Source organism: Ruegeria sp. D1(2025), assembly GCF_056536425.1.
The window spans coordinates 1-55676 of sequence record NZ_JBQFPO010000017.1 but is presented as its reverse complement, the minus strand read 5'-3'; the positions used below and the strand labels follow the sequence as shown (position 1 = coordinate 55676).

The 55676-nt window shown below is 53.6% G+C and carries 49 protein-coding genes and 2 pseudogenes; 12 read left to right on the top strand and 39 right to left on the bottom strand.

Annotation, left to right across the window (positions count from 1 at the left end):
• Nucleotides 1-954 precede the first annotated feature (954 nt).
• From ACR1XU_RS21955 to ACR1XU_RS21915, 9 genes are all read right to left on the bottom strand, one after another.
• Nucleotides 955-1380 (bottom strand): hypothetical protein, encoded by a 426-nt coding sequence (locus ACR1XU_RS21955; protein ID WP_480908714.1) that lies wholly within the window; start codon nt 1378-1380, stop codon nt 955-957.
• A gap of 220 nt (nt 1381-1600) precedes the next feature.
• Nucleotides 1601-5422: an amino acid adenylation domain-containing protein gene (locus ACR1XU_RS21950; RefSeq protein WP_480908715.1), complete on the bottom strand. Its 3822-nt coding sequence runs from the start codon at nt 5420-5422 to the stop codon at nt 1601-1603.
• Between the two features lies 1 nt (nt 5423).
• Nucleotides 5424-9530, bottom strand: a complete 4107-nt coding sequence (locus tag ACR1XU_RS21945) for an amino acid adenylation domain-containing protein (RefSeq protein WP_480908716.1) — start codon at nt 9528-9530, stop codon at nt 5424-5426.
• A 10-nt stretch (nt 9531-9540) separates the two neighbouring features.
• Nucleotides 9541-9795 carry an acyl carrier protein gene (locus ACR1XU_RS21940; RefSeq protein ID WP_170816685.1) on the bottom strand — a complete coding sequence of 85 codons (255 nt, stop codon included), beginning with the start codon at nt 9793-9795 and terminating at the stop codon, nt 9541-9543.
• Nucleotides 9785-11302, bottom strand: coding sequence for an amino acid adenylation domain-containing protein (locus tag ACR1XU_RS21935; RefSeq protein ID WP_170816686.1), 1518 nt, complete (start codon nt 11300-11302; stop codon nt 9785-9787). The genes ACR1XU_RS21940 and ACR1XU_RS21935 overlap by 11 nt, the downstream gene beginning before the upstream one ends.
• Complete coding sequence (locus ACR1XU_RS21930) at nt 11299-12552, bottom strand: HupE/UreJ family protein (protein ID WP_480908717.1); 1254 nt, start codon at nt 12550-12552, stop codon at nt 11299-11301. Before ACR1XU_RS21930 ends, ACR1XU_RS21935 begins: the two co-directional genes overlap by 4 nt.
• 4 nt (nt 12553-12556) lie before the next feature.
• The gene (locus tag ACR1XU_RS21925; protein WP_480908718.1) at nt 12557-13711 is read right to left on the bottom strand and encodes an acyl-CoA dehydrogenase family protein; all 1155 of its coding nucleotides are present in this window, start codon (nt 13709-13711) and stop codon (nt 12557-12559) included.
• Between the two features lie 214 nt (nt 13712-13925).
• A complete protein-coding gene (locus ACR1XU_RS21920) occupies nt 13926-15224 on the bottom strand; it encodes a glycosyltransferase (RefSeq protein ID WP_480908719.1) in 1299 nt (432 codons plus the stop codon).
• A 524-nt stretch (nt 15225-15748) separates the two neighbouring features.
• A complete protein-coding gene (locus ACR1XU_RS21915) occupies nt 15749-16108 on the bottom strand; it encodes a winged helix-turn-helix transcriptional regulator (RefSeq protein WP_170547363.1) in 360 nt (119 codons plus the stop codon).
• Nucleotides 16109-16219: 111 nt separating this feature from the next.
• Here ACR1XU_RS21915 and ACR1XU_RS21910 point away from each other — a divergent pair, with 111 nt between their 5' ends.
• Both ACR1XU_RS21910 and hchA read left to right on the top strand, forming a co-directional pair.
• Nucleotides 16220-16876 carry a nitroreductase family protein gene (locus tag ACR1XU_RS21910; RefSeq protein WP_480908720.1) on the top strand — a complete coding sequence of 219 codons (657 nt, stop codon included), beginning with the start codon at nt 16220-16222 and terminating at the stop codon, nt 16874-16876.
• A gap of 16 nt (nt 16877-16892) precedes the next feature.
• On the top strand, nt 16893-17753 hold the full coding sequence (gene hchA, locus ACR1XU_RS21905; RefSeq protein WP_480908721.1) for a glyoxalase III HchA: 861 nt from the start codon (nt 16893-16895) through the stop codon (nt 17751-17753).
• Between the two features lie 600 nt (nt 17754-18353).
• Here hchA and ACR1XU_RS21900 read toward each other — a convergent pair.
• The 7 genes from ACR1XU_RS21900 to ACR1XU_RS21870 are packed head-to-tail and all read right to left on the bottom strand — an operon-like array spanning nt 18354 to nt 25716.
• Nucleotides 18354-20015 carry a Na/Pi cotransporter family protein gene (locus tag ACR1XU_RS21900; protein WP_480908722.1) on the bottom strand — a complete coding sequence of 554 codons (1662 nt, stop codon included), beginning with the start codon at nt 20013-20015 and terminating at the stop codon, nt 18354-18356.
• 36 nt (nt 20016-20051) lie between these two features.
• Complete coding sequence (locus ACR1XU_RS21895; protein WP_171724197.1) at nt 20052-20846, bottom strand: metallophosphoesterase; 795 nt, start codon at nt 20844-20846, stop codon at nt 20052-20054.
• A 2-nt stretch (nt 20847-20848) separates the two neighbouring features.
• The gene (locus ACR1XU_RS21890) at nt 20849-21658 is read right to left on the bottom strand and encodes a carbohydrate ABC transporter permease (RefSeq protein WP_170478326.1); all 810 of its coding nucleotides are present in this window, start codon (nt 21656-21658) and stop codon (nt 20849-20851) included.
• The gene (locus tag ACR1XU_RS21885; protein ID WP_480908743.1) at nt 21655-22548 is read right to left on the bottom strand and encodes a carbohydrate ABC transporter permease; all 894 of its coding nucleotides are present in this window, start codon (nt 22546-22548) and stop codon (nt 21655-21657) included. Before ACR1XU_RS21885 ends, ACR1XU_RS21890 begins: the two co-directional genes overlap by 4 nt.
• A 59-nt stretch (nt 22549-22607) precedes the next feature.
• Complete coding sequence (locus ACR1XU_RS21880) at nt 22608-23864, bottom strand: ABC transporter substrate-binding protein (RefSeq protein WP_480908723.1); 1257 nt, start codon at nt 23862-23864, stop codon at nt 22608-22610.
• A 56-nt stretch (nt 23865-23920) separates the two neighbouring features.
• A complete protein-coding gene (locus tag ACR1XU_RS21875; protein ID WP_170398781.1) occupies nt 23921-24937 on the bottom strand; it encodes an ABC transporter ATP-binding protein in 1017 nt (338 codons plus the stop codon).
• A 2-nt stretch (nt 24938-24939) separates the two neighbouring features.
• Entirely contained in the window at nt 24940-25716 is a 777-nt protein-coding gene (locus tag ACR1XU_RS21870; RefSeq protein WP_480908724.1) for a DeoR/GlpR family DNA-binding transcription regulator, read from the bottom strand.
• Between the two features lie 268 nt (nt 25717-25984).
• Between ACR1XU_RS21870 and ACR1XU_RS21865 the strand changes: the two genes are divergently transcribed.
• Complete coding sequence (locus tag ACR1XU_RS21865) at nt 25985-26869, top strand: HAD-IIA family hydrolase (protein WP_170398787.1); 885 nt, start codon at nt 25985-25987, stop codon at nt 26867-26869.
• Between the two features lie 435 nt (nt 26870-27304).
• Here ACR1XU_RS21865 and ACR1XU_RS21860 read toward each other — a convergent pair whose 3' ends face one another.
• The gene (locus ACR1XU_RS21860) at nt 27305-28276 is read right to left on the bottom strand and encodes an adenylate/guanylate cyclase domain-containing protein (protein WP_321254686.1); all 972 of its coding nucleotides are present in this window, start codon (nt 28274-28276) and stop codon (nt 27305-27307) included.
• Nucleotides 28277-28683: 407 nt separating this feature from the next.
• Here ACR1XU_RS21860 and ACR1XU_RS21855 point away from each other — a divergent pair, with 407 nt between their 5' ends.
• Complete coding sequence (locus ACR1XU_RS21855) at nt 28684-28998, top strand: hypothetical protein (protein WP_170383373.1); 315 nt, start codon at nt 28684-28686, stop codon at nt 28996-28998.
• Between the two features lie 236 nt (nt 28999-29234).
• Here the strand turns inward: ACR1XU_RS21855 and ACR1XU_RS21850 are convergent, their stop codons facing one another.
• Nucleotides 29235-30569 (bottom strand): hypothetical protein, encoded by a 1335-nt coding sequence (locus tag ACR1XU_RS21850; RefSeq protein ID WP_480908725.1) that lies wholly within the window; start codon nt 30567-30569, stop codon nt 29235-29237.
• A gap of 101 nt (nt 30570-30670) precedes the next feature.
• Between ACR1XU_RS21850 and ACR1XU_RS21845 the strand changes: the two genes are divergently transcribed.
• The 4 genes from ACR1XU_RS21845 (at nt 30671) to ACR1XU_RS21830 (ending at nt 34395) form a co-directional block, all read left to right on the top strand.
• A complete protein-coding gene (locus tag ACR1XU_RS21845; RefSeq protein ID WP_170678873.1) occupies nt 30671-30904 on the top strand; it encodes a hypothetical protein in 234 nt (77 codons plus the stop codon).
• 10 nt (nt 30905-30914) lie between these two features.
• The gene (gene gntH, locus ACR1XU_RS21840) at nt 30915-32387 is read left to right on the top strand and encodes a guanitoxin biosynthesis MBL fold metallo-hydrolase GntH (RefSeq protein WP_480908726.1); all 1473 of its coding nucleotides are present in this window, start codon (nt 30915-30917) and stop codon (nt 32385-32387) included.
• A gap of 4 nt (nt 32388-32391) precedes the next feature.
• Entirely contained in the window at nt 32392-33372 is a 981-nt protein-coding gene (locus ACR1XU_RS21835; protein WP_480527401.1) for a CobW family GTP-binding protein, read from the top strand.
• A gap of 444 nt (nt 33373-33816) precedes the next feature.
• Entirely contained in the window at nt 33817-34395 is a 579-nt protein-coding gene (locus tag ACR1XU_RS21830) for a hypothetical protein (protein WP_480908727.1), read from the top strand.
• Nucleotides 34396-34717: 322 nt separating this feature from the next.
• Here the strand turns inward: ACR1XU_RS21830 and ACR1XU_RS21825 are convergent.
• The 6 genes and pseudogenes from ACR1XU_RS21825 to ACR1XU_RS21800 all read right to left on the bottom strand — a co-directional run.
• Nucleotides 34718-34903: pseudogene (locus ACR1XU_RS21825) on the bottom strand (IS5/IS1182 family transposase); the annotation flags it as partial.
• A gap of 65 nt (nt 34904-34968) precedes the next feature.
• The gene (locus ACR1XU_RS21820) at nt 34969-35145 is read right to left on the bottom strand and encodes an HGGxSTG domain-containing protein (RefSeq protein WP_480915704.1); all 177 of its coding nucleotides are present in this window, start codon (nt 35143-35145) and stop codon (nt 34969-34971) included.
• A 279-nt stretch (nt 35146-35424) separates the two neighbouring features.
• Entirely contained in the window at nt 35425-36036 is a 612-nt protein-coding gene (locus ACR1XU_RS21815) for a hypothetical protein (protein WP_480908729.1), read from the bottom strand.
• Entirely contained in the window at nt 36033-36767 is a 735-nt protein-coding gene (locus ACR1XU_RS21810) for a DUF1376 domain-containing protein (RefSeq protein ID WP_480908730.1), read from the bottom strand. Before ACR1XU_RS21810 ends, ACR1XU_RS21815 begins: the two co-directional genes overlap by 4 nt.
• A 117-nt stretch (nt 36768-36884) precedes the next feature.
• On the bottom strand, nt 36885-37091 hold the full coding sequence (locus tag ACR1XU_RS21805) for a helix-turn-helix transcriptional regulator (protein ID WP_480908731.1): 207 nt from the start codon (nt 37089-37091) through the stop codon (nt 36885-36887).
• Between the two features lie 212 nt (nt 37092-37303).
• The gene (locus ACR1XU_RS21800) at nt 37304-38497 is read right to left on the bottom strand and encodes a tyrosine-type recombinase/integrase (protein WP_480908732.1); all 1194 of its coding nucleotides are present in this window, start codon (nt 38495-38497) and stop codon (nt 37304-37306) included.
• 312 nt (nt 38498-38809) lie between these two features.
• Here ACR1XU_RS21800 and ACR1XU_RS21795 point away from each other — a divergent pair, with 312 nt between their 5' ends.
• Nucleotides 38810-39118 (top strand): hypothetical protein, encoded by a 309-nt coding sequence (locus tag ACR1XU_RS21795; RefSeq protein ID WP_480908733.1) that lies wholly within the window; start codon nt 38810-38812, stop codon nt 39116-39118.
• Nucleotides 39119-39178: 60 nt separating this feature from the next.
• On the opposite strand, the gene ACR1XU_RS21790 is transcribed toward ACR1XU_RS21795, so the two are convergent.
• The 12 genes and pseudogenes from ACR1XU_RS21790 to ACR1XU_RS21735 all read right to left on the bottom strand — a co-directional run bounded on the left by ACR1XU_RS21790 (nt 39179) and on the right by ACR1XU_RS21735 (nt 51729).
• Nucleotides 39179-41095, bottom strand: a complete 1917-nt coding sequence (locus ACR1XU_RS21790) for an adenylate/guanylate cyclase domain-containing protein (RefSeq protein ID WP_480915703.1) — start codon at nt 41093-41095, stop codon at nt 39179-39181.
• 392 nt (nt 41096-41487) lie between these two features.
• Nucleotides 41488-41922, bottom strand: coding sequence for a helix-turn-helix transcriptional regulator (locus ACR1XU_RS21785; protein WP_170806649.1), 435 nt, complete (start codon nt 41920-41922; stop codon nt 41488-41490).
• Between the two features lie 436 nt (nt 41923-42358).
• Nucleotides 42359-42709 (bottom strand): annotated as a pseudogene (locus ACR1XU_RS21780) (LamB/YcsF family protein); the annotation flags it as partial.
• Nucleotides 42706-43731 carry a 5-oxoprolinase subunit C family protein gene (locus tag ACR1XU_RS21775; protein ID WP_480908735.1) on the bottom strand — a complete coding sequence of 342 codons (1026 nt, stop codon included), beginning with the start codon at nt 43729-43731 and terminating at the stop codon, nt 42706-42708. The pseudogene ACR1XU_RS21780 and the gene ACR1XU_RS21775, both read right to left, overlap by 4 nt.
• The gene (locus tag ACR1XU_RS21770) at nt 43728-44471 is read right to left on the bottom strand and encodes a 5-oxoprolinase subunit B family protein (protein ID WP_480908736.1); all 744 of its coding nucleotides are present in this window, start codon (nt 44469-44471) and stop codon (nt 43728-43730) included. The genes ACR1XU_RS21775 and ACR1XU_RS21770 overlap by 4 nt, the downstream gene beginning before the upstream one ends.
• Nucleotides 44472-44485: 14 nt before the next feature.
• Nucleotides 44486-45139, bottom strand: coding sequence for a DUF2848 domain-containing protein (locus ACR1XU_RS21765; protein WP_480908744.1), 654 nt, complete (start codon nt 45137-45139; stop codon nt 44486-44488).
• A gap of 6 nt (nt 45140-45145) precedes the next feature.
• Nucleotides 45146-46432 (bottom strand): TRAP transporter large permease, encoded by a 1287-nt coding sequence (locus tag ACR1XU_RS21760; protein ID WP_170806646.1) that lies wholly within the window; start codon nt 46430-46432, stop codon nt 45146-45148.
• The gene (locus tag ACR1XU_RS21755) at nt 46429-46980 is read right to left on the bottom strand and encodes a TRAP transporter small permease (protein ID WP_170806645.1); all 552 of its coding nucleotides are present in this window, start codon (nt 46978-46980) and stop codon (nt 46429-46431) included. The genes ACR1XU_RS21760 and ACR1XU_RS21755 overlap by 4 nt, the downstream gene beginning before the upstream one ends.
• Nucleotides 46981-47099: 119 nt before the next feature.
• Entirely contained in the window at nt 47100-48134 is a 1035-nt protein-coding gene (locus tag ACR1XU_RS21750; protein ID WP_170806644.1) for a TRAP transporter substrate-binding protein, read from the bottom strand.
• Between the two features lie 36 nt (nt 48135-48170).
• Nucleotides 48171-48986, bottom strand: coding sequence for a putative hydro-lyase (locus tag ACR1XU_RS21745; RefSeq protein WP_480908737.1), 816 nt, complete (start codon nt 48984-48986; stop codon nt 48171-48173).
• Between the two features lie 74 nt (nt 48987-49060).
• Nucleotides 49061-49957, bottom strand: coding sequence for a LysR family transcriptional regulator (locus tag ACR1XU_RS21740; RefSeq protein ID WP_170806642.1), 897 nt, complete (start codon nt 49955-49957; stop codon nt 49061-49063).
• A 776-nt stretch (nt 49958-50733) separates the two neighbouring features.
• Nucleotides 50734-51729: an AraC family transcriptional regulator gene (locus ACR1XU_RS21735; RefSeq protein WP_480908738.1), complete on the bottom strand. Its 996-nt coding sequence runs from the start codon at nt 51727-51729 to the stop codon at nt 50734-50736.
• Nucleotides 51730-51865: 136 nt separating this feature from the next.
• On the opposite strand from ACR1XU_RS21735, the gene ACR1XU_RS21730 reads away from it, so the two are divergent.
• Both ACR1XU_RS21730 and ACR1XU_RS21725 read left to right on the top strand, forming a co-directional pair.
• Nucleotides 51866-52693: an SDR family oxidoreductase gene (locus ACR1XU_RS21730; RefSeq protein WP_480908739.1), complete on the top strand. Its 828-nt coding sequence runs from the start codon at nt 51866-51868 to the stop codon at nt 52691-52693.
• A gap of 28 nt (nt 52694-52721) precedes the next feature.
• Nucleotides 52722-53135, top strand: a complete 414-nt coding sequence (locus ACR1XU_RS21725) for a DUF4345 domain-containing protein (protein ID WP_170806639.1) — start codon at nt 52722-52724, stop codon at nt 53133-53135.
• Between the two features lie 119 nt (nt 53136-53254).
• Here ACR1XU_RS21725 and ACR1XU_RS21720 read toward each other — a convergent pair whose 3' ends face one another.
• Nucleotides 53255-53746 carry a P-loop nucleotide/nucleoside kinase family protein gene (locus ACR1XU_RS21720; RefSeq protein ID WP_480908740.1) on the bottom strand — a complete coding sequence of 164 codons (492 nt, stop codon included), beginning with the start codon at nt 53744-53746 and terminating at the stop codon, nt 53255-53257.
• A gap of 16 nt (nt 53747-53762) precedes the next feature.
• Nucleotides 53763-54662 carry a LysR family transcriptional regulator gene (locus ACR1XU_RS21715; protein ID WP_170806637.1) on the bottom strand — a complete coding sequence of 300 codons (900 nt, stop codon included), beginning with the start codon at nt 54660-54662 and terminating at the stop codon, nt 53763-53765.
• A 96-nt stretch (nt 54663-54758) separates the two neighbouring features.
• Here ACR1XU_RS21715 and ACR1XU_RS21710 point away from each other — a divergent pair, with 96 nt between their 5' ends.
• Nucleotides 54759-55406: a class I SAM-dependent methyltransferase gene (locus tag ACR1XU_RS21710; RefSeq protein WP_480908741.1), complete on the top strand. Its 648-nt coding sequence runs from the start codon at nt 54759-54761 to the stop codon at nt 55404-55406.
• A gap of 61 nt (nt 55407-55467) precedes the next feature.
• Here the strand turns inward: ACR1XU_RS21710 and ACR1XU_RS21705 are convergent.
• On the bottom strand, nt 55468-55676 hold a 209-nt coding region (locus tag ACR1XU_RS21705), incomplete at its 5' end, for a hypothetical protein (RefSeq protein ID WP_480908742.1).

Sequence of the window (55676 nt, the reverse complement as noted above, 5' to 3'; positions counted from 1 at the left end):
CAAATCCGCCGCATAATCAAACCAACCAGATGAGCCACATCCTCTCTTAGATCAGAGCGCCATCTGTCCCAAAATCCCTGACGACGGACACTGTTTCAGTGGGTCTAAGTTTTTGCTTACTAACGCAGACATCCCGCGTTGCCTCGTCCCCTCCAGAACTGGCAGCGCATGTTTTTTTGGTCCAGCGGAGCGATGTCTACGTACTTAAATTACTACCAAACACGGACGAAGGGCGTTTCGCCTTTTAGTTTTGCCAAATGGCGGAGCGAATAGTTAGCTTATTTTGTCGGGTCCGGGGGTTTGGGTTCAGTTAGATCTGGGAGAAAAACCATGGATAGTAGTTTCAACATAAAAACGGCATGGGCTTCGGTAATGGATGAAACCAAAAACCCACTTAGGAACCAATCTTTGTCCACTGCCCATTTGTTGATGCAAATGTTGGCGTGGATGTGGAGTGCGATTTTCTCGCTTATAGTTGGAAGCTACTTCGTATTCGGCGTTACCGCGGCGGCTCACATGTTGTTAATTGGTGGGCTATTTGTGACGTTGATAATATTCCGAAAGGCCGAAGCGTCAGACTTAGACGACTAGAAGTTTCGTGGCTACTAAGCGACCGTTTGCACCTCCGAGTTCCGTTCGGCGTTTTTGATAAGAAAATAATTGCGACGGAACTAACCCAACGCCTTGCGTCACAGTCAGTGTTTGGGATCGGAAAACCAAAATTTGGCGCTCGTCTTCAAGCGACTGGTAGTGGATTTTTCTCGCGCGAGCCAGTCAGCACTTTATCTAGCCTGCAGCCTCAATATTGATGCTACGATTGTATCTGCTAGGTCCGCAGAACCGACGGTCACGCCGAGTGCGAAGAATGTACGCTGCGAACCCAGAGCAGCCGGTTGCGCAAATCTAAGATACCGCAATCATTGCGTCACCTAATCTTCAAATGGTTGGCTGCAATCAATTCCGCTTACCTTTGTAGGCGCCGTCCTGTGGCTTCCATAGAGCCGCCTTCTCCTTGGCCTTTTTGAGCTGAGCTTCCGTCAATTTGTGTCTGGACTTGATTTCTGGCGACATGCGGTAGATTGGCGTATCGTCCTCTAAGATGTAGCTTGGTCGTCTTTGCTTCTTAGGCTTGCCCGCAGTTTTGGACTTAACGGTGTGGGTCGAACTAGCTTTAACTTTTTGTCTCAGTTCACTGGCCATCTTTTCGACGGCTTCTAGAACGTCTTCAGCCACATCATGGAACTTTGCATTCTGTGCTTTTTCAACGAACTCTTCGAACCTAGGCTTGATATCATTCATCAAGGCGTCAACATCTCCTTTCGCTTTAGTCCGCGCCTCTTCGAAAATCTCTGACCAGTCTCGTTCATCACTCTGTGCCATCAGTTCCTCCAAATAGTCAGTTAAGGAATGTTAAGATGCGAGCTCTCTTCGATCAACGGCAACTAGGCCGCAAAGTACCCGAGCAATACAGAAGAAAAATGACGCCAAGCAGCGTTACGGCGTTTTGGGTTAACGCTGTTTTGCGTCAGAAGCCATCATCCGTTTGAATAGAAGGTCAATGATGCAGCAACAATCAAGTGGACTCTTCGGATGAGGCTATTCAAGTACCGCGGCATGCGCATTCTGAAATCACTGAAGCGATAGTTGAAAAAACGTCTGGCCGACTCATGAGCTCCACATGTTTCAAATCTAGTCGGTAAAGGTGTTTGTCGCGCAAGTGCGTATCCAACACATCGCCACTAGTCAGTGAGGGATTGCCACGCGACAAAAACACATGTGCAGGCGGGTCAAAGCGGGGCACGCGAAAACTGCTTATTGCCAATGCGTGGGCAATTTTGACTCCCCGGATCCTTGCTTCTTCGGCTTCAGGCTGCTCAGCTAGAATGCGTTTGATTTCAGGAACAACTCGCCTTGCTTTGAACTGACGCTTCCACCCTCTGATAATGTAGCGCAGCCTTTTGTAGGTTCGAAAGTACAAGGGTTGCAGACCAGGTTCCGCGCCAACCATTTTGAATGGAGGGTCCAAAAGGATCATGCCAAGAGTATTTTCCTGCCCCAATTGCCTCGCCATTTCCATGGCAATCGGACATCCGGCAGAGTACCCGCACAGTACAAATGGACCGCTACTATTACTTTTTTTCAAATGTAAAATGGCCTCGGATGCAAGTTCACTAATAGACCGGTCTAACGGGACAGCAGCGCCTTTTGTCCGATGGCTTGGGATATGCACAACGGAATGATCCGAGCCCAGGCTTCGAGCTATATACTGGCTGAATTGTACAGAGCAGTGTACAATTAGGACTGTTGATTTGGTTTGCCCAAGGCTGGAAATTTGAATGGCGCTTTCGTTCTCCGAAAAGACTTCGCCCGCACGCCTTTCGGCTACTCTTTTGGCCAGTTTGGCAACGGTGGGACAGCTAAAAACATCGGTCGGTTCGAAGTGAATTCCCCTTTCGCAACCGATTGCAAAGGCAGAAAGCGTGGCTAAGCTGTCACCGCCCAAATCAAAGAAATTGCCGTTTCTCGTCCGACATGGCGTATTCAGCGTTTCGGAAAAAATTGCGGCTATTTGCTCCTCAAGCTCTGTCTTCGGGGGGGCGCCAACGTTGGATTGCAGGTGCTCGGTGACTATGGCCTTAAGTGCGTTTTGATCCAGCTTTCCGTTCGGAAGGATAGGAAACACTTCAACACCAACAACCGAACTTGGATGGAACGGTTCTGGAAGACTGGCCTCAATGTGACGTGCGGTGGCCTCACAAATCGGGTCGCTGGGATCGCATTCTATCACCATGAAAATGCTATTTGAGCCCGCAAGCGCCAATGAAACGGCAGCAATACGGCGTTGATCCGTAACAACTTGAGCAGCACCCTCAATTTCCGAAAGCTCGACGCGATGTCCGCGTATTTTGACTTGTTTGTCCCGACGGCCCAAAAAAGTGATGCATCCCGTGGCGTCAGCAACCCCAAGATCGCCTGTTCTATACGCCCGGATGCCTTCACCGCCAAATTCAAAGAACCGATTTTTTGTTTTTTCTGTATCGTTTAGATAGCCATTAGCGACTGTGTGGCCAGCAACAATGATTTCACCAGTCATCCCCGGTTCAGCGGGGCAATCATCGTTGTCGAAGACGCCCACCCAGGTTCCGGGAATTGCCTTCCCAATTGGAACAATCGGGCCCTCTTCAAAAGCGGTAGCATCAAACGAAGTGCACCAAACTGTACCCTCCGTCGGCCCATACTCATTCATCAATACGCAATTGGGCAGCAACTCTTTTAATTCTTGAGACAGGCTGTCGTAGAGTGCCTCTCCTGCAGCGATTAGAACCTGTAGGCTTTGCAAATCACTTTGCGGTACAGACATCAGAAGCGCGCGAGCCAGACTCGGCAGGCACAGAGTATGGGTCACCTTGTGTCGGGAGATCAACTCTCCTAACTGGTTCGGATTTTGCTCGGCGCGTTTCTCGGCGACGACCAAATGCCCACCAGTGCAAAGGGTCCAGTAAATTCCGGCAACAGAGCTGTCAAACGCCAAAGAGGACAACAGTAAGTAGACTTCGGGAGCAGCACCGTAAAGCTCATCTCGCGCGGCCGTTGATACGGTCAGCGCTGAGTGAGAGATCTCAACACCTTTGGGTTTGTTTTCTGACCCGGACGTGAACATGACATAGGCACGCGCACCGAGCTTAACTTCGTCCGGGTGGATCGCTTGATCGAGCACGTCAATTAGAACCGGATGAGCAGATTTGGTGGGCAGGTCATTTTTCGACGCTCGTGACGTCACAATGAACCGTGGCTTGACCGTTTCCATCATCTGCGAGAGACGAATTTCCGGATAACTCAGATCCAGCGGAACATATGCTGCACCTGACATCATCACGCCCAAAAAGGCTGCAATTGCATCCACGCCGCGCGGCAAAGCTACAGGAACTATATCGTCTTCAGTCACGCCTGCTTTTCGTAATGAAAATGCAAGTTGCCGGGCGCGTTTCGACAGTTCGGAATAAGTTACCGTTTGGTGGTTGTCAGATATTGCGACTGCATTTGGCGAAGCGTCAGCGTGTTGCAGGAAGCGTTGAATGACAGTTTCAGCTTTTGGCGCGGGTGAGATGTAAATCGGGTTGGCACCGTCTTTCATCAAATTGCATATTGGCGTTCTAGGATCATTAGCAATTGCAAACAGGACGCGTTTGTAGCTTTCAATGCACGACTGAATGGCTTCGGCGGAAATACGTTCTGGGTCGAAATAGACTTCAACATCCAAATCTTTCTGCGGCGTCACAAGAAGCGCTAAGGGATAATTGCTGAACTGCGCTGTCTTAAGACCAGTGATCTCAATGTCGTCAAAGACGAAATCTTGTTTCTGAACGCCTTCATTCACAAACAGCGTATCGAACACGGGGGTTCCACTGGCGAACGGGGCGCAGCTTTGAACGTCTGCGAGCGAGGCGTGCTCATGTTTAAGTCGTTTCAACTCGTTGCTAGCGTGGTCTTGTAGGAGCTCGCCCACTGATTGGGACGGATCGATTTTGAAACGTACTGGAAGTGTGCTTATGAATGCACCAACGGCTTGAGAAATATTGGGGATTTCAGGTGGACGTCCTGCAGTCGTGGTACCAAACACGATGTCGTTTTGCCCGAGATACCTGCGCAAGACCGATGCCCAAGCCACAGACAAAACCGTATTTGGTGTTACCTTCAATTCTGCCGAAGCCCGATTTACGCTCTCCATCAAGTCGCTGCCTAATCGCTCGGCGTACGAGACCTGGGTCGGAGACTGATTTCGGCTGTCCAGTTCAGGAAGCAAGCAGGGCGCTTCCAAGCCCACAAAGTAATCGGTCCAAAACGCAGTGTCCGTCAGTGGACCCTGTTTTTTGAGCCAGGTCAGATAGGTTTTGAAACTTGGCGCAATCGAACCGGTAGGGCTTTTTCCATGGTAAAGGTCGAAGAGATCTCTGATCGAAACGCTGGTCGACCACCCATCACTGATAAGATGATGAATTGTCCACACAAACCGGTAGCAGTCTTGCGCTTCCTTGATCAGTGTAACAGCCATCAAGGGGGGGCTCTTCAAATCAAACTGCCGTAGCTGCTCAAGTTTCAGAAGGTCGTTGAACCGCCGTTCAAAATCTGAATGCTCAGTCCAATCCAATTCGGTCCACGGCAGGCTAACCTGTTCCTGGATGACCTGAACGGGTTGCTTCACACCCTTCCAAATGAAACCGGTTCGGAATACGTCGCGCGCTTTTACAAGAGACTCCATCGCAACTTTAAGCTGCATTAGGTCCAGAGGGCCCCGCAATGTGCAACTGACTACAGCTACATATTGTCCGTGTAGCTGCGCCTCGCCATTGACATGAAACAATATCCCGCGTTGGGCGGAAGACAGCGGAAGAATGTCGGCTACACCTTGCGGATATCCCATGTCAGCCCAGCGCCTCCGAGATGCTTGAAAGATCATCATCGTCCAGATCGAGCAGAGTTTCTTCCGGGCCTTCCCTAAAGCTGACTGACGACAAACTGTCTGCATGTGCAGCCAGAGCTCGAACGGTTCGGTATTCAAACAGCGAGGTCGCAGGCAGGGAAAAACCCTGTTCATTGGCCTTCATAGCAATCTCTATCGCGGCAAGGCTGTCGACGCCGAGATCGAAAAAGTCATCGGTCGCACCGATCTGGAGTTCACTCATCACCGCTGACAGTATGTCGACCAACTTTTGTTCTGTTTCTGTCTCAGGTGGAACCAAACCCGAGCGCTGCACGCCCCGCCTGCTTCCATTGGGCAGACGGGATGCATCAACCTTTCCATTGGGGCTAAGCGGCATATCCTTCAGTAAAACCACTTCGTCAGGCAACAAGCCTCTTGGAAAATGGGCCTCTAGTGTCTGCCAAACATCTTGTTCCGCGATATCGCGACCGGCCACGTAAACGGATAGCTTTTGTTGGTTGACGGGCTCGTCAAATCCGATCTCTTCTAGGATCGCCTCGACGCGCTGCGTATCGATGTCGTCATTAAGCTCTTCTAATGCCTGTTCGCGGGTTTTGTGGCCTAAGCGCACATCCCAGGAATAGGGCAGTGCGTAGTTGTGGTACCCCTCGCGTGACTTGTGCAAGTGGATCCCGGTGTCATTGATCAGGCAATTGGTCGACCTACCAGTGTCCGATGGGCGTTGCCATGCAGTTTCCTTATCAAGAAACTCGTAAATCTCAGCTACGGGCACGTCGATGTAGCGGTAAATGTCGAGCACCTTGATCTGATCCAGAAAGCGTCCATCTTTCAGGTCATCCGTTTGCAAAAGTTTAGAAAGCGCGTCGTCTTTTGCGTGATAGGCTTTACGCGCTTTGGTAACCATATCGTCCAGCTGAGAGCACGAAGGGGCTGCGTTGCGGAACAGGTCAGGGGTCAACCGTGTTTCAAAGAACTGCCCTCTGGACAATCCTGTCACCACCATAGGCGCGCCTTCGGCCAAAGCCGTGCGGAACGCCAAAGTGTATAGCGCCTTGAAACAACCCTGACACACGTTGGAGTGTGTTTTAAGGCTGTCGACGAATATCTGGTTCATCCTGTCAGTGCTGAGATAGCGATGATCCCAACCAAGATCGTCTGCTACCCTTTGAATATTCGTCTTCGACTTTTCAGAGATATAGCCATTGTCCAAAGTCACGGCGAGCACCCGCGACGTGTAATCAGCAAGCCGGTAGGCGGCGTACGTGCTGTCCTTGCCACCGCTCAGCATCATGACCGCGTCGTATTTCCCGGTGCTCGCTTCGGCTGCACGCGCTATTTCGCGTTGTAGCGCGGGTTCATCCTTAAAGTAGGCCTGCGCCCTGGCTTTATAGTTGTCGAATTCTGCGCAAATTTGGCACAGATCGTTTTCAACAAAATCTACCCCGGGCACGGAATCCGTGAGGCCACATGTTTTACACTGCTTGTTTCTGCCAGTAGACGGCACTGATCCGAACGAGACATGAACGGCATTCACATTCGGCAATTGTCGCAAAACGCGGTCAATCTCTGCGACTTCGAAACGCACACCGCCGATTTTTATTTGTTGATCCGCCCGGCCAAGGTAATCAAATCGTCCGTTTCGATTGATACGACCCAAATCACCAGTTCGGTAAACCTTGCCCTGAATTGCCTTTGGATCCTCCAAGAATTTCCCTTGAGTTTCGGAGGGTGCGCCAAGATATCCCTCGGCCAAGCGGCCGCCGATAACGATTTCTCCGGTTACACCAATAGGGCACAGGTTCATGCCTTTATCCCTGACACTGACCGAAACACCGGCTGCGGGAGACCCTATTTGGATCGAGAGCTCGGTATCAGTTTCGGGGTCATATGTGTGGTGCATGGCGCCGACGACGGCTTCGGTTGGGCCGTATTCATTTATCAGTGTCAAAGATGGTGATAGATCTTGGGTCGCTTTACGGCAGAGTTGGGATGTCAGGTTCTCACCACCCAGAACAAGCGTCTGAATACGCTCGACAACATGACCCTGTTTGCAAGCCAAAGCGAGGTGAGAGGGGGTCAACTTCACGACATCCACCGCGTCTTCGGTAAACACGTCCAGCACTGCAAGGTCAGGGTCGGAGTGCTCCGGGTAGATACGGATCGACCCACCGGTAGCCAAAGGCGCGAACAAGGATGTCAGCGTCAGATCGAATGATATTGAAGAAAAGAATGCGTAGTGCGCAGGGCGGTTGCCTGTGAAAGTCTTTGCAGCCCAGTGAATGTAGCGTGACAGGTTTGTGTGATTAACCTCAACACCTTTTGGTACACCTGTCGAACCAGATGTAAACAGAACATAGGCAAGGTCACCGCCAGATGGCCTCTCGAAAGTGCGTGGTGTATCTGCATTGACCAGTGTGATGTTCAAGCTGCGACAAGAAAAAGCGCGGTTATCGTCAGAGGGCACGAATACTGCCGCGGCACCTGATATTTTGACAATCTGTTCTGCACGCGCGCTTGGTGTATTTGAAGCTATGGGCACAAAGCTGCAACTGGCTTTCAACACACCCAACATGACCAAAATGAAATCCATGGATCGCGGCAGATTGATCGCTACGGGAGACCCACGCGGGATTCCGAGGCCAATGAGGTAAGCCGCGATCTGATCGCTGCGCCGGTCAAGTTGTCGGAAAGTTATCTGATCGTCGGTACACGACAGTGCAATTGAATCCGGGGATTTGATAACTTGTGCCGAGAACGCGTCCAAAACTGTTTCGGGCGCACCCGCAAAGTTTTGTCTTCCAAATACAATCGCCTGATCTTTTTCATCTGCAGCTATGTCCAGTTCTGCTATACGCGTATCCGGAACCTCGACCGTAGCTTTCAGAACACGCAGGAAATGGTTCTGCACGGCCCCAGCCAGTACGTTATTTAAGATTTCCTCATGTACATCCAGGAACAGCTCTGGCTTGCCGTTCCCGTGAAAGTCCATGATATGGAGACGAATGGCATGGCCCGCGTCATGCGCACCGCTATGGAGCCATTTCACCGTTGCCGGCTTCCCGGCGAAGCTTCCAAACTCGGCTTGAATGTAGTTGCAAACGGCGCTTATGCCCGACGTGTCGATGTTCGCAACCGCGCCGGGTTTCGCCCGCCTCAAAAACGTGCCCAGCCCGGTTTTGACCTTTACATGTACATCCAACAGCGTGTCTTCAGCGTCTAATTCCACAGTTAACGGCAAAACTTCGACAAATGGACCCAGCGTTCTTTTGTCTTGGCCCGACAAGCGGTTATGGGATGGCAATCCAAGGGTGATCTGGTCGTCGCCTGTGACCCGATGCAAATACCCAAAATAGGCCGTCAGGTAGATTGCAAGCTTCGACAAGTCTGGCGTGAACAGGCGGAATTCCGATTGGGTTACAGCGTGCTCAAGCGTGTCCTGTATATCCTGCGAAATCTCCACAGCAATACGTTTGGAAAAACCTGCTCGCTTGGCGTTACTACCGTATGGTGGGGACGATGGGTGGAAAGGCGAAGGCGCCGAAAGTACGTCGGCGGTGTTGAGAAGTGGCGGGCTTTCAAAAAAGCTTGGCAGCGGCTCGGCAGTGAAAACACCGTCGTGTTCGATAGCCGAATAGCGTTGCGACACTTGATCAAACAATAGAGCACCGGACTGTGCATCACACACGATGTGATGTTGACATACGGCCCAAACCCAATGGTCGTCCGCCAACTTGATCAGTTGGCTGCGCAGTGTTTCACGCCTTAGATCAAACGGAATTTGAACCCACGCATTGAGCTCACGCTCCAATTCAGTTGCCGCACCAGGCGACTGACTGGCGTCCTTACACTCCAGAAGCCCTTCAACTGCATCTTTGACAACTTGAATGAGCGCATCAGTCCCTTCTCGAAAAACCGTGCGCAGAATTTCATTGTCCTGAACCGTTTCGAAAAGCGCCCGTCGAAACACCTCGGGGTCTACCTCGAAATTCAGGTCAAATCGCCAAGCCATATTGTAAGCTGGCAGATCCGGTTGCAGGAGATGGCCTTTCCAGAACCTCAGTTGGCTTTCAGACAATGGATGCGACATGTTGGCCACCTCAGGAAACTGCGAAGCGCCGATTTTCGGCATAAACGGAAATTGCAGTGATAGAACTGAGGTTTTCCAGCGTGACGTCCTCCAAAGGGATTTCAATGCTGTAGGTCTGTTCGACGAACGAAACCAAAGACATGACGCCCAACGAGTCGATCATTCCGCTTAGCAACAGTTCTTCGTCGTCTGTCACTCTTAGGCCGCCCAACAGCGTGACGCGAACGTAATCGCGCAAAGCCTGTATTTGTTCTTCAGGCTGCATGCTGTGTATCTTTCTGCCCGGCGAGCTTGGCACGGTCTATCTTGCCCGTCGAAGTGCGGGGCATTTCTTCAAGCCATTCGATGTGATGAGGCACGGCATAGCGCGGCAAAACAGCTTCTACTTTGGACCGAACGTTTGACAGATCTTCTTTTGAACCGCCGGTGACATACGCATGGATTTCATCGCCGCATACTGTCGCGACCGCCTCGGTAACCAGTGGCGTGTTGACCAAAGCAAGTTCGACTTCATCCAGTTCGATGCGAAAACCCCTGAGTTTTACTTGGCGGTCTTTGCGTCCGATCAAGAAAATATCGTCGCTTTCCGCTCTTCGAACGATGTCGCCGGTACGGTAGAATCTACGCACACTTCCGTCGGTGTCTGGAAGATCGCAAAACGCGGCTTCAGTCAGCCCGGAATCGCGCCAGTACTCCAACATGACCTGTTCAGAAGCGATCAGGAGTTCTCCGGTTTCCTCATCTTCAGGTCCGATCCCGATACGAGCGGTCACTCCAATATCCGGACGTCCAATAGGCAACGAGCTGGTTCCGTCCAACTCTGCATGCGTCATCACGGCTGTCGTGCAATGGTTCGTTTCGGTCGGACCGTAGGCATTCAGGAATTTTGCGTTTGGGGTATGTTTGGACAGCGCCTTCAAAGCAGCCGGAGGCATTTTTTCTCCGGCAAACATGACGATCCGCAGCGCTTCCAGGTTTCGATCCTCCAGCACGCCGCGTTCTACCATTTGGATCAGGGCATATGGGACAGAGTACCAAACAGTGATCCTCTCCTTCTCCGTCAACTCCGAAAGGCTTGCAGGTAGTTTTGCATGCATTTCGGGAACAACTACGGTGCAAGCTCCGGCCTGGGCGGTGCTGAAGATATCAAAAATCGACATGTCGAAATGAATAGGGGTGTGGTGGCTCACTCGATCTGACGCGCGTAACGCGCACAGTTTCGCCGCCATCTTTGCGTAGGCCAACCCGCTTTTATGGGTATGGACTATGCCCTTTGGTGCGCCGGTGGTCCCGGATGTCATGAGGATGTAAGCAGGATCCTCGGCACGCCTATCCGGACCACAAACGACTTTTGGACTGCCCGAAATTTCATCCAGCGGTTGCGAAATGTCAAACAGCTGGCTTTCGGAAAAAGCGCTCGAAAACTTAGTTTTGCGCGCTGTGTCGGCGATGACCATTCTGGCCGAAACGATCGATACTTGCGCCTCAATGCGCTCGGCCGGTGCTGCGGGATCAATCGGTACATAAACGCCTCCGATGCGGAGGATGGCGTAAATCGCCGCGATGGTTTCAGCGCCTTTGACCGAGCAGACAGCCACTCTATCACCGCGTTCTACGCCCAAAGTGATTAGTGCTTTTGCAATCTTGTCGACTTTGGAATTTAGCGCAGCGTAAGTGGTAATTTCCCCCAGCGTGCTGACCGCCGCAGCTTCGGGCGTTACTTGCGCGTACCGCCTGAGTGCGTCGTCCAGAAACAAGCCCGTTTCGATCATTGGGTCACCATTACAACGGCGTCACCGAACTGCGGGAACCAGCCGATCGTTCGTTCGTAGAACCAGAACATTGCAATTGCGATCAGGGCGGCGGAACCAAATTGCAGAAACACAACGCGGTAGGCCGTCAGGCGCCGCAAAGCAAAGAAGATTGGGAACAAAACGACTACGATGGCGAGTTGCCCGACCTCAACTCCAATATTAAATGTAGCCAGCCCAAGCGCCTTGCGTGAGGGGTCGAGGCCAAGTGGCTCGAGCACATTTGCGAAGCCGAAGCCATGGAATATCCCGAACAGAAAGACGACCTTCCAAGAACTTGCGTGAAAACGAGGTACAAGGTTGCCGACGGCGACGGCAGCAATCGAGAAAGCGATAACCGCCTCCACCAGCGTCACGGGCAGGGTTATGACTTCGAAGGTTGCGAGACAAAGTGTGATAGTATGGGCGATCGTGAACACCGTTACGATCTTGACAGTTTCCAACAGGCTTTCGCGGATGTTCTCGGATGGAACCCAATGCCGGTTCTCGATCCGCATGACCGCTCCCAACAGCAGGGTCACCAAAAACAGAACGTGATCAAACCCAAGCCAGATGTGCCAAACGCCGTGCACAAAGAACGTTCGCGCAATATCGCCTGCCGGTTCATCGTTCAGATAAAGGGCCTTTGTGCCATCGCCCGGCGCGAAAATCAGCGAGATGTAGGCCTCGTTCTCGTCCATCCCGTTTCGGGTATTGCTTCCAATAAGTGCATAACCTCGGTGGGTTGGGTCGACGTCAGAGAACAGGCCGTCATAGGCCATCTCGATAGTTGTCGGGGTTTGCTCGATGTCTAAAACAGTAAAATGCAGTTGAGCGAACGTATCGACCGACGAATCAAAAAATGTGATGTCGTCAAATTCAACCTGAAGGGCTTGCCTATCCGACAAAAGTTTCATGCGATTTTCGAAATATTCGAAGAAGAGCTCTTGTGATTGCCGGACTTCGTCCTCAGTCAGCGACGTCGAAACCTCCGGCGCCCCTAGCTGAATTCGGGTTAGATCCGTCAACGTTGCTTCAATCCTGCCACTCAGGGTGTCATCGGTGACGTCAAAATAAACGTAGCTCTCGTTGAACTTGTGGGCTTGAACCGGCGTTGCGAAGGCTATCAGAATTAAGCCGCCTACCCACAGAAAGAGCGCAGCCAACGATCCACTAAACGAATTTGTCCAATTCGCGGCGCGGGTAGTGGATTCGCGATCAGCGTTTTGCATTGGTTTAGTCTCCCCCGTTTTTCGGTTGGGAACTTTTTCCAAGTTCCATCCTTGCAATTATTTCGCGTTGAATGTCCGAGGTACCCGAGTAGATGACACCGCCGAGGGCGTCATTCACATCGGTTCCTGAATTTGAACTTTGCAGATACCCACGACCACCAAACGTTCGCATTGCATCCACGCTGGAATTTAGAAACGCCTCTGAAATGTGAAGGTTTGCCATCGCCGCAAACTGCGTCAGGGGTTGTCCGGTATCGTACAGCTGTGCCGCCCGGGCCAACATAAGTTCGCAGGTTTCCAGACGTACGCGCATGTCTGCCAAGCGGTTGGAAACGGATTGGAATTCCGAGATCGACCTGCCAAATTGCTTACGAGATACGGCATGCTCAGTGCACTCGTTCAATTGGCGGCGCATCGCGCCTACTTGCGCTGTTAGGATAAAGCACCTCTCCCAGTCGAGCGTGGCTTGTAAAATCGTAGCTCCGGCGCCTTCTCGTCCAATTCTGCGGGCCTCCGGAACCCAGCAGTCACGGAACTCAAGCTGTCCCATGGGGACGGAGTTCAATCCAACTTTGTCCTGCCTATCAGCTCTCAAAAACCCTTCATCGTCGGCGCGCACAACGAAGGCCGACAAACCCCAACGACCTTTCTCGGGCGCGGTTTGTGCGAAAACGATCGCGAAATCGCAAACAGGCCCCATGCCGACAAACGCCTTTTGACCATTTAGGATGTATCCCGCCCGATTGTGTTCAGCAGTCGTTTGCAGCGACAACGCGTCGGATCCCGCCGTAGGTTCGGTAAGTGCAAATGCGCCAATCAATTCGCCGGACAAGAGCCCGGATAAGTAGCTGTCTTGTAGCTCTTGAGAAGCAAATCGAATAAGGGGGCTTTGAACTGTCCAAATCTGTGAAATTATGGCCATCGCCAAGCCGCTGTCTGCGCACAACTCACCAAACAGCAACATTTCTTCAACGAACTCACTGGCACTGTTAATTGAACCACCAAGGTCTTGGGGTAAAACGAACTTAAAAGCGCCACATCCGCCAGCGGCTTTCCAAACCGCGCGTAAGTTCCCATCGGAAACTGCAGGGCTTGCTTTTGCAAAGTCCAGTCTAGCGCATCTGGTTTCGCGGTCTGTATGGCGTGTAGCTTCGTTCACTGTCGGATTCTATTAGCTGTACTAAATCTAGTACGCACGTCGAAGCCGGCCGGATCATCCCATTCAGAAATTGAAATTTAGATGTTTGGACGGAAATATGGTGCAGAAAGCGCATTACTGTTCTTCATCAAACGGTAGACGGCAGTCTTGGGTACCCTTTGAGTCGATTGATAAATGCCCTAATTATCTATTTTACTTGAAATTTATTGTTACTTTAGTTGGTGACAATTTGCAAAAAATCAGCCAGCCCTCCATCAACCTTCTCCTGCTGGCAAGCAGCCTGCATTGCCTTGCAATTCTTTTTGTATTTTGGGTCGGTCAGCAGTTCTTGAATATCAGTTTCGATCTTTTCGACAGTATCCGTGTGGCGCCCTGCACGACCAATTCCATGAAAGACGGCTCTGGCTGCGCTGCCCTGCTGATCGTTGATATGTGGATACAAGAGAACAGGTGTTGCAGCCTCAACGGCTTCGATAAAACCGCCTGTGCCTCCGTGCATTATTGCAAGGTGAGTATGCTTTAGAATCTGGTGTTGGGGGACCCAAGCCACAACATCAACATTGGGTGGGTAGTCACAACTGCTACCATCCTCCCAATTCTGACCTGCAGCAAATAGGAACCGCCACTCTGGATGCTTGCTTGCGACTTCCCAAAGGTTGGCAAGTAAATCAAACTTGGGTTTCATAACTGTGCCGAAGCCGATGAAAATGCGCTTCTCCGCGCCTCGCGCCGAACAAAATCTGCACACTAGTTCGCTGTCATAAGGTTTTTCTGGCCGATCTTGTAATACCATCGCCCCAAAGTACTCAAAATCCGGGTAAAGATGTGTCGGCAAGTCAACCGATTGCGGGAGAAACAACACGGTCGGAATCTTGTAAGTCCAAGGCATTTGCCAACAAATCAGCCGTACTTTTCTTGCTATAGGAACGTTGTAACGTCGGGCGAGTTCGAGCAGCGCCGTCAAGAAATCTGCGCCTTCGTGCTTGGACTTGAGTCTCAGGGCTTTTTTGAACTTCCAAAGCAGGAAGTTTATCCAAATAATCGAGACGCCAATTCGACTTCCGCGTACTCCGACACCTGGACACGTTCGTTTGTTCAAGGGAGGAGCCCGGGGTCCGGGCGGCGACAAGAACATGTTGCTAAACTGGATGATTGGCAGTCCCAAAGACAAGCCAACAATGATATGTGCATGGAGTTCACAGTCGACAAAGATGACATCCGGTTGAAAAGCAGCGATTGAGGCGGCGAAATCATTTACGCCAAGGGCATTTATTGCAGCATTCAAGCGATCTTCGGCAGTTAAAGCTCGGCGCTGTTCCGGCGAAAGTAGTGGTGCAAAAGCGTCGACTCGCGGCGTGGGAATCTCGTAATGCTCCAAGTCGAAATGCGAAATTAACTCAGAGGACGATTTTGGTGCAAACAAGCAGACGTCGCAACCAATAGATCTTGCTTCGTTTGCAAACTGCACAGCACCATTAAGCGGGCCAGTCAAACCACTTGATATTATCGCCAATCGCTTGCTCATCGGCCTATGAAAGTGATCCGGTTGAATTTCCAGTCAAGACCACTTCGTTGTTTAGATCAAAATTTGATAACCGATTTCGACTTCTCTCGATCCTTGGAGCCGGATGTCCGCCCTTGCATAGAAGGAATCAAACACCTTTCATTGACTTAATCTCAATTTCTAAGTCTAGCGGGGTCCCTTTAGCTGAGAATTCACCAGTACTCTAATGGGTGCCATGCTGCAACGAATGGCAGCATTGTCCGCAGAGCCGACATTCAGGCCTGATGCAGCGAACGGACGCTCTGAGCCCAAGGCAGTCATAGTGATTTTGTGCTGTGCGCACACGCAGCGCGAAAATCGCTGCGCCTGCGTGGTTCTCGGCGCTGCTAGGCAGCGGAAAAACCTGCCATTCGTTCGGGGCGCGGTGAGCTACTTAGAGGGCGAAGATAAAGTAGCGGACAAAGGGGCAATTCGCTGCGGGAGCATCAATGTCTCCTATCAAAAAACAGTGGTTCTCGGGAAATTGTCTGGCTTCAGTCAGACTTGTCATACGCTTCCCGTGCGGCATCAATCTCGCTCAAGTGTTCCAGTGCCCAATAGCCTAAGGCGCTGACTGGCTCGCGAAACGACTGCCCCATCTGAGTCAGATTATATTCGACCTTGGGCGGGATCGTTGGATATTGGGTCCGGTTCACAAGCCCATCCCGTTCCAACTCCTTCAGCGTCAAGCTCAGCATACGCTGCGAAATGCCTAGGTTTCGCTTTATCTCGTTGAAGCGCATGGTCCCGTATTGAGCCAGCGAGATGACCACCAGAACGCTCCAACGGTCGCCCACTCGTGACAGGACCTCGTTGATACGCTTGCAATCGGGGCATTGTTTGTCGTCCAGCATGGCAGTTCCCAATTTGTAACTAAGGGTCAAAAATGTGCCTTCTTGCGGCAAATATCAGTTCTCATTAGTTAGTCAGTAACAAAAATATACTTATCATCTCGGGCTCTGACAATGGGATCAACAACCGTGACCGCAAAAACACTGAACGACCACCTGAACTGGCGCTACGCCACCAAGAAAATGGAAGCTGGCAAACCCGTTCCACAAGACAAGGTCGATGCCATCGTCGAAGCTGTTCGCATGGCGCCGTCGTCAAGCGGCACGCAACCATTTGAGCTGATTGTGGTCACAAACTCCGATATCCGGGCAAAGATCGCCGAAGCGGCGTCAGGTCAGGCACAGATCACAGATGGGTCGCACCTCTTGGTGTTTGCCGCTTGGGACAATTACACCGAAGACCGTATTGATACAGTCAAGCAATTGAATGTTGCGGCCCGAGGCGACCTGCCTCTGATCCATGGCTACTACGACAATCTGAAAGCCAACTATTTGCCGCGCGAGACCGAGGTGAACTATGCCCATGCAGCGCGTCAGGCTTATATCGCATTGGGCATTGCCCTCATTGCAGCCGCAGAACAAGAGGTCGACAGCACGCCGATGGAAGGGTTTGACCCCGATACTGTTGACGAAATTCTTGGTCTTAGGGAACGTGGTCTTCGTTCCGTCGTTTTGATGCCATTGGGTTATCGCGAAGAGGCCAGCGATTGGCTGCTGCCGATGCCAAAGGTCCGCAAGTCGCGCGATGCAATCGTGACAGAAATCAAATGAGCGCGGACGGAATCACATGAGCTTTCTAAGAAATCTGTTTAAAGCAGCCCCCACGCCCACAGAGGACGGAGCCTTTCAGCCGTCACCCCTTGCCTTGAAACTCGCGACGGCATCCAAGACGGATTATGATGGCGGGGCCTATGCCAACCCTTACAGGGGCGGTGACAAGCGCGTGCTGATGATCTGCACCGAAGAGCGCAACATGACCATGGCCAATGGCAAGAAATTTTCGACCGGGAACCACCCGGTCGAAATGGGCCTGCCGATGTTGCACCTGCTGGCCGCTGGTTTCCAGATCGACATTGTCACACCCACGGGCGCCCCTGCCGTTATCGAAGACTGGGCCATGCCGCGCGAGGACGAAGCCGTCATGAAGCTGTACCGCGACTATGCCGATGCCTTTGACAACCCTGGCAGCCTCGCCGATTTCGTGGCGAATACGATGACTGATGATGCGCTTTACGTGGGGGTCTATCTGCCGGGTGGCCACGGGGCCATGTTGGGCCTGCCAGAGAACGAAGACCTGGGAAAACTTCTCCGGTGGGCGCACAAACGGGACCTGTTCACGCTGGCGATCTGCCACGGACCGGCCGCCCTGCTTGCTGCGGGCGATGGCCCATCGTTCATCTACAACGGTTACAAGATCGCGGCCTTTCCTGATGCGGTCGACAATCAAACGCCGATGATCGGCTACATGCCGGGCCATATGCCGTGGAAGTTCGGCGAAAAGCTGAACGCTCTCGGTGTGGAAATCATCAATTCCAAGGCCGACGCCACATGCCACATCGACCGCCGTCTCGTTTCGGGCGCAAGCCCCAAAGCGGCGAACGCATTTGGAAGGTTGGCGGCGGAAGCGCTGTTGAAGAACGTGCGGTAGACGGAAGCAGGTGCGGCGTGCATGCGGACATTCGTGCATCACGCAGCATCGGTAACTCCGGGCTCTCCTGGCACCTTCGCCGCGATCTGCGCTAAGGGCGGGTCTGATATGGATCGACTTTCGCTACACACCGCATGAACAAGCAAGACGCAAACAAATTCGCCATCGGCAAAATCGCAAACAATGGCGGTTGTCCAGCCCACAGCAGGTATAGTTTTTTTGACGCCGAGCAGTTTGCGAACATACGATAGGGCGATTGTGAATACCACAACCGATGGCGAGACATTTGACCAATCATTCACCCAATTTTCGTGGCAACCACGTAGCCTTGGCAACAAAACAATGGGAAACAAATATTTAGCTATTTCCTCTCAACACACTCATAAATTTTTCTGTTACGCCCCCGGTCAATTTGAATTTGAGCGACCGTGATTGGCTGACACAATATTATTTCCAATCAACTTAATAAGCTGACCCATTGGATGAACTGTTTTAAGTTTGATCAAATTCCATTTTTTCGTCTGATTGCCAGCGCTTCCCGGCTCGGGAAAGTGGATTGTCTTGAACTAGGACTGTATCTTCGTCACTCTATGAAACCGTCTATTCATTTGCCAATCGGCTTTCCAACAACTGTCCACTTTCTTTCAAAAGCGGATAGGCGATCATCGCGAATGCCGTGTTTAACATTTTCAGGGCGCGCAACAGATCAAGGTGAATCGCACTGGTTTCGATGGTTTCGGACGCCCCAGCACGCAGCCGGGTAAGATGCGCGCGCTCCAGCTTTCTCTCGATCTCGCGGATCATTTCCTTTTGCTGCACCAGCTCCCGTGCTGCCCCGGCATCCTCGGTCATCAGTACCGCGATTCCGTGCTGAACGTTGCGCAACACACGGTCATAGAAATCGGTCAGTTCCTGCCAACCCTCTTCCGAAAAGTTCACGTTTTCCGCACTCTTGCGCTTGGCCAATTCGACCATTTTCCGTGCAATCGTATCCGCCCCGGCCTCAAGGTTCACTGCCACGCCGGACAGATCAAATGCCCGCGTACCGGTGTCCTCTTTCGGATTGTCGCTTTTGACTCCTGACAAATAAACCCGCAGGTCAAGCGACATTCGGTCAATTTCGACTTTTTCCCTCTTCAGTTGTTGAGCAATGGCATCATCGTAATTGTCAAATAGTGACATTGAGTCCCGCACCATGATCTCGATCCTATTGCCCATTTCGACCAACTCACGATGCGCACAGGCAAAGGCGCGCGCCGGCTGGTTCTGAACCGAAGGATCCAGGGCCGTACGTCCGTTGGCCTTGGTGCTGTTTTTATTGTCATCAGCGAAAACACTCTCCGCCAAACGCATTATCGGGCCAAGAAACGGAATACAGACAACAAGAAGCGCAAGGTTGAACAGGAGATGCAGGTTCAAAACCTGCTGAACGGGGCTGGCCCCGGGAATAAGGTCAACACCGTCAAGCCGGTAGAGCAAAAACAGCACCAGCCCCGCCCCACCGCCACGCAGGAACAAATTGCTAGACACGACCCGCCGCACCGAGACATCGGCCTGCAAGGTCAGAACAAACGCAATAAAGGCACCGCCCAGATTGGCCCCAAGGACCATGGCAAACGCCGCCGACAGCGGCATAACGCCCTGAGCCGCAAGGGTTGCAAACAACAATATCGCCGCAACGCTGGAATGCACCAGCCAGGCAAAAACCGCCGCCAGCAAAAAGGCCGTCAGTGGATCAGCAGACAGGTAAATCAAGGCCCCCGAAGCGGCCTCGCTGTTTGCCAGCGGCGCGCTGGCATCGCGAATAAGGTCAAGCGACAAAAAAATCAGGGCCAATCCAATCAGGATCCGACCAACCTGGCGCACGCCGCGCCGGGAACTGCGCAGGAAAATCAGCACCCCGATCAAAAGTAGCAAGGGCGTCAGCAAAGCAATCCGGGAATTCATGATCTGCGCTACGATGGCAGAGCCAAGGTCCGCCCCCAGAATAATGGCCAACCCGGCGGTGCTGCCAACCGAACCCGCGGCCATGAATCCGGCAAGCAGCATTGCGACGGCGGTGGAACTTTGCAGCAGGATCGCGGTCAGCGTTCCGGTTCCCGTCGCGGCCAACCGGTTTCCCGTCGACCGACGCAACCAAAGCCGCAACTGGCTTCCAAAGGCTCTCTCAAAACCGGTGCGCACGAGGCGAACAGCCCAGATCAGAAGTGCCGCAGCAGCAGCCAAATTCAAAACAATAATTATGGGTGAGCTATCCATCATCACCGGGTCTTTGGTTTCCGGGCCAATCCGGCCACTTCAGAATGAATACGGTCCCTCGGCAGCGTCTAGCGAAACAACGCTCCATATACCGCTCTTTCCGGTTTCGAGAACTGCACAGCCCGTAGGACCAGAAAAAAAACCAGCAGGAGCCACCGCGCGCCGGTCCAGTGCAAAACCGCTGCAAAGGCCCGGCGCTGTCATGGCAACGTGACCGCCAACGCGACCAATGTGAACGCCGTGGACATGCCCAGCCAGCACCGTGATATCCTCTGAGTGCATTGAAAGAATTTCTGCCAGATCGGAACGGTTCTCCAATCCGATAACATCCATGAAATCAATCCCGATGCTAAACGGCGGATGGTGCAACATAACGACAACCGGCCCGTCAAACCCAGAGAGTTCCCGCTCCAAAAGATCAAGACTTTCCCGGCGCAGCCTGCCACCGCCCTGTCCTTCGACCAGCGTATCAAGCCCGATAACACGCGTATCGCCCACTGTATCCGCCCAGTCGACAAGCCCGTCCGGCGGCATGATGCCAAGGCCTGAAAAGGCCTCTTGCATTGGCTTGCGCGCATCATGATTTCCAGGAACAACGTAAATCGGCAGGGCAAACCGCTCCAGTTGAGTGCGTGCGAAATCGTAGCTGTCCGGGCTACCATCTTCGCTGACGTCACCAGTGACTAAAACCGCGTCGAGCGGGCCAAGAGCTTCGCCTTTATCGATCAATCGGTCGATGGCCCCGATCAGGATCGCGCGGGTATCAAGCACGCCTGAACACAGATCGCCATGCCCTACCGCGTGCAAGTCACTTAGATGCAGAAATGTCGCCATGACTATTTGATCCCCGCGCGCAGGAAGGCCTGAACGAATTGACGCTGGAACACGAGGAACGCGATCAACAAGGGCGCAACCGACATCATCGTGGCCGCCGAAATGACGCTTATATCCACACCATTTTCCGGTGCGCCAAAGATCGACAGGCCAACCGTCAGCGGTCGTGTGTCGGGCGAGTTGGTCACGATGAGCGGCCAGAGGAAGTTGTTCCAGTGGGTCGATACCGACACCAACGCATAAGCAAGATATGTCGGGCGCGCCAAGGGCACATAGACTCGCCAAAGAATTCCGAACCAGCCGCAGCCTTCGACGCGCGCTGCCTCATGCAGTTCTATAGGAACACCCTTAAACGCCTGCCGCATTAGGAAAATGCCAAAGGCAGAGGCCATATAGGGCATTCCGACGCCAAGAATCGTGTCAAACAACCCGAGGCGTGACACCATTGCATAGTTTTCCACGATCAACACTTCAGGCAGGATGAAAAGTTGCATCAGCACGAGGATGAACACGAAATCCCGACCCGGAAACTGGACCTGGGCAAAGGCAAATCCTGCCAGCGTCGTGACAAAGAACTGACCAATAAGGATCACCGTCACTAAAAGGAAGGTGTTGATGAAATAGCGTAGCCACGGCGCCCCCTCCCAAGCTGTGCGGAAATTGTCGAGCGTCCATGGCGACGTGATGTTAAAGTTGACCGCGTCAGAGGTGCTGTGGAACGCCGCCCAAAAGGCAAAGACCAGCGGGGAAATCCAGATCACGGCCAACAATAGTGCGCCAAAGGATTCGATATGCCTGGAAAATCCGCTCATTGGTAGTGGGTCCGCTTGTCGAGTATGGTGAACTTGACGCCGGCAACCACGCCAAGCACTACAAGCACCAGGATGGTCATTGCCGCTGCGTGGGGCGCATCAAAGAAGGCAAAGGCCATTTCCCAGATGTAATAAAGGATAAGCTTGGAGGCGTCGTTGGGCCCGCCCTTGGTCAGGATGAACAAATGATCGATCAATTTCACAGAGTTGATCAACGCATTGACCATGATAAATAGCGTCGTCGGCATCAACAACGGCAGCACGATCCGGCGCGTATAGGTCCAGCGGCTGGCGCCTTCAATGTCGGCAGCTTCCTTGAGGTCCTCAGGGATCGTCTGCAAGGCCGCCAGATAGAAGATCATGAAAAACCCAGCCTCTTTCCAGATCGTCACGATGATTACAGCCCACAGCGCAGTTTCAGGCTGTCCCAGCCAGTTGATTGAGGGAAGGCCAAACAGACCGCCGATCTGGTCAAGCACACCCAATCCGGGAGTATAAAAAAACAGCCAAAGGTTTGCCGCTGCGATCATTGGCAGGACCGTGGGCGTGAAATAGGCGGTGCGTACAAACCCGCGAGCCGGGATCTTTGAGTTCGCCCAAAGCGCCATCGAAAGCGCAATTACAATAGAAATAGGGATGGTCGCGCCCGCATAGATCAAGTTGTTCACAACAACTTTCCAAAAGGTTGGGTCGGCAAACAGGTCAGCATAGTTCTCACCGCCGACAAATTCGCTGGGGCGTCTTCTGGTTTCTCGGCTGAACAAACTCGACCACAAGGTCGCAAGCGAAGGATAAAATGCAAACGTCGTCAGCAGAATTGCCGCTGGTGACAACAGGATCCAACCGTAGATGGCCTGTCGACGACGCTCGATGTTCACATGCTCTGCCATATAGCGACCCTCAAGGTTGGGCGCGTCGGGCATCTCTGCCCGACGCCAGGGAGTTGAGGTTACTGGTAATCACGCAGCAGGCGCACAGCCGCCGTCTGGGCTTCCCCCAGCGCGTCTTCAGCCGATTTGGTGCCGGTCAAAGCCGCCTGAATTGCGTTGTTCAGACCTTCGCGCACGCGTGCGGTTTCAAAGGTCGAGAATTCGGCAACAGCATTTTCCAGTTGGTTTCGGGCAACGAGAGCGGGTGGGAACTCTTCTGTATAGGATTTAAGCGCCTCGGTTTCATACGCTGCCGGAGACACGCCCATATAGCCGGTCGCGATGGACCACGCTGCCGCTTGCTCGGGCGAGGTCATGAATTCGATCAGCTTCATGGCCGCCGCGCGCTCTTCGTCCGATGTCTCCTTGAAAACATAGAAGTTGCCGCCGCCGGTAGGCGAACCCAGCCGCACATTGGCCGGAAGCTCGGCGACGCCAAAGTCAAAACTGGCGTTGTTCTTCACAGCCGTAAGGTTGCCGGTCGAATGCCACATCATCGAGGTCTGACCTTCAAGGAACGCCTGCCGCAGGGTACCCCATTCAACGGTGCCAGTGGGCATGATGCCATGCTCCTGCGACAGCGACTGCCAGAATTCCAACGTATCGACAACGGTTTCGTCATCGAAATAGGTGGTCAGGCCGTCATCGGACATCACCTCCTTGCCGTTCTGGATCGCCAACGCCTGGAACATCCAATAGGGATAGCCTGTCGATGGGATCATCAGGCCATAGGTGTCGTCGTTGGTCAGTGCCTTGCCCATGCTAATCAGCTCGTCCCAGGTCTTGGGCGGTGCCTCAGGGTCAAGACCTGCCGCACGAAACTGGTCCTTGTTGTAATAGGCAACGATAGTTGAACGCTGGAATGGAATGCCCCAAGTTTTACCCTCGATCCGGCCATTGGCCATCAATGCAGGATAAAAGCTCTCTAGCCAGTCCGGGTTAACCCCGTCGATATCTTCGTAGGCCACGATCAGATCCTGCTCGATCAGATCATAGGCATCGATTGAGAACATCACCGCCAGCTGAGCCGGTTCACCCGATGCAAGTGCGGACAAGGCACGAACGCGCGTGTCGTCATAGTTGCCTGAATAGATCGCGTTGACCTTGATGTCAGGGTTGGCGGCTTCAAAATCGGCAACGATGCCATCCACTACCTCGGTCAGCGCGCCGCCAACCGCGATAGGATAATACATTGTTAGTTCCGTCTCAGCCGCCGCCGCCGATGTCAGCGCGGTGGCCGAGACGGCAGCCAAACTTACCTTCTTAATAACGTTCATTTTTTCCTCCCAGTGATGACAGTTATTCTTGTCTTTCCAAAGTTCAGTTGCTCGACCTACCCGGCCAGTCGCTTGCCCATGTCGTCAAAGAAATGCAGGTCTTCATCGGCAAAGCTGATCTCCAGATCTTCTCCTGCCGGAATATGTTTCAGTCCGGGCATGGATACGGTCAGACCATTGGCCGCAGGATGTGACAGGCCAATGAATGTTTCGGAACCCAGGAATTCGCATTCCGATACTTTACAAGTCAGCCTGCCCTTGCCCGATTCCACCACCTTCACCGCTTCGGCGCGAAGGCCAATTGTCGTTGCGCGCTCAAATCCCGGCACGCCTTCTGACTTGATCAGCGCCATTGGCGGGGCACCGACAAACTCGGCGACAAATGTGTTAGCAGGCTTGTAGTAAAGCTCTTCCGGGGACCCTGTCTGCTGGATATGGCCGTCTTTCATCAGCACGACCATGTCGGCCATGCTCATCGCTTCGGTTTGGTCATGCGTGACGTAAACTACGGTGATGCCCAAATCGACCTGAAGTTTTTTGATGTCCTTGCGCACAGAGGCGCGCAGCTTGGCATCAAGGTTCGAAAGCGGCTCATCCATCAGGCACAGCGGCTGGTTTGCCACGATCGCACGTGCAAGCGCCACACGCTGGCGCTGACCACCCGACAATTCCCCCGGCTTACGCTGCTCATAGCCCAGCAAGCCAGTGATCTCGAGCGCCCGGGTCAGTTTCTCGCGCCGTTCCGCCGCGACGACTTTTCGCACCTTGAGGCCAAAAACAACGTTTTCCGCGACACTCAGATGCGGGAACAATGCATAAGACTGGAACACCATCGACAGATTGCGTTCTGCAGGGGCAGAAGTAGTGATGTCACGCCCGTCAATGACGATCCGCCCCTCATCCGGCAATTCTAGTCCCGACAGCAATCTCAGCGTCGTTGACTTGCCGCAGCCCGACGGGCCAAGCAGCGCTACGAACGAACCACGCGGGATCGAAAGATTAATATTCTCGACGCCAAGCTGCCCATTCCAGCGCTTAGCAATATTGTCGACGTGAACAAACGGTTCTGCCATATTCAGCGCTCTCCTTGTGAGTAAGTAATGGCTTCGCCCAAACTGTCTGCGAGATCGGAAAATTCAGGGCCCGGAGGACGGTCGCACACGACAACGTCGACATCCGAGATGTTGCCGCCCAATGCTGGCGCAATGCGACCAAATTTACTGCTGTCTATTACGAGGATCGATTTGGCTGCGTGCTGCTGCATTTTCATTCTCACCCGAACCTCAGCTGGATGAAATTCTAACAACCCACCATCATGCGCCACACCGGCAACGCCAAATATTGCGAACTCGGCACGAAACCTGTCAAAGAAATCGGTTGCTTCTTCGCCGATAAAATCACGATCGGGCAGGCGCAGCTCGCCTCCTGGCAAAAGGATACGGTTTGAGACTTCATTACTCAGCGCCATCGCGGCACTCAGGTTGTTCGTGATGACCGTTAACTCCTGGTGGCCGGACAGTGCCTTAGCCACTTCGAGCGGAGTCGACCCAATTGAAAGGAACACGTTCGCCCCATTGGGGATCATGCTCGCAACAAGTTCGGAAACCGACCGTTTGCCACGTAAGTTCGTTCCGGCTCTCTGATCAAACGGGGTATTCAAACGGCTTTCAGCCAGCTCGATCCGCCCGTGCGCGCGTCGCAGGTTTTCACCGTCGCACAAAATGTCCAGATCACGGCGGATGGTTTGCGTCGAGACCCCTAGCATTTCCGCTAAGGCCCCCACACTGACACCGCCACGCTCTTGCACGACCTGCTGGATTAAATCCCTCCGTCTGATCTTCTTTGACGCCATTTATCCCCCTTCAAGTTGCCAGAACCATATCACCAAAAAACAACAAAACAACATTTTTCAATCAAAGCCACATAGAACGTTGAAGGGTGACTTGATCGCAAGTGTCGAAAAATTATGTTTTTCAAAGTTTTGCGCGCAAGGCTTCAGAACTCGCTAATGGCGACTTGCCAAAAATGTTGTTTTTTCTTCCATTTTGCTTTGTTGATGTTACATTCCGTATTGCGTCAAACCTGTCGGGGGCGCCCATCAAAAAAGGACATTTGGACACATGCTTGACGCCAACTCGATATTTTCGCGTTATCAGTCCATACGTCCCAGACTCCCAAAAGCAACATTCAACGCGGCCACTCTGGATATTGAGTCACTTCTGGATATTGGCAACGAAGTAGACGCCTTTGTTTTTGATGCATTTGGCGTTCTAAATGTTGGCGAAACTCCGATTCCCGGCGCGGCAGCTCGTTTGAAAGAGCTCAGGGAGGGCGGACACCAGATTCGCATTCTTTCCAATGCTGCCAGCTATAATCACCAGGGCGCGACTGCCAAGTTTCAAAAACTCGGAATGCAAGTTGACGCAGATGAGATTGTAACCAGCCGCGACGCAGCCTTGGCAAACCTGAACGACGGTCTATGGGGCTGCATCGCCTCTCCGTCTGACGATCTGACGGACATCTTATCCGAGACGATCAGGCTTGAGGCAGACCAGACAGACTTTGACCGCGCTGACGGTTTCTTGTTTCTCTCGACCGAAATCTGGCAACAATCTCAACAATCCATGCTTTGCGACAGCTTGTTGGCGAACCCGCGCCCAGTGGTGATCGCAAATGCTGATCTGGCAGCGCCACGAGACTTCGGATTCTCACTGGAGCCCGGTCACTACGGGCATTTGCTGGCAGATGAGGGCCTTCAAGACATCAAGTTCTTTGGCAAGCCATTTCCGGAAGTATTTGAAATGGTCGAAGCCACGCTTCCAGGAATTCCGCCCGAACGCATCGCGATGTGCGGTGACACTCTTCACACCGATATCCTCGGTGCAGCAGCACGGGGTTGGCGCACAGTCCTTGTCGCGCAAGATGGAGTGTTTTCGGGGCTGGATACTCGCACTTTTTGCGAGCAATCGAGCTTGACACCGAGCTGGCGCCTACTTCGCATATAGAAAACATCGTGATGCTCCCACTTTTGGCGAAGTATCAGACCGAAAATTAGCCTTGGTTCGAACGGCGGCTATGTCCGCATAGCGGACGTTCGTCATGATTGAGCGAATGACTGCACCGAGCCCAAAGCAGACGTGGAGAAAACGGCGATATGTGATAGCCAACAGGGTATAATTCAATGTTGAGTGCCAAATGGTTTGCAACCCCGTACCTAAGAAAGTCACCCATATTCCGGATTTATTTGCCCTTGCTACCTGTCCATTTTGCCGCGATCAGCAGGTTGTTTCCCACCGTGATTTAAAGAGCAAGGGCAGGCCAATTGATGGAACTGCGGAGTGGGTGTGTTCACTTTGCAAGGGCATTCCGCGAAAAGAGCAATTTGATTGAATTATCCCCCGGGGGCGGGGCTGATCTTCGAGGTCATACCCAGCGAGCAGCTATCGCCTCCATTGCAAACGGTAGACTGTGTGATCATCTGGAAGTCCTTTGAGGACCAAAGATCGTACGGCCGCAAATTCGAACTCGTGATTTCCCCCAACTATGGCTCTCGTCACATCCGACACAAGAATTTCACCCGGATTGGCCGATGAAGTTATGCGAGCCGCTTTGTTGACCACGGTTCCGAAGAAGTCGCCACGCGCCAAAACAACGTCGCCGGTATGAATGCCAACTCGTAGGCCCAAGCGCGGTTCCACATCGCTCAAAGCCACGGCTTCCTGTATTTTGATCGCCGCCAGAAGCGCTTCAGTCGCTGATTGGAAACTGGACAATGTCCCGTCTCCCAGCGACTTCACGAATTGCCCCCGATGTGTTGCGACGATACTCTCAACAGTCTGAAAATGCTGATCTATCAACGCCGACCAACCCTGATCTCCCATGGCCGCCGCGAGCATCGTACTGCCTTCGACATCAGTGAACAGCACCGAGGCCAAACCTTCTGCCTGAAGCAATTCCGGACCTTCTTCGAGCGCAGCTTTCACAAGAGTTTGAATGGCCAACTGTTCGCTACCTACAAAATCTATGTTTGGGTAGGGAAGAGAGGCGTGACGATTAATGATCCTCCATGACGCACCCTCTAAGACGAATACCAGCACCGTGCGGACGATGTAATCATCTCGAAGCCCGGGAAACCCAACCCGATGTAGAAAAGCAGACCAGCCCGTCTCTCCGTTCTCGAAGGCTTCGGCTTCGAGAACTTCCCACACATCCGGCTCTGGCATTTCGCCGATGAATTCGCCGACTCCATCGCGGACAACCTGACCTTTCCAAAACTCATTCTCGCCAGTTCCAATGAAGCGCAGATCGACCGAGTCGGAAAGGTAGTCCTTCAAAACGTGCGTATTTAGGGTCCTGATCGCCTCAAACCAGCGTTCTGTAACAGCAAGTATCTCAGGAGAAGCCTTGACCACAACTGATACTCCCAACACAGGCGAAACAAGCGCAAAGTAAATTCGTCGATCTGGAATTAGCCGTACTGAACTCTACCACCTTTATGCTGCCCACGCACAAGCATGTAATCAAGGAAGAAGATGGTAGAGGCGTCAAGCACACCTTGGACCATGCAGACCTGAGACAGAGTTGTTGAAGCTCCGTCTCTCCGGCGCACTTAGGGCTTGCTTCGAGTTTCAGCTTTGTCCGCATCGCTGTCGCTAGCGAAGTTTCGGCGAATGACCAAACCGAGCACGAAACGTCCTATTAGGCTGCTGACAATATCTGTAGTTTTGACTCCTGCAAATTTGAAATTTGCTTTGTGAATTTGGTCACATCTCAATGAGTTTCATTCTGATATTTTGTTAGTATCGAGGGAGATTTAATCATGAACATGGTTGCTGCACTCGCACTGCTATCTGCTCTTTTTTATTGTATTGCTATGGTCGCCATGAAGTCATGGTGGACACTACCCAGCCTGGGCGTGGCAACCATAATCGCTGTTGCCTTACTGACAGCTGGCGCATTCGAAGTTGCTGCTCTGGGGCATGAAAAACTGGGGCTGATTTACGTGGCTGTAATGGGAGCTGAAGTCATAATTTTAGGTGTAGTCTCTCATTTTTTCTTCGAAGAGGTGTACTCAGTCAAAGAAGCTGCCGGGATGGCACTAGTTCTTGTTGGAACAGCTGTCGCCTGGACTTAGCCCTTCGATTTCACAACGATCTTGCTGCTCAGCGACCTCTTTGAGCGCCCCTATAGTTCGCATAGCAGACATTCACGTTTCGCAAGTTTAGGTCTGCCATCCGTCCATAAGCGGATATCTGACCAAATGACTACGATGTCCGCGTTGAGCCCACTTTGGCCGGTGCTGCGCGTTGCCCCAATGACAGCAATGCGCGGAAAGCAGACTTTGCGTCGACAAACATGCGACACGTTTCATCAGTATCTGATCAGAGTATCCAGGATCACTTGCCGCGTTGCGTCATCATTTTGGAAAATCCTGCCGGCGAGAAACTCAGATGGAAACTCCGGCCACGTTTTGCGCATTTCGGAAATAAGTCGCTGAGCTTCTTCGGTATGTCCCAACTGATCCTGCGCGACGGCTTGGAACAGGAGAGAAGGAGCACTCACAGGCGCACCGGCTGCGGGCGCTCCTTTAAAGGCGTCTACTACCTTTTCGTATTTCCCGAGCATCAGTTGCGATACACCCCAAATGTTTCGTGCGCCAAAGCGGCCCGATCCTGACCTGAGTCTTTCTGGATCGCTAACCTCAGCCGCAAGTTCTGGGGCGCCCGCCATGATGGCGGTGATGCCGACAAGATCCAGAATATGACCATCATTCGGCGCAAGCTCGACCGACAGTCTTGCGAATTTCATAGCCTCGACTGGATTGTTTTGGGTGGCCAACACCCAACCATTTGCGCCGCTTGCCCATGCATCGGTGGGAGATAGATCAAGCGCTCTTTCCGACATCTCGGAAGCTTGGCTAAAGAGGTCATCTCTTTGTGAATTATCAGGGGACAGCATGGCCAAAGTCGCCAGGACCTGTGCCGATCCGGCATAACCGTCCGAGAGTGCGGGGTCGAGCTCCGCGGCATGCTGAAACATTCCCAGTGCTATTTGCTGGCGCTTGACGTCAAAAACAGGAAAAAACATGCCTCGGGCCTGATCCGCAAGATTAGCCGCCTGAAGCCTTGTCAAAGACTGCTCGCCAAGAGCAGTTCGCTCAGCCTGTTCGATGGATTGAGCTGTGGGCAAAACCGCCTTGTTATCCCGAGTGAACCACAAGCCTGTCACCGCGATCAACACTAGGCAACCCAGCCCAATTGGCAGCAGTTGCACCAGACGTCGATTCCCGCCAAGCAGATCGCTATCCTGAGCATTTGAGTTGTCGCTTCCTGTCGTCCTGCCTTGCGAAAACCGTGGTTTGTATCCGCCGGAATCAACAAAAATGCGAACTCCCTCACCGTCCCATTGATCTTCATAAAACTCATGTAGCAGTCGCCGCAGGCGCCTGGCTTCGACGCGGACAAGGTTTCGACCACCAGTGCCATCAATACTCCGACCGTAGACTTCGACCGCGATTGCTTTACCCCGGATCTGGGTACCGCGACCCGCGAGAGTTTCTTCGACCACGTATGTAAGAAATTGTTGGAGTCGAGGCGAAGCCTGGAACGCGACGCTGGACACAACGCTCTGAAGTGCCTGTCGAACAAGCTCCGGCGATGGCGGTGCAACATCTTGATCTATCGACAATTCATTAGCTTGGTTCAAAGCAAACTCACCCCCCCAACTCACGGTGACTCACTTGGCATATGTCGTCAACCGCTCTCATCTTGATGTGTGAATAGATAGTGGGAACCGGGGATTATCCAGTGACTTGGGAACTGAGTGATGAGCTTCCAGATCTTTCCGATGCGCTTTCAGGGCGTACCGAAACGGATGCGTTACTCAGCGAGGCAATCGAAGACCTAAAGAAAGTTACTGCGCTGTTGGATGACGCATCGATCACAGCCTCAGAGCGCGCGGAATGGGCCCACATCAGATCCGAACTCGTTAACGAGCTTCGCCGGATGGTGAAGCGCAACCTTCGTAGCATTTCCAACTAAGGGCATAGCCATGACAAAAGAAGACAACGGCAAAGAACTTAAGAACGAACAGATCCAGAAATCTGACGAAATCGAAAACCCTTCCCGGCGACACGTTATGCAGGGACTGGCAGCAGGTGCGGTCGCAACCGGTGCCGTTAGCTTCGGTACAGGAACTGCACAGGCGCACCCCGGTGATGGACCACTAGGCGAAAGCCTAAAGAACCCGTACGGCGGCAGGCCTGCCGGGGGCATCACTCTGCCGGACTACTTCCGTCCTACCAAATACATGACGGGCTCGAATGCGAACTATTTCCCGCTTTCCGAGGACCTCGGGCCCGACGAAATGCGGATATCGTTCTGTGGTTCGACGCCATTTCCGCCCCGCGAAGATCAGGCTGGGACTTGCATCATGGTAGAATTGGGTAATGGAAAGAGGTTCTTCTTCGACTTCGGCTCGGGCTGCGTCCGCAACATTATCGGGATGCAGGTTCCGGGGCAGTTGATCAACGACATCTTCATCACACACCTGCATGTCGATCACTATGCAGACATCCCTTACATCTACCCGTTCCGGGCTTGGTCTGGTGGATACACGCCGCTGCGCATTCACGGCCCTTCTGGTCGGACACCAGAGCTTGGTACAGCCGGAATGGTGAAAGGCATGCAGCAGATGCTCAAATGGCATCTTGAGGCCTTCGATGTGTTCCCGATTGGGGACGGCTACGAGATCGAAGTTAACGAATTCGATTTCCGTCAAGAAGGCGGCATCGTCTATGACGAAGATGGTGTGACTGTTCGGTCCTGGCCTCGTAGCCACGCCAAAGACGGTGCAGTCGGGTATCGGCTGGATTGGAACGGACTGAGCTTTGTTTGGACCGGCGACGGCCGCCCCGATGAACTGAGTCTTGAATACGGAAAAGGCGTCGATGTGTTTGTGACCGAAATGTCCGGACAGGATATCGGTCAGTTGATGACCTACAAATACGGTCTGCCGCAAGAGCTGTTCAACTACACAATCGATACGCACCATACATCGCACTATGCGGTCGGTAAGATGATGGCTGAGGCGCGCCCGCGGCTTGCAATGGTAACCCACTATACGCAAGACGAGGACATCGATGCCGAAATGCTGGCGGGAATCCGTGCCCACTACGATGGGCTGTTCGCTTGGGGTTTGGACGTCGCCGTCGTCAACGTCACCAAAGATGCAATCTGGTATCGGAAGGCGACACTTCCCGGAAAATCTGGTTCGGTCGCGCCATTCCGCGAATTGGGCAAGATGGAAGCAGAAGGCAAGATCACATTGCCGGATGAAATCAAGCCGCCAGCACCGCGGTCATCACGTGCTGAACAGCAAGACCAGAAGTACCGGGACATGGAGATCGATCCTAAAGAATACTACCCAGCTGATGTATTCCGGGCTCCCGATCCAGAGTGGCCCAGTGATTTCGTAATCAAGGTCGATGACGTGATCCCGAACCGCAAGAAGAAGACGGAGTAACGACATGATCGAATTTGGGTCGTCGTCCGCAATCCCCGTAACGATCCTTACCGGCTTTCTCGGAGCCGGTAAGACAACACTTTTGAACCGCATCCTGACAGGCAATCACGGGTTGCGGGTTGCGGTTCTGGTGAATGACTTTGGATCAATAAACGTTGACGCCGACTTGGTAGTCGGTCTCGAAGATGATGTGATGAGTTTGGCAAATGGCTGCGTTTGCTGCTCGATCCGAGATGACCTGATCGAAACGGTAGAGGCCGTTCTCGCCCGGCCTGAGAAACCGGAATACATCGTCCTTGAAGCAAGCGGAGTGTCGGACCCGTCATCAATTGCGATGACATTCACCGATCAGAAGTTTCGGGACATGATCCGCTTGGACAGTCTTATGTGTCTTGTTGATGCAGAACAGTTATTTGCCGCGCCGGAACAAATGGAACTGAAGCTCCGTCAAATCGCGTTCTCGGACATGGTTATTTTGAACAAGGTCGACCTCGTCGACAGGGCGGCTGTTCAAAGGGTGCACGATTGGCTCGGGTCTCGCTTCCGTCGATATCGTCTTGTCGAAGCGGTCAACGCGGATGTCCCACTGGATATTCTTCTTTCTGTTGGCCGCTTTGCCGCCGAACAGCTCGAAACAGAAATACCCGATCATCACGAACATGGACCGGATTGTGGTTGCCACCACTTTGATCACTCGGACAGCTTCTCAACAACAATGATGAAAGCTGAACGCCCGATAAGCTTGTCTTCTCTTCGGAGTGCAATTCGCAAGCTTCCAGGCGACGTCTATCGCCTCAAGGGCTTTGTTTTTAGCGAGGAGGATCCGGATCATCGCATTCTTGTTCAGGTAGTCGGAAAGCGCATGGACATCGCAAGGGATGGCGCTTGGGGCCAACGAAAACCCGAAACAAGGCTTGTTGCAATAGGTGCACCAGGGGCCCTTTCGGAATACGAGCTTTCCGATGCGTTGTTGGCGACCGCATAGCAGCAAGTTAGACCAAACTTGTTTGCGTGTGTTTATAAAACTCCAACACGTAACAGCTCGAAAGCCCGCAACACCGCGGACCAAATATGGAGAGAAACCTAATTGCTGAAGCAGCTTAGGAAATGGAGCCAAGCGATCAGATTGCTCGCACCTGCCACTGCGTTTGTCTTGTCGGGGGCGGCTTTGTGCGCGCAGGACGTTTCAAGTCGAGAACTTGAAGATACAACCCCAAACCTCGGATTGCCGAGTTCAGCTGGAGGACAAGATGCCGAGTTGCTTTCCGCTTTCCACGGGCTCGAGGCGTTGCCCCGCGTAGCAAATCTCATTTGCAGAGGTTCCAGGGGCAAAGACGGGGTGCCTGTCATCTTTTCAACCGAGGTAGATCTGGAAACTTTGCAGGCAGGTGACTTCAGAGTTGTAACAAAGTCAGGTCAGATCGGAACAATGCACTGTGCGTCAGTGTTGCCTGCTACCGATCCCGGTGAATTGCGCACTTTGCTTCTGATCGGGGATTTTGGGAACGTTTCCGAGGATCCACCGTTTGAAGTCGAGCTTATTGGACACCTTCATTCCATCGATGGAACACTTGATTTTCGCGGTGCCACTGTAGCCGTGACTCCGCTGGAAGACGGGCCGCCATTGATCTTGGCCGAGGTTGTCGAAGATTGGACTTTGGTCGGAAACTTGGGGCCACGCCGAACCAGAGGAAGCCTTTGTCCAAGTGACAACATCGTACAGGCCATTCGGGTAACTTGGGCGGGTGGCGTTACGCTGGCGAACGGCAAGGAACCTGGCGATGCGGAACGCGATCTGTACAGGATCATCGTAGAGGCCGAAGATGGATCTCAACGCACAGTTACGCCCGCCGCGCTTGCCGATCTGGGTGACGGGGACAATAACCACATGCTCTGCCTTGATACTAAGGATCGACCTATCTCGGTTTCCTTTCCAGCTGGCATTTTGACGGATCCGAATGATGATCTGAACCCAGAAACCAGCGTATTTGTTTCAAAACCAAATTAACAAACTGTTTTTAGGTTTGTTCGAATGGACTATTAGCCGAAAATGCCCGGCCGGGCCGGTTGCGGGTATTGCAGCGGTAAATGCGAATGAACGGACTTGTTCGCCTCTCGGACATTGCAAACTCGGTTTTGAAGGTCCGCTTTGGGCTGACTGCGGTCCTTTGGAGCAATACTGCGGATGTCTGCAAAGTCCGCAGAGCGGTCATTGCTGCACTGCGCAACGAATGACTGCTTCGAGCCCATCTTGACGGTTGCCTTTTTTGATTATGAATGACGGTGATCAGGTCGGAAGCGGATGTGCCTAGGTTGCCTAGGCTCAGGACTCATAGACAGTAAATGAAGAGTAGGGCATTGGTGATGGCAGGCAGGAAGACCTTTGGGCACTTGTCGTATCGAGTTGCCAAGCGCCTCCAATTCTTCAGCTTGCCGAACATGATATTGATGTGGTTGCGTCATTTGTATCAGCGTTTGTCGTATTTGACCGCCTTATTCAGCTGTTTCCGGCCAGGGAAGCCAATAGTCTAAAGAGGTACCGCAACGCCTCTGTTCAGTCGCCCTCTGGTTCAAAATCGGCTTAAACTCTTCGCTTCCCCTTCGGGCCTGTACTGAGACCACCATGCAACCTGCAACGCCGCTTTCCAGGTACTACCCGGGCCTGACATTGTCCTCCTGCTCGGGTTTTTGCGCCGCATGTTGGGCGCTCTGACTTAGGCAGTGGTTCCCCGGCATCATTCAAGCCCAGCTCCGCCATCTGTTTGCAGTTTGCACCGCGGCACTTTGAGCAATCCCTCCGATAGTTTGGGTGCTTGTGCGCCTCTGCTGGGCACGGCCGCCAACGTAATCGAATTTCACGCCAATCAATGGGGTCACCTTGAAAGCACGCACGGAATTTCTTCTCAAAATTGCTCGGTCGTCCCATCAAAAAACCCAACAATTGTTAACATAGTCTACAAACCCCATGATGAGCGCGAGGCGAAGGGTTTACCGCCCATCTCCTTGGTTTCCACGGTGTCAGGTATTTCCACCGGGTTCATTCTGAACTATCCCAATCGTATCGAATTGACTGCAGTGAATTGGTGGCGGGGAGAGTTTGGGGCTTAGATTCCTCGTGCGCTGCCTTCTTAGCGGCTTCTTGACGTTTGATCATTTCTGCCTCCATCTGGTTTGCTTTTTGCTCGCCATAGACTTCTTTGACGTTTGAGTACCAAGCCATACGAAGCTTGCGCAGCGTGTCCGGCTTCATCAGTCCGCGGGACTGCATTTCAACGCAAATGCGGCCAAACAGGCACCCTTCAGGAAAGCGTTCACCTGCCTCGATGCGGTTGGCGTAAACCTTAAGAGTGTCAATCTCGTCGCCCTGTGCGGGGCGTTGGGTCGTGGTTCCCTGAACCAACTGAGCCGCAGCCTTTATTTCGAATGCCGTGGGCCAAGCGCGTGTTTTGGCGTCCTCGTCCAATTGCTGTTGAAACTTCGGCCACCAATCCTCGTAACCACTCCGAGGCGCGAACTTGCCAACTGTGATTGCCAACGACTTCATTTCTTCGCTTTGGACCTGTTCATTTCCGGCCAGATGCCGGGGCATAGAGCGCCGTTCAAGCAGATCCTTGAGCTTGGATTTCAAGAAATTCTCTCGATGGCTCATTTGTGGCCTCCAAAACTGACACCGTTCATGAGCGCATCAAGGTCGGGCTTGGTTGAGGTAGTGGTTTTAAGAGAGGCAGTGATCCAAGAGACTGGCTCTGTCACACCCATTCGGCTTGCGTCCCGAAGCGCATTAAATGTGGCCGCGTCGCCGGATTGCTTGCGCCACATCCCAATAAGAGTGCGCGCTTTCGGCTCAGGAGTTCCGTATTTGCCAAGGAAGGCAACACCTCTGTCGAAGACTTCTTTTGTGAAATCGACTGTGTCGACAAACGCCGATACGTAAGTATCGGAATTATTTGGGTTGTTGGGTTGTTGGGTAGGTTGCTCCGCGGAAGGATCCACGGATGCTGTCGTATCTTTACTTTTCAAAGGCTTATCTGGATTCTGACCCTTTTTTCGGTTTGACTGTCGTGCAACCTGTTGTTCAACGTAAGCGGCTTCTTTCCGTAACCTCTGGGAAACCAGCATGCCGCATTCGGCTTCAAGGAACTCCCGGATAGCCGACCCGATGCGCGATCTCCAAAGGCGGGGAGACACCCTGGAGACCGCCGCAAGGCGGCGGTCATCATCAGGGAAATCACATGTTTCGCGCACCCACATCGCCATGAGAATAAGCATGTAGGCGCCAACTTCATCGGCTGTGAGGTGTTGTGTATCACGCTGGAATGCGTCTACCCAAATTGGGAAAGGACGTTTTGTGCGGGCACGTTTGGCGTTGAAATTACTCATAGTGAGTAACCTTTCGCAGCTCTACAAATTCCCATGGGCTTACTGCGTCACAAGTGATGTTAGCTATTGTCGATGTATAGAAGCGACCGACCATAATGGATCCTCCACTGCGCGCGATTAGCATATGTCGCCATCGCGCAGAGCGCGGAGGTGGGAATCAATTTCTTCCTCGATCCACAACAAACGGCCACCGAGTTTGACGGGTTTGGGAAGCCGCTCTGCAGCCAGATCCGCATAAATGGATGAACGAGAACGGTTCCCGAGTTTGTCGCGAAGTTCATTTAAGGTCAGGTATTTTGCGGGAGTCGCCGTGAATGTGCTCATTGTGACAGTCGTCCTTTCTTACTTGGGACGAAAGCCAGAGTGATCGCAACCGGCCGCTCGTCCCACCAATGGGTGCCCCGTGTCGGGGAAGACGAGCTGCACATCTTGCGCAGCAACAGTTCCAATGTTAGCGGACTAATTGGTGCAATTCAATATGTAGCTGTTTAGATTTGCGCGGACACTGTATTTAGAGTGGTGCCGGCTGGCGTTAATTACCGTGTTGAGACGCGAGAAACGACTTCCCTAGTTCCACCGCACACGTAGCTCGCCCATTGCTCGCTCAACACCCTGCGCTGCTCAAGAAAATCTGTGCGTCTGTAAGCTCGAACGACACCAGAGTCGGTTACGTGTCCCAGCATCGCTTCGGCTGCTTCGTGTGTCGCGTCGGTGGCTTCAGCCAGCCAGTCGCGAAGACTGCTGCGGAAGCCATGCGGGCGGGCGTCCAGTTTGCGACGTTCCATCATTCGTGAGAGTGTCATATCAGAGATCACGCCCTGCCGTGTATTCGGAAAAAGGAAACCGTTTCTGGAATGCGGTAGGGCAAGGTCGATAACGCGATGCGCTTCCTGCGAAAGCGGCACACGGAAATCACTTGTTGCCCCTTTTCGACCTTTCATGGCCTCACCGGGTATAGTCCAGACGTCTCCTTCAATCTGTTCGAGCCTGATAAAGCGCAAAGGTTTAGAGCGAACGCCGGTTAAGATGAGCAACCTCATTGCCAAGTTCGAGAGCGACGGTTCCTCCAAGCTTGCATAGAAATTGGGAACTTCACTCCATGGCATAGCAGGGATGTGTTTTGGCTTATGACGTGACTTTCCCAACAACTCTTTGGCTTTTTCTGTGGCCTGAAGATCAACGTCCAACCCCAGCGCAGCCGCATGGCGAAAGACAATGTTTAGCCTGTATATTGCTTTGCGCGCTGTGTCGGCTTTTGTGTGCCAGATTGGGGCCAAGGTGTCGCGAATGTCGCGCTGGTCAATGTTTGTTATTGGCACCTTTCCAAGCTTGGGCAGTACATGCCCATTCAGTGGTGAGAGCCAACGCCCAGCTTTTCCATCTCCTTTGAGTTCAGCCTTTCGCGCTTCGAATGCATCTGTGGTCAGAACCGCAAGTGAAACATCTTCCCGCCGCGCCGCACGTGCCTCTGCCTCACGCTCATTAACCGGATCGCGGCCTTCCGCAGCAACCGTGCGCCAACGCTGTGCAACACTTCGGGCACTTGCAAGAGAAAGAGTTGGATAGCCGCCTAAGCCCATTTCGCGCCTTCGGCCATGCACAGTCACACGAAGCATCCACTGCGCGCCACCATCGTCTCGTTTAATAAACCAAAGTCCAGCTCCATCGCAGTGTTTACCGACCGGTGCGGATTTAACAAAGGAAGCCGAAAGTCTGTTTGTTGCCCGCATTTGTATCCACCCTAATATCCACCTTAACCTACCGGATGGCGGAGAACACAACAACACAAACTCAGACACTTTATGTCATATTATTCATGTTCTTAGCTGCCAAATTGAACGAATTAGGGTATGAAAGAACAGAGTGTTGTTGCCGTGTGGGGGCACCATCTTCCAATATCGAAATGTCCAGTGACATCCATATAAACCCTGTATGTAAGGGTTTTTATGAGAATGTTTGACCACGCGCATCGCGCTTCAGCTTTTGGCCCTATCCGTGGTGAGAGAGGCGTTGATAAGTCCGCGCGATCCGATGTTGCAAACATGCACTCCTACCAGGGTCATATCCCGTTTCACCTGGGGCGTTATGAAGAAGCGCTGGACGCAGCCCGGCACTTGGGCACGGTGGTAACAATCAATACTTGGCGGTTGTTTCGTCACCTGTTGAGCGTGGACACTTTTTCCGAGATGGGTAGGTCGGAAAATGCGCAAAAGGCTGTCAACGATGCGCTTGAGATCAATCCGAATCTGTCAATTTCCGCGATGCGCAGGCAGTTTGCAGGATCAAAAAACCATCCCGAAAACCGGCGGATCTGGCTGGCAAGCCTGCAAAGGGCGAGAGAGCCCGAGTAAGGCTGAGTTCTTTGTGAGCGATCTTATCCGCATCCCGCACCATACCGAGGGCTACGTACGTTAACCCCCGCCCTCCGCATCCAAAGGGGCATACTGTCCTTCCGGCATTCCTACAGTTCGATATGCTTTGACAAAAGGAAGAATAAGTTCATCGGGTCGCGCAAAACGCCGATACATCCAGACAATGTCTGCAACTTTTATGCCTGGGCGGATTCTGTTGAGCCGGTCTCTCGCCGCAACGGCAGCACTGTGCGGGCCAAGCTCGGCCATTATCGCGACCTCAATCGAAACCGACCACCACAGGTCAGGCTGCGCCCCTTTGCGGTAAGTTTCCAATGCTGTTTCGTAGTTTCCATTCAGGAAATGATACTCGGCGAGCGCCTGAAACCAATTAGGATCTGCCGCATTTGGATCAAGCGCAATGGCGTTTTCAACTAAAGCGGCGCCTAAATCCAAGCGTCCGGACCAAATGAACTCGTAACCGATTTGCCCCTGCAAATACCGGTCTGTCCCCAGTGCAAGCGCGGTCTCGGCTGATGAAAAAAAACCGTCGAGATCGCGTTGAATTTGCAGGGCAAGCGCCAGCAGAAAATGACTACGCGCAGAATAGGGATTCAGTGAAACGGCCGTACGAGCCGCTTCCTCGGCTCGGGCAATTTTTTCTTCCTGCGTTCCTTCGTACAAACCGGTGAAAAACTTGACGTCAGTCTGAAGCGCCTCGGACAACTGCGCCCAACCCCGCCAGTAGTCAGGTTCCTCTTCCACGACCCGCTCTATACAGGCGCGGACGCGCTCTTGCATGTCGCGCCGGTTCATAAATCCGACACGCAGAAGCGAACATTCGTAAGATGAAAGGTTTTCCGGGGGTTTCGCGCGCGCGCGGCCTGCGTGAATCCGCTTGATGGCACCTCCCGCGTCACCCACAGCAGAGGCGACTTTTTCTGTTATGTGCAATTGAACGTCGAGAATATTGGATGTTGTGAGGCTTTCGTCATACGCATCGGACCAGACCTGAAGGCCTGTCGAAGTATCAATCAGCCGCGCCGTCACGCGCAGGCGATCTGCAACCTGCCGAACCGAACCTTCCAGCACATAGTCCGCTCCGAATTTCTGCCTGATACTGCGCGGGTCGCTTTCACCGGTAACAACGGCATGGGTAGATTGACGCGAAAGAACATTGAGGTCCTGATAGTTCCCCAGTTCAACGATGATGTCTTCGCCTATGCCCACAGCCAATAAATCGTGGGCGTCTGTATTGCTAAGGTTTTGAAATGGCAGAACCGCAACGGTCGGACCCGTTGGGTCTGTCAACAGAGCAGCTTCATCAAAGGTAATGGCATCTGGCGGCTGGTGACCAAAGCCGATCCACCACGTTAACAAGCTTGCAACGCCCAGACCAACCAACACCGATGCACCGGTCACCAATGGAAGCTTGTTTGATCGCCGTTCGGAGGCGGGCGCTTTGTCAGGCATGACGCGGAAAACCCGAACTGGCTCAGCGATGTTCTTTAGGTTTTTCAGTCCGAGATCCTCAAATCCGGCATCTACCTTGCCCATTGCCTGGTGTGCGACACTCTCAGAAACCGCGATACTGCCTGGGTCAGCGAGACCTTCAATGCGCGAGGCAACATTCACCCCGTCTCCATAGAGGTCCCCATCAGCGATCATGACATCACCGAGGTTAATCCCGATCCGAAGTTGCAACTGCGACCCGTTGGCGAGGGTCGGAGCAGCCTCAGCCATTGTCCGCTGGATCTCGACACCACAGTTTACGGCATCGACAACTGAAGCAAATTCGACAAGAGCACCATCCCCCATCAACTTTACGAGGCGCCCGTGATGTCTTGCAATTGCGGGATCAAAAATCTCTGAACGCAGAGTTTTGAGGGCGGACAATACCCCTGCCTCGTCGCTGCCCATCAACGACGAATACCCAACGACATCGGCAGCCATGATCGCGGCGAGTCGGCGCTGCATAGGACCCTCCTGTTCACAGTCTAACGGATGTCACGAAATCTCGACAATGCATGTCTTTCTGGTAGTCCAACCAATTTGGCTGTCATGATTCAGATCAAATGACTTCTTCGCCTCGATGGCTCCTACTCTTTGTAGGTGCAGCGAAATTCAGTTCTCCGCCCCGTACGACCAATTAGGCAAGTCCGCTTGAAGTCTACCTCCGGTAATTGATGCAAGTAGTAGAGAATGACAGCATCGAGCCCGTAGCAGCCGTTTGTCCCGCATCTGCGGGCCGCACTGCATCTAACAACTGCTTTGAGCATCAGGCAGTCGGCCTTCTCACTTGGGCTGCAGTTCTGGGGCTGATATCGAAAAAAGTGAAGAACTTGATTGGCAGGTTGTCTGAAATCCAGTCACTTATGTGATATTCTGAACTCGCGGGGGGACACGCCCGCCTTCGACTTTAAGAACCGTGTGAAGCTGCCCGCCTCACCAAAGCCAAACCATCTGCCGATCTCTGCAACGCTGTCATTGGTCATCGACAGTGCATCCTTCGCCAGCTGAAAATACGGGAAACTCAAGACGTTGAATTTCTCGCCGACATGCACACCGAAGAAAGGGCCCTCGGCTAACGGCAAGATCATGCACAAGCCCATAGACAACCCCACATGAACGAGACGCGTCGGATCATCCATATCCGTTTCTTTCGGGCCAAGACTTCTGAACACCTTTGCCGGATCTACTCCGTTTTTGTTAGACCGTTTCACGAAGGGCGCGACCGTCATCAGCCTGACCAGTGAACCAGCTTGCGAGGCCTTGGGTTTGGAAGGGTGTGATTTTTCATCCAATGGGGCAGCTTAAACAAGCATTGACGCACAAAATTATCATCTTCGAGTGGAACTCCGAAAATGAAGGTCGAACGGACGATTTTTTGATTGGCCGCGTGCTAATTCGGTAATTGTTGCAACCAAGTAGAAATGTCACCCAGTTTGCAAAGTAGAAATGCCACCACCGGGCGCGACGCTGGCACCGCGAACGGGGACTGCGCAGCGAGATAGACGTGGTTTTCTTCAAGGCCCGCGGTAATACAGTTCCGGAGCATGGCTCAGCGCGCGCGGTGGCCTTGGGATCTCATGCCTTACAACTCCTCTCCGCGTGACGTGACGACTTGGATCTTCTGAATATGACGGCCATCGTAGCCGGCGCGGATGACGTGCTAATGCGCGCGCGCAACAACTTCAGAATGGGCGCGACGCAGATCAAGGTGCTTCAGACCGGCGGTGTGGCCAGTGCACCGTGAAGTTTAAGATGCCGGATTTGCGTTCCGAACCCGCGCGCCATTCCCGTTGCCGCCTCGACCTGATGGCGAATTAGATTGCTCAGGCTTTAGGAGGGGAGTGACACACGCTGGTGGCCAAAACCCTGCCGATCGGCAAAGCCGGGATGGGCTCCGATGCCGACGCCACGCTCATGTGCAGCTTTCATTATTCACGCTATCACGTCCGGGTCGCCTGCATGAAATCCACAAGCAATATTAGCCGAGGGTACGGTGTGCAATAGCGCGACATCGTCGCCCATGCGCCATGGGCAAAAGCATTCGCCCATGTCAGCGTTGAGATCGACCGATCTGCTTATAAGTCGCTCCTCTCCAAATCGTCTCCTGCGGTCACTCCGCTGATCAGCTGATACGACAGCAAATCCGCGATCGTTGCCGGATCGCGAACCAAATGAGCGAGCCTGTTTCGCAAGGAATTCTGAAACTCTCGTGCGTGCGCTTGAATCGAAACCGCCTCTTCCAGCGATACGAAAGAAAACCGCAATGTTTCGCCGGGACCGGCCTGAGCGACCCGGGGTAGATCGACAGGCAGGACCGAACCGATCCGGGGATATCCGCCGGTCGTCTGGCATTCGTTAAGCAGCACGAATGGAGAGCCATCGCCGGTGATTTGTATGTCGCCTGGTACTATGACTTCGGAAAGGACGCTCAGCCCCGCTTCGCTGTGAAAGCCCTCGTCATCCTGAACAAGGCGCACGCCCATACGGTTGCCACGCGCGTCCCTTCGAAATGTCGTCGCCTCAAAGCGCGTGAGTTCTTCAGACGTGAAGAAACCGGTCTGGAGACTGGGAACTATCCGAACTGTGCCGCCTCCGAACCGGTCTTCGGGATCGAGTTTCAACCCCGTCTCGCCTTGCCCATCTGGTCCAACGGCAAACCTGTCGCCGGACTGGATCACCAAACCGATGCCCGCAGCCAGATGGGCGCCTTGAGCCGTCAGAACCGGCGCTGTTGCCAGGCCACCGCCCAAGTGCAGATAACCGTAATTTCCGGTGTCGGCGGCGCCGATTTCCAAGCGGGCGCCTTTGGGCAACAGATGGCTTGCGTTCCAAGCGATGCGGGTACCGTCGATGCTGGCCCTCATCGGTGCTCCGGTCAGTGCAAAACGCATATCTTCGGTCGCTTCGAACTGACCGCCGACCCCCGCCATTTCGAGCAGTGCGTGGTCTTGCGATTGCCCGAGCAGAGCAGCCCCTTCGGCCAACGCGAGCCGGTCGGCCGCACCGCCACGCGACAGTCCAAAGGCTAGGTAACCCGGTCTTCCAAGATCCTGCACAGTCAAGCCGGGTCCGGCGCGGTGAACGATCAGCGCGCGACTCATGTGATGACCTCACATGTGGCACCGCCGTTTTCATCGCCTTGCAGTTTCGCAAGCGTGTCGGGATCGGCGGGTTGAAACAGCACCTCGTCCCCCGGGCGTAAGAGGAATGGTTTCGGAGAGTTGGGCCGGAACAGTTGCAACGCAGTCTGGCCAATGTGGCGCCAACCGGTCGGCGTGCTAACCGGAAACAAGACCAGTTGGCGTATAGCAACACAGAGCCCGCCCGCAGGAACCTGATCAGTCAGTTCGGATTGCCGGGGGATGTCCCAGACCGGTGCCAATTCGCCCAGATAAGGCATACCCGGCGCGAAACCGATGGTTTGAACGCGCACAGGCGTGGCGGCAATCGAAGCGATGGCGTCGGCCTCGTTCAGCCCCGCCAGTTTCGCCGCATCGGCAAGTTGAGGAGCGGCTTCGCCGCCGAAAACAGTGGGCACGCGCCAAAGCCTGCGACCAGAGGGAAGAGGGGCTGCATACCAGTCGCGATCCTGCACCAGCCCTTCCAGCGCTAAGCGCATCGCAGCGTGGTCGTTCGTCAGCGGATCAAAGCGCAGATATGTTGAGACCAGCGACGTCGAGCTCTCTTCCACCCCCGCCCAATCCGCGGCCATGACCGCATCCCGAAAGGCCAAGGACGCGCGGTTGGCCGTCTCGCCAAGCCGGTCTCCAAAACTGACGACAAAGCCGTCATACCCGGCCGTTCGTATCTGTGGCCAATTCGAATTTTGTGATCTGGGCATCAGGCAGGATTTCTTCATGCAATGACGGGCAGCGTTTTGACACGATATGAAAGGCTCAGCGAGCGCCCCAGAACCGGGTCGGTCAGGCTCATTCTGTAGGCGGGCGCGGGCCGCACGCCGCCAATGGCGGCGAGGGTGCCGCAGAACATGGCCTGACCATCGGCGAGGCCTGCGCTCTCAGCTAAGTCGGTCAGTGGTCGGATGCCTTCCAGCGTTCCTTCCTGATAGATTACCCACTGTTCGCCCTCATCAATCTCGCAACGAAGGACCAGTTGGTCGAGATGGGGTGCGACCTCTTCGAAACGCCAAAGCCGATCCGAGACGGGCTTCGGGCATGCCTGTTTCGAGGCCGCGACAGACACAGTTTCAAGGTCGCGATCCGTATGGTCCGACGCCAGCCCCAGAAACAATTGGCCCTCCAGCTTGACAAGCAAAGGTTCAACTTCTCCCGATGTAGCTGCCCCCAGCACCTCAATCTCGGGCGACTGCGCCAGAAGCGAGGTCGAGACCTGATAGAACAGCGGTACCTGACGAGGCGGCGCAACGCCAAGGGCTGCCAACTCGTCGATGTGGTGCTGCACTGCATCCAGGTTGCGCCCCGTCCAACCTGCGACAATCAGTTGATCAATCCGGGCAGGGATCTCTGTTTCGTTCACAGAAAAATGCATCACGTATCAGGCTCCGAGAACCGATGGCAGGTAAAGCGCGATCCCCGGGAAGGCGATCAGCAGTGCCGCCATGATCAGCATCGCTACCACGTAGGGAATGCTGCCCAGCATCACTTCGCTCATCGTACCCGATTTCCGCGCGCCCTGAACAACGTAGAGGTTCAGACCCACAGGCGGCGTGATCAGCGCCATTTCGATCAGCACGATCATAAGTATGCCAAACCATATCGGGTCATAGCCCTGCGCGACGACGAGGGGTACGATGATCGGAATAGTGACGACCATGAGAGAGAGCGTCTCGATAAAGAAACCAAGGACGATATAGATCAGCACGACAACGAGTATCGTGCCAAAGGGCGAGAGGCCCAGCCCGTTCAGGAAGACCTCCAATTCGCGCCCTAGTCCGGCCGAGGCCAGTGTGAAGTTAAGGAAGGATGCCGCGATGACCACCAACATGATCATCGAGGTAATCTTCACCGTGCCCAGGATGCTATCGGTGAACATTTTCACACTGATGCCGCCAAAAAACGCAGCGATCAGAACGGCACCGGCCACACCCACGGCAGCCGCTTCGGTCGGTGTTGCCCAACCCTTGTAGATTGTGCCGATGATGATGGTGAAGAGCAAGATGATCGGGATAAGCTGCAAAAGCGCCCTGAGCATTTCGGGAAAGGGAAACACGCGCCGTGTGCCGCCAAGGTTCGGGCGTATCATGCAGATCAACATGGTGATGGCCATAAATCCGAGGGCGAGCGCGATGCCCGGAATAAGCCCGGCCAGAAACAGACGCGGAATAGATGTTTGCGTCAGAAAGCCATACACGATCAGGTTGATGGACGGCGGGATCATGATCCCCAAAGTTCCCCCCGCCGCGATCGCACCAGAGAAAAGTTTTGGGTCATAACCCAGCTTTTCTGCTTGGGGCATCGCCACGGTGGCGACGGTCGCAGCGGTAGCAACGGACGAGCCGGAGGTCGCCGAGAACATCGTCGCGGTGGCAACATTGGCGTGCACCAGCCCGCCTGGCAGCCAGGAAACCCAGCGGTCGAGGGCGGCATATGTGCGTGTTGCGATGCCGGAACGTACCAGAATCTCGCCCAGCAGCACAAAGAAGGGAATGGCGATGAGCGTGGCGTTGTTCGAGGTCGACCAGACCTGATTGCCGAGCCCCCGAATCAAGGGAAAGGGGCTGAAGAAAGCATCGACGCCGAAGCCCAAGAGGAAAAGCACGATGCCAACTGGAATCGACAGGGTCAGAAGTCCCAGGAGTCCAATGGACAGATAGCCGATCATTTCAACGCCTCCTGTTCCTCACCAAAGCAGCCAATGGCGGCCTCGGAGTCTTCGAACCGCCCCTTAACCACCAACAAAACTGCCGCGATCAGCGTGAACCACGAGACGACGGCAAACCAGATCCAGCCAGCGAACCAAGGGGTCTGCACCCAAGCGAGCGGAGTTTCCAAAGGCGTGTTTGCACGAGAGGAATTGGCCAGCGAGCGTGAAAGGACGGGCCAGCACTTGACCGCGATCAATGTCACCGTTCCGGCCATCATGGTCATGGCAAAGAGATCAAATATCGAGCGGCCCATTTTACCGGTGCGCGACCGCAGGATGTCGATGCGTACATGACCAAGTTCAAGAAGCGTGAACGCCATGCCCCAGGACGTAGTAATCGCCATCACATAGCCGGAAATTTCATCGGTGCCGCCAAAGGACGAACCGAACCGGCGCAGGATAACATCTAGAATAACGATGCCAGCGCAGGCCAAAAGGACGATCCCGGTTAGGATGGCAATCTGCCTGTTCAGGTTGCGCAGTTTTTCAAGAGCGATCAGTTCCATGTGGCCCCTTTGCTGGGTCAATCTTAGGACGAGAAGGATTATCGGTCGAACTCTCGCAACCACTAATCCGGCGTGTCGGCAAAAAAGGATGGGCGCTCTGCAGGCCCATCCAGAACGTTTTACTTGGCGATCGTCACGCCAACCGTGGCACCTACGCTGGCATTCCAGCGATCGGCCCAATCGCCGCCCGCGCGTTCCGCCCAGTCGGGCAAAACCTCGCCGACCAGCACTTCGCGCGCCTTGGCAAAGTCAGCGTCCGAGACCTCGACCAGCGTCATGCCGCGCGCGTCACCGGCCGGGCACTCGCCATTACCAGTCAGACAGGCGATGTCATTCACCAGTGCATTTTGCGCGGTATCCCATGCCGGGCCTTCGAATTCGGCCGCGACCTGCTCGGTGATCAGCGCCTGCGTGCCGGCATCAAGGCTGTTCCACTTGTCCATGTTCATCGCGGTTACGACACTGTCCCATCCGCCGAGCGGGATTGGCATCAAATGGGTGGATACTTCCCACCAGCCGGCGGAGTAGCCCGAACCTGCACCAGTTACAGCGCAATCAACGACGCCCTTCTGAAGCGCGCCGGGAACTTCTGAGAAGCCGACGTTCACGCCTTCAGCCCCAAGCGCCTCGAGGAACTTGGCTGTCATCCGACCGGATGCGCGGACCTTAAGACCCTTAAGGTCAGCCAGTTCACCGACCTCGGCGTTACAGAACACCACCTGCGGTGGATAGGGTGCAATGGCCAAAACGTGGCTGTTGAACCGGTCCGCGAAAATGTCCACAACCATTGGACGGGCGGCGTCCACCATGGCTCGAGCTTCGGCGGCGGTCAGGGCCAGAAGAGGCACGTCGAGGCCCTCAAGCTCGGGGGCGTCGGCCACGGCATAATCGGCCACAGTCATCGCCACGTCATAAACGCCATCACCCAGCAGGCGGAACACGTCGCCTACACCCAAGTTCATCTGATTGTGCGTGGTCAGGTTGACATTGATCGCTCCCCCCGAAGCGGCGGGCAGTGTTTCACCCCAGAACGGTGCTTCATACTGCTTGTGCAGGGGCAGACCGGACCAACTGCCGACGACGGACAGGTCTTCGGCGAAGACTGGCGACGCCAGTGCCGTAGTTGCGGCAAGAATGGTGGTAATACGTTTCATATTGGTCTCCTTGTTGGTCGGGTTCGTTGTTGTCTGTCAGGTAAACGTCAGGACCGGGATCTCTGCGTCTTCGGCAACATCAGTGATCAGCATGTGCCCTGGTTTGTGCGTGATACAAAGTGGCATGCGCGCCGCTTCGAGTGCCACCTGCGGAGTCACTCCGCAGGCCCAGAACATCGGTACTTCGCCAGGGCCAATCGGTGCGGGGTCGCCCCATTCAGGACGCGAGACGTCGGTGACGCCAATTCCATCAGGATCACCCCAGTAAACCGGCGCTCCATGGGCGAGCGGGAAGCGGCGCGAGATTTCCACAACCTCCCGCACCCGCGACTCGGGTATTGCGCGCATGGAAACGACCATCTTTCCGGAAAATGGTCCGGCAGGCACCGTATCAATGTTCGAGCGGAACATGGGCACGGTCGTATTGTTTTTGATGTGCCAGACGGGCACCCCGGCGCGTATCAGCGAATGTTCGAAGGTGAATGAACAGCCCAGCGCAAAGGCTACCAGATCATCTTGCCAAATATCGCGGATATCTTTTGCCGAACCGGCAAGAATGCCGTCACGATAGATATTGTAGGCGGGCACATCCGTCCTGATATCAATGTCCCGGCCCATGGTGGACATCATTGGGTTGCCAGTGTCGGACACGCCTGTCAAAGGGCAGGGCTTCGGGTTGCGCTGGCAGTACCGCATGAAATCGAGTGCATAGGCCTCTGGCATAATGGCCAGATTTGCTTGCAGATGACCCTGTCCCAGTCCGGCGGTATGCGAGCAATATTGCCCGGAACGTATTGCGCCACGCTGTTCTGTCAGCGTTCGAGATTTCAACAATTCGTAGGTTTTGCTCACAGGTGCCCCTCCGTCGCCGACAAGGTCACAAGTTCAAGCTATAAAATCAAATCGAATAATTTTCTCAATATCGATCAGATATTTTTATCACCACTGTAACCGGTCGCGACGTCCAGCGCCATCATTGCGGCGGTTTCAATAAGATGGCTCTTCGGTTCTCCGAGATAGGAAGCGGTAAACTGGAGCGGAGAAGGCACCCAGCCCGGGTCGAACTCGGTGATGCGCCCGGCGGCGACGTATTCAAGTCCCAACACCCGCGGAAGAACAGCGACGCCGAGATCGGCTTCCACCAGCCGGAAGCAGGCAGAGAGAGAAGAGGAAGGGAAAAGCGATACTTCGGGTCCGACACGTTCAAAAAGCATCTCTTTCAATTCGCGATAGGGACGCGTGTTGCGGGCATAGGTCAAAACCGGACGCTTCAGATTCAGGGCGTCTATCCCGTCGCGCCGCGACCCTGCCGCGTACCAGGCCAGATCAAAGCAGGGCAGTTCGATATTATTAACCTTATGCTCCGAAACGGGTCCCAAAAGAATTGCAAGGTCGATTTCGCGGTTCATCAGGCCATCACGCAGGTTTGAGGAAATATCCACGTTAAATTCGATTTCAAGGCGGGGGTAAAACGCGTGCAGCCGCGCCACCAGATTCGGTAACCAGCACTGCGCGATAGTCTCGGATGTGCCAAGGCGTAGACGTCCATCAACCCCCTTGGGGTCGACCACATCTCTCTCGACAAGCTCCGTCAGATGTTCGAATTTTTCCGCATGAGCCAGAAGTAGCTCTCCGCGCTTGGTCAGCCGCATCCCCCCCGAGCGCCTTTCAAACAATTCACAAGCAAGCGCGTCTTCAAGATTCTTGATCCGGGCGGTTGCGGCAGGCTGTGTTAAATTAAGTGCCGACGCAGCCCTTCGCACCCCACCGTGACGCACGACAGCAAGAAATGTCTTGAGTTGATCGATATTGATTCTAGTCATTGCAGCTTTTTCGGTTGATCTCGTCTTGACTAGTCTATCCGAACGAAATCGCATTCAACACATGCCGAATGACAGCATCGATGGATTGGGTCGCGTCACAACAAAGCCCTTCCGCGCAAGCAATACCTCCTGTGGTCAACTGTAGCCACTGCCCAATCCTGCGTTCACCAGGAACATCCGAAACCGTCATTCCTCAAACTGCCCAACGGCGATGTCAGTATCTTTCGGCGAGTGCCAATGTTGCCTCTCGACCGCTTTATCCTGCCCGGCCCCGGCGCGCTCTATCTGTAGCAGACATCCAAGTGTTGTTCTGGAAAGTTCAACGTTGCGACGGTTCGATCTGACTATTGCGAGCCAATGGCTTAGGCCCGCCAAATCGGTGCTTCTGAACGGCTGCGATCAGGATTATCTCTGCACCGCGACAAGCTGCTCGCCGTACGCACAAGTCATTTCTGCTAGAGCAAAAGCCTTCCGTGCGAAAGACAACTTCGTGTCGCGTCTCGATTGTCGAATCCGGGTGCAGCGAAAGATCGGTTTGGGATCTGACGATCTGCGTACTTTTGAATGTCCGGTCTCGCGAAAGTCGCTGCGGCGCTTAATAGAAGCCGCCGCAGATGCGGGAAAATACTACGCCAGCAAGGTTCCGGAAACGGAATGTCGGCACAGTCCGAATAATGAACATTCGCTAAATTTCGTCGAACGTCCGCATCGAACCCCGAAGCTGACCTTCTGGACCCAAAGCTGCCAAGCTTACTGCAACACGTGTCTATTTTCGTCTAATGAGTGCCTTGCGCCTGATATTGCTGCCTGCGGATTTTCCCCGGAGACACGTTAAATACCCGTTTGAACGCTTTGCTAAAGGAAGGTTCAGATAGATACCCTACGTCAGCGACGATTTGCGAGATTGGTTGATCGGTGGAAATCAATCGTTCCCGAGCCAGATGCATCCTCCAGGTCGCAAGATATTGGATTGCCGGAACACCGACGAGCTCAGAAAAACGTGCAGCGAATGCCGACCTGGACATACCTGCAACCTGCGCAAGGGATTCGACTGTCCAGTTTGCTGCGGGTGCGCGATGTATGGCTACAATGGCGCGGCCAATCTGTTGGTCTCGGGCCGCTTTTAACCAACCGCGATTAGCGTCGGGTGCGCTGTTCAGCCATCGGCGAATGGCCTCGATGACAACCACATCGGCCAAGCGGGTAATCACTGTTTCGCCGCCCGGTCGCAATTCACGCGCCTCTCTTGCAATGAACTGCAAAGTTGCTTGTAGCCAGCTCCCTGCGTCCTCTTCCCAAGGATCGATTTTGAGTACGTCGGGAAGCAGGGACATCAACATTCCACTGGCTGCATGATCTATCCTGACAAGGCCATACATGATGCCGGTTTCGACTCCACCGCCGCCGTATTCCAGCGTTTCATAGAGCTGGGTTACCTTACGTATGGGCAGTTCTTCGAGTGTCAAAAGTGGAGTGTCTTCCGAGCTGAAGAAACCAACCGGTGCACCATTTGTCATCAGAACCAAGTCGCCTTTCTCGACTTCAAACGGCACATCTTCTCCGACCCTCAAAAAACAACGCCCGTGTGTGATGACGGCAAAGCTCAGTACTTCGGGAATGCCCGGTATAGAAACACCCCAGGGCGCAGACATGCGCGACTGGCAGTAGAATGTGCCTGTCAGCTTCAAAAGATGAAGAATTTCCCCAAGCGGATCGCCAATCGGCTGCGCCAGTGCATCGGGGTCGGGAATGTGAGGGGTATTCTGGTTCATTACACCAGCCTGTTAGAAGCTTCCTCAATTGTCTACATTGTTTGGACGAATGGATAATAAAATAGGATGATGGAGAATACATCATCCTGCATCCTTCCCTAAATACGGGTCATTGACAGATTAACGGAGATGACCGATGACACAGAAATCCATTCTCGTGCTTGGCGCAACAGGTAAGACCGGATCACGTATAGTGAAGCGCCTGGAAGACATGGGCCATGCAGTTCGGCGTGGATCGCGGAATAGCCAAACCCCATTTGATTGGGAACAGCCGCAGACCTGGCCTGCAATCCTGGACGGTGTTTCGGCTGCCTACATTTCCTATTTTCCTGACATCGCATTTCCGGGCGCGGTCGAGCAAGTCGCGACCTTCGCGGCACTGGCCAGGGAAAAGGGACTGCAGCAGCTCGTGCTGTTGACAGGGCGCGGAGAATTCCATGCCGAGCGTGCTGAGGAGGTTGTTCGAAACTCCGGTGTGCCGTTTACGATTGTCCGTGCTGCGTGGTTTGCGCAAAACTACTCTGAAGGTGCATTGCTGGAGCCGGTAATGGCTGGTGTGTTGCCCATGCCCGCTGGTGACGTACGTGAACCGATTATCGACGTGGACGACATTGCCGACGTCGCTGTCGCCGCCTTGACCGAGGAAGGACACACTGGCGAGCTTTACGAAGTTACAGGGCCGCGTCTTATGACTTTCGCCGAAATGGCAGCCGAGCTTTCGCGCGCAATGGGCACAACTGTGCAATACGTTCCGATTTCGTTTGATGAATTCCACGCGGAAATCATGAATGCAAGCGGTGAGATGATTGCCAACGTCATTACCGACATTGCAAGAGAAACGCTTGATGGCCGCAATTCGAATGTTGCAGACGGTGTTCAACGCGCCTTGGGGAGGGCACCGCGCGACTTTTCCGATTTTGCAAATGAAGCCGCAAAGTCTGGCGCTTGGACACAGGCTGCATGAGTTGGTCTGACAGCAAAGGAACACAATCATGACGTTTGACGTAAAACGCAGGCTTGTCCTGGGGGTGGCGGGTTTGATCGCAGCCACCTTGGGGCTGATCATCACGCTGGCCCCACTGGGTTTTTACTCCAGCTACGGCATTGTTATTTCGCCGCAGCCGAACCTGATGAGTGAATTGCGCGCACCTGCGGCCAATCTGGTTGCACTTGGCCTTATCATCCTGTCGGGAGCGCTATACCAAAAGATGGCCCAGACAGCAGCTTGGCTTGGAGCCACTGTGTTCTTCGCCTTTGCCGCAGGGCGATTGGTCAGCCTTGCCCTTGACGGACGACCATCGGACAGCATCCTTTCTGCCCTTGGGATAGAGGTGATGCTTGGCCTGATGTGTTTGTGGGTTGCAAGCAAAGAGCGGCAAAAGAAAGCTGGCATGCACTCGTTGTAGTTACACAAACTTCGGACTTGAGACCCTTGAAAGCTGTCTGTGAGCATTTGGCCATTCGCCGATTCAGAGTGGGTGGCCAACACACGTTAGTACGTCCGCGACATTCTGAACGGTTGCGGCTACTGATGGTGAGTTATGACGTTAAAACCTTGTTCGGGTGATGGTGGCACGAAGTATCGCGCAATACGCCGATAATGGTCTTCCGTTGCTGCAAAGGCATGCTTGCCATCTCTGTTGCGCTGTTGCAACCGACGCAAACAAACCTCATCTGGCAAGTCTAGGAAATGAAGGCGATGCTTCGCGGCTGTGTTTTCCAGAATGCAACGCATCCAATCCCTGTTTTCAATTGTGTTCGCCGGAAAGTCGAGAACGACTGAAACCCCAGCCGTCAGTAATGAAGTCACGTGCCGTCCCATGACCATTCGCAGTTTCAAAGCACAATTTACATAATCCTGCAGGGAGTTCATTTGGTCGCCGAACAGGGCGCTGAGCCATTCATCTTCTGAAATGAGCACCGTCCCATCGCTACTCGCAAGTTTCGCAGCCAGACTTGATTTTCCTGACGCGACTTTACCACAAAGCAAGTGAAGCGTTGGAATAGCATGTGACATAGGGTGAACTCCCGGATTACCTGATAGTCCCCGTGCTCAGTTGGTCAGCCAGTTGATCAAACACCAACCTGATCCTTCTTGCGGTATGTAACTCCGAGTGCGTGGCCAGCCAAATCGGGAACTTAAACGGCTCACGATCAGGGAGCACGCGCTCCACGCCGGGTGTTAAGGCAGCCACGTCATCTGACATTACGCTGATGCCAAAACCTTGGCGCACCAGCTCCCAGGATACAATCCCGCTTTGTGAGCCAATCCGGAAGCTTTTTCGGGTCACCTTAATGCCCGCCGGATCGAGAAAACCGATCATCGTGTCAATGTCGCCAAATCCGACAAAGTCCAACTTAGCGAGTTCGTTTTCATTTTTTGGCCGTCCCACCTGATCAAGGTACGAAGGTGCTGCGTAAAAATGTGCCTTCGCCTCGGCGACAAGCTTTGCGGTCAGATCTGGCTGCGTCGGGCGCACATGTCGGATGGCGATATCAGCCTCACGTCGCTGTATGTCGCGTAAGTCATTGGCTGCAACGACGTCGATCTCAAGTCGCGGTGCTGCAAGTCTGATCTTTTTCAGTATAGGCGGCAGTTGATAGGCAGACATCACATCGGACGCGGTGATCCTGACTTGCCCTTCGACAGTTTGCGACTGGCTTGTCGCGGTAAGAGAAATCCTGCTCGCGACATCCGCCATTTCTCTGACATGCAACAAAAGCTCGGTGCCAGCGGTCGTCAGACTGAGCGATTTGCCAACTCTTTCAAACAGGGTGATCCCGAGTGCCAATTCGAGCGCAGCAACCTGACGGCCGACAGTAGGCTGAGTTTGCTCAAGAACGCGCGCCGCTGCGGAAAACGAGCCTTCTTCAGCTGTCGCAAGAAAGGATCGTACCTGATTCCAGTCGAAATTGATGGCTTTCCAGTTCATGCATTTATGCATAACGCTTCTGCGGCATGTGGCAATTCCATAAATGAGTGTTTGGATGTATGGAATGCGGCAACAACCTTGAAAGAGAGTAATGAAATGGCTGCTTTGTCCAAGGATGCCGCGTTCTGGAGCAAAATCTCGCGAAAGTATGCGGCGGACCCAATCCGGAACGTGGAAGGGTATCTGAACACACTCGAACGTACGAAGTCGTACCTGAAAGCGGAGGACAGCGTACTGGAAATCGGGTGCGGTACGGGTTCAACCGCGCTGTTGCTGGCACCGCATGTGACCCATATCACTGCCTCGGATCTCGCTCCGGGCATGATCGAGATTGCCGATGAGAAGTGCGCTAAGGAAGGGTTTGAGAATGTCACTTTCAAGGTGGCCGAAGTTCTTGAGCACAGTCTTGATGAAGGTTCATACGATGCGGTCTTGGCGCATAACCTGCTTCATCTCCTGCCCGATCTGGACCAAGCGCTCGAGCACATTTCCACGCTGACAAAATCCGGTGGGCTTTTCATATCCAAGACCGTCTGCGCGCCTGAGAATGGTGGTTTCAAGTATACGATGATCAGTCGGATTGCGATCCCGATCATGCAGATACTCGGGAAAGCCCCATTTGTGAATTTCGTTTCTGGATCGATACTTGAGAGGAAAATTGAGCGCGCAGGCTTCGAAATCCTTTATACTTCCAATCAAGCCTCGATGCTGCAAAGTCGTTACATTGTTGCGCAAAAAACTTGAAGCTGCCCTTCTCTCATCTTCGTTGCTGAAACGATCTTTACGTTGCAAAATCTAACAATTTTCAGCCTCGAATGTGCGAATGGTTTTGACTTTGTTTGCACCATAAAAAGCTACTGCGAGCGGCAAGTTTGTCCGCAATGTGGACATTCGCTGCGACTGAGCGAATTTCCACTTCGAGTCCTTCGCAGTCATAGCGTGACGTTCCGATTGAGGCTAAAGTGCATTCAGCATTTGAGAAGACATGACACCGCGCCTCGTAGATATCCCAAT

Coding starts and splice junctions, on each gene's coding strand:
- ACR1XU_RS21760 (WP_170806646.1), bottom strand. CDS start 46,432: ATGATCGGCTATCTGTCCATTGGACTCCTGGGACTTCTGACCCTGTCG.
- ACR1XU_RS21935 (WP_170816686.1), bottom strand. CDS start 11,302: ATGATCGAAACGGGCTTGTTTCTGGACGACGCACTCAGGCGGTACGCG.
- ACR1XU_RS21735 (WP_480908738.1), bottom strand. CDS start 51,729: ATGAACCAGAATACCCCTCACATTCCCGACCCCGATGCACTGGCGCAG.
- ACR1XU_RS21715 (WP_170806637.1), bottom strand. CDS start 54,662: ATGAACTGGAAAGCCATCAATTTCGACTGGAATCAGGTACGATCCTTT.
- ACR1XU_RS21740 (WP_170806642.1), bottom strand. CDS start 49,957: ATGACTAGAATCAATATCGATCAACTCAAGACATTTCTTGCTGTCGTG.
- ACR1XU_RS21765 (WP_480908744.1), bottom strand. CDS start 45,139: ATGCATTTTTCTGTGAACGAAACAGAGATCCCTGCCCGGATTGATCAA.
- ACR1XU_RS21810 (WP_480908730.1), bottom strand. CDS start 36,767: ATGAGTAATTTCAACGCCAAACGTGCCCGCACAAAACGTCCTTTCCCA.
- ACR1XU_RS21880 (WP_480908723.1), bottom strand. CDS start 23,864: ATGAACGTTATTAAGAAGGTAAGTTTGGCTGCCGTCTCGGCCACCGCG.
- ACR1XU_RS21830 (WP_480908727.1), top strand. CDS start 33,817: ATGCACTGTGCGTCAGTGTTGCCTGCTACCGATCCCGGTGAATTGCGC.
- ACR1XU_RS21725 (WP_170806639.1), top strand. CDS start 52,722: ATGACGTTTGACGTAAAACGCAGGCTTGTCCTGGGGGTGGCGGGTTTG.
- ACR1XU_RS21885 (WP_480908743.1), bottom strand. CDS start 22,548: ATGGCAGAGCATGTGAACATCGAGCGTCGTCGACAGGCCATCTACGGT.
- ACR1XU_RS21730 (WP_480908739.1), top strand. CDS start 51,866: ATGACACAGAAATCCATTCTCGTGCTTGGCGCAACAGGTAAGACCGGA.
- ACR1XU_RS21910 (WP_480908720.1), top strand. CDS start 16,220: ATGGGATCAACAACCGTGACCGCAAAAACACTGAACGACCACCTGAAC.
- ACR1XU_RS21770 (WP_480908736.1), bottom strand. CDS start 44,471: ATGCCCAGATCACAAAATTCGAATTGGCCACAGATACGAACGGCCGGG.
- ACR1XU_RS21815 (WP_480908729.1), bottom strand. CDS start 36,036: ATGAGCCATCGAGAGAATTTCTTGAAATCCAAGCTCAAGGATCTGCTT.
- ACR1XU_RS21790 (WP_480915703.1), bottom strand. CDS start 41,095: ATGCAGCGCCGACTCGCCGCGATCATGGCTGCCGATGTCGTTGGGTAT.
- ACR1XU_RS21865 (WP_170398787.1), top strand. CDS start 25,985: ATGCTTGACGCCAACTCGATATTTTCGCGTTATCAGTCCATACGTCCC.
- hchA (WP_480908721.1), top strand. CDS start 16,893: ATGAGCTTTCTAAGAAATCTGTTTAAAGCAGCCCCCACGCCCACAGAG.
- ACR1XU_RS21930 (WP_480908717.1), bottom strand. CDS start 12,552: ATGCAAAACGCTGATCGCGAATCCACTACCCGCGCCGCGAATTGGACA.
- gntH (WP_480908726.1), top strand. CDS start 30,915: ATGACAAAAGAAGACAACGGCAAAGAACTTAAGAACGAACAGATCCAG.
- ACR1XU_RS21805 (WP_480908731.1), bottom strand. CDS start 37,091: ATGAGCACATTCACGGCGACTCCCGCAAAATACCTGACCTTAAATGAA.
- ACR1XU_RS21955 (WP_480908714.1), bottom strand. CDS start 1,380: ATGGCACAGAGTGATGAACGAGACTGGTCAGAGATTTTCGAAGAGGCG.
- ACR1XU_RS21750 (WP_170806644.1), bottom strand. CDS start 48,134: ATGAAACGTATTACCACCATTCTTGCCGCAACTACGGCACTGGCGTCG.
- ACR1XU_RS21870 (WP_480908724.1), bottom strand. CDS start 25,716: ATGGCGTCAAAGAAGATCAGACGGAGGGATTTAATCCAGCAGGTCGTG.
- ACR1XU_RS21835 (WP_480527401.1), top strand. CDS start 32,392: ATGATCGAATTTGGGTCGTCGTCCGCAATCCCCGTAACGATCCTTACC.
- ACR1XU_RS21795 (WP_480908733.1), top strand. CDS start 38,810: ATGCACTCCTACCAGGGTCATATCCCGTTTCACCTGGGGCGTTATGAA.
- ACR1XU_RS21895 (WP_171724197.1), bottom strand. CDS start 20,846: ATGGCGACATTTCTGCATCTAAGTGACTTGCACGCGGTAGGGCATGGC.
- ACR1XU_RS21800 (WP_480908732.1), bottom strand. CDS start 38,497: ATGCGGGCAACAAACAGACTTTCGGCTTCCTTTGTTAAATCCGCACCG.
- ACR1XU_RS21710 (WP_480908741.1), top strand. CDS start 54,759: ATGGCTGCTTTGTCCAAGGATGCCGCGTTCTGGAGCAAAATCTCGCGA.
- ACR1XU_RS21940 (WP_170816685.1), bottom strand. CDS start 9,795: ATGCAGCCTGAAGAACAAATACAGGCTTTGCGCGATTACGTTCGCGTC.
- ACR1XU_RS21755 (WP_170806645.1), bottom strand. CDS start 46,980: ATGGAACTGATCGCTCTTGAAAAACTGCGCAACCTGAACAGGCAGATT.
- ACR1XU_RS21950 (WP_480908715.1), bottom strand. CDS start 5,422: ATGGGATATCCGCAAGGTGTAGCCGACATTCTTCCGCTGTCTTCCGCC.
- ACR1XU_RS21775 (WP_480908735.1), bottom strand. CDS start 43,731: ATGAGTCGCGCGCTGATCGTTCACCGCGCCGGACCCGGCTTGACTGTG.
- ACR1XU_RS21720 (WP_480908740.1), bottom strand. CDS start 53,746: ATGTCACATGCTATTCCAACGCTTCACTTGCTTTGTGGTAAAGTCGCG.
- ACR1XU_RS21855 (WP_170383373.1), top strand. CDS start 28,684: ATGAACATGGTTGCTGCACTCGCACTGCTATCTGCTCTTTTTTATTGT.
- ACR1XU_RS21820 (WP_480915704.1), bottom strand. CDS start 35,145: ATGGCGGAGCTGGGCTTGAATGATGCCGGGGAACCACTGCCTAAGTCA.
- ACR1XU_RS21890 (WP_170478326.1), bottom strand. CDS start 21,658: ATGAGCGGATTTTCCAGGCATATCGAATCCTTTGGCGCACTATTGTTG.
- ACR1XU_RS21945 (WP_480908716.1), bottom strand. CDS start 9,530: ATGTCGCATCCATTGTCTGAAAGCCAACTGAGGTTCTGGAAAGGCCAT.
- ACR1XU_RS21875 (WP_170398781.1), bottom strand. CDS start 24,937: ATGGCAGAACCGTTTGTTCACGTCGACAATATTGCTAAGCGCTGGAAT.
- ACR1XU_RS21900 (WP_480908722.1), bottom strand. CDS start 20,015: ATGATGGATAGCTCACCCATAATTATTGTTTTGAATTTGGCTGCTGCT.
- ACR1XU_RS21915 (WP_170547363.1), bottom strand. CDS start 16,108: ATGCTGGACGACAAACAATGCCCCGATTGCAAGCGTATCAACGAGGTC.